General features: G+C 63.4%; 51 protein-coding genes (2 of these 51 cut by a window edge). 13 read left to right on the top strand and 38 right to left on the bottom strand.

Annotated elements, in window-relative coordinates; all coding sequences use genetic code 11:
* On the bottom strand, positions 1–3,509 hold the 5' portion of the coding sequence (locus NKJ81_RS02770; RefSeq protein ID WP_352539554.1) for an AsmA family protein. The gene continues 613 nt to the left of window position 1, outside the view; only the first 3,509 of its 4,122 coding nucleotides appear in the window; it begins with the start codon at positions 3,507–3,509; its stop codon lies off the left edge, out of view.
* Positions 3,510–3,603: 94 nt separating this feature from the next.
* A complete protein-coding gene (locus NKJ81_RS02765) occupies positions 3,604–5,019 on the bottom strand; it encodes an FAD-binding oxidoreductase (protein WP_352539553.1) in 1,416 nt (471 codons plus the stop codon).
* Between the two features lie 119 nt (positions 5,020–5,138).
* Here NKJ81_RS02765 and NKJ81_RS02760 point away from each other — a divergent pair, with 119 nt between their 5' ends.
* On the top strand, positions 5,139–5,624 hold the full coding sequence (locus NKJ81_RS02760) for a thioesterase family protein (protein WP_352539552.1): 486 nt from the start codon (positions 5,139–5,141) through the stop codon (positions 5,622–5,624).
* A gap of 147 nt (positions 5,625–5,771) precedes the next feature.
* Positions 5,772–5,969: a hypothetical protein gene (locus NKJ81_RS02755; RefSeq protein ID WP_023676715.1), complete on the top strand. Its 198-nt coding sequence runs from the start codon at positions 5,772–5,774 to the stop codon at positions 5,967–5,969.
* A gap of 72 nt (positions 5,970–6,041) precedes the next feature.
* Here the strand turns inward: NKJ81_RS02755 and NKJ81_RS02750 are convergent, their stop codons facing one another.
* Positions 6,042–6,521, bottom strand: a complete 480-nt coding sequence (locus tag NKJ81_RS02750) for an Lrp/AsnC family transcriptional regulator (RefSeq protein WP_352471646.1) — start codon at positions 6,519–6,521, stop codon at positions 6,042–6,044.
* Between the two features lie 90 nt (positions 6,522–6,611).
* On the opposite strand from NKJ81_RS02750, the gene NKJ81_RS02745 reads away from it, so the two are divergent.
* A complete protein-coding gene (locus tag NKJ81_RS02745; protein ID WP_352539551.1) occupies positions 6,612–7,520 on the top strand; it encodes an EamA family transporter in 909 nt (302 codons plus the stop codon).
* Here NKJ81_RS02745 and NKJ81_RS02740 read toward each other — a convergent pair whose 3' ends face one another.
* Positions 7,521–8,420, bottom strand: coding sequence for a dienelactone hydrolase family protein (locus tag NKJ81_RS02740; RefSeq protein ID WP_352539550.1), 900 nt, complete (start codon positions 8,418–8,420; stop codon positions 7,521–7,523). It abuts the gene before it with no gap.
* 59 nt (positions 8,421–8,479) lie between these two features.
* Entirely contained in the window at positions 8,480–8,854 is a 375-nt protein-coding gene (locus NKJ81_RS02735) for a hypothetical protein (protein WP_352539549.1), read from the bottom strand.
* Between NKJ81_RS02735 and NKJ81_RS02730 the strand changes: the two genes are divergently transcribed.
* Positions 8,853–9,284: a hypothetical protein gene (locus NKJ81_RS02730; protein ID WP_023721154.1), complete on the top strand. Its 432-nt coding sequence runs from the start codon at positions 8,853–8,855 to the stop codon at positions 9,282–9,284. The two genes, NKJ81_RS02735 and NKJ81_RS02730, sit on opposite strands and share 2 nt — an antisense overlap.
* Before the next feature lie 10 nt (positions 9,285–9,294).
* On the opposite strand, the gene NKJ81_RS02725 is transcribed toward NKJ81_RS02730, so the two are convergent.
* The gene (locus NKJ81_RS02725; RefSeq protein ID WP_352539548.1) at positions 9,295–11,607 is read right to left on the bottom strand and encodes a glucose/quinate/shikimate family membrane-bound PQQ-dependent dehydrogenase; all 2,313 of its coding nucleotides are present in this window, start codon (positions 11,605–11,607) and stop codon (positions 9,295–9,297) included.
* Between the two features lie 252 nt (positions 11,608–11,859).
* On the opposite strand from NKJ81_RS02725, the gene NKJ81_RS02720 reads away from it, so the two are divergent.
* Entirely contained in the window at positions 11,860–14,583 is a 2,724-nt protein-coding gene (locus NKJ81_RS02720) for an ATP-dependent helicase (RefSeq protein ID WP_352539547.1), read from the top strand.
* A gap of 33 nt (positions 14,584–14,616) precedes the next feature.
* On the opposite strand, the gene NKJ81_RS02715 is transcribed toward NKJ81_RS02720, so the two are convergent.
* From NKJ81_RS02715 to NKJ81_RS02690, 6 genes are all read right to left on the bottom strand, one after another.
* A complete protein-coding gene (locus tag NKJ81_RS02715; protein ID WP_352539546.1) occupies positions 14,617–16,212 on the bottom strand; it encodes a YecA family protein in 1,596 nt (531 codons plus the stop codon).
* Positions 16,213–16,471: 259 nt separating this feature from the next.
* Positions 16,472–17,521 carry an ABC transporter permease gene (locus NKJ81_RS02710; protein ID WP_352450091.1) on the bottom strand — a complete coding sequence of 350 codons (1,050 nt, stop codon included), beginning with the start codon at positions 17,519–17,521 and terminating at the stop codon, positions 16,472–16,474.
* Entirely contained in the window at positions 17,518–18,315 is a 798-nt protein-coding gene (locus tag NKJ81_RS02705; RefSeq protein WP_352539545.1) for an ATP-binding cassette domain-containing protein, read from the bottom strand. Before NKJ81_RS02705 ends, NKJ81_RS02710 begins: the two co-directional genes overlap by 4 nt.
* Before the next feature lie 86 nt (positions 18,316–18,401).
* Positions 18,402–19,415, bottom strand: coding sequence for a substrate-binding domain-containing protein (locus NKJ81_RS02700; RefSeq protein WP_023676725.1), 1,014 nt, complete (start codon positions 19,413–19,415; stop codon positions 18,402–18,404).
* Positions 19,416–19,580: 165 nt separating this feature from the next.
* Entirely contained in the window at positions 19,581–20,489 is a 909-nt protein-coding gene (locus NKJ81_RS02695; protein WP_352539544.1) for a sugar phosphate isomerase/epimerase family protein, read from the bottom strand.
* Positions 20,486–21,520 (bottom strand): Gfo/Idh/MocA family protein, encoded by a 1,035-nt coding sequence (locus NKJ81_RS02690; RefSeq protein ID WP_352539543.1) that lies wholly within the window; start codon positions 21,518–21,520, stop codon positions 20,486–20,488. Before NKJ81_RS02690 ends, NKJ81_RS02695 begins: the two co-directional genes overlap by 4 nt.
* A 196-nt stretch (positions 21,521–21,716) precedes the next feature.
* Between NKJ81_RS02690 and NKJ81_RS02685 the strand changes: the two genes are divergently transcribed.
* The gene (locus NKJ81_RS02685) at positions 21,717–22,742 is read left to right on the top strand and encodes a LacI family DNA-binding transcriptional regulator (protein ID WP_352539542.1); all 1,026 of its coding nucleotides are present in this window, start codon (positions 21,717–21,719) and stop codon (positions 22,740–22,742) included.
* 10 nt (positions 22,743–22,752) lie between these two features.
* On the opposite strand, the gene NKJ81_RS02680 is transcribed toward NKJ81_RS02685, so the two are convergent.
* The 6 genes from NKJ81_RS02680 to NKJ81_RS02655 are packed head-to-tail and all read right to left on the bottom strand — an operon-like array spanning position 22,753 to position 29,240.
* A complete protein-coding gene (locus NKJ81_RS02680) occupies positions 22,753–23,670 on the bottom strand; it encodes a ribokinase (RefSeq protein ID WP_352539541.1) in 918 nt (305 codons plus the stop codon).
* A 31-nt stretch (positions 23,671–23,701) separates the two neighbouring features.
* Positions 23,702–24,577: a MurR/RpiR family transcriptional regulator gene (locus NKJ81_RS02675; protein ID WP_023721163.1), complete on the bottom strand. Its 876-nt coding sequence runs from the start codon at positions 24,575–24,577 to the stop codon at positions 23,702–23,704.
* Entirely contained in the window at positions 24,574–25,551 is a 978-nt protein-coding gene (locus NKJ81_RS02670; protein WP_352539540.1) for an ABC transporter permease, read from the bottom strand. Before NKJ81_RS02670 ends, NKJ81_RS02675 begins: the two co-directional genes overlap by 4 nt.
* Positions 25,552–25,567: 16 nt before the next feature.
* Complete coding sequence (locus tag NKJ81_RS02665; RefSeq protein ID WP_352539539.1) at positions 25,568–27,094, bottom strand: sugar ABC transporter ATP-binding protein; 1,527 nt, start codon at positions 27,092–27,094, stop codon at positions 25,568–25,570.
* A 56-nt stretch (positions 27,095–27,150) separates the two neighbouring features.
* Positions 27,151–28,209, bottom strand: coding sequence for a sugar ABC transporter substrate-binding protein (locus NKJ81_RS02660; RefSeq protein WP_352539538.1), 1,059 nt, complete (start codon positions 28,207–28,209; stop codon positions 27,151–27,153).
* Positions 28,210–28,250: 41 nt separating this feature from the next.
* A complete protein-coding gene (locus NKJ81_RS02655) occupies positions 28,251–29,240 on the bottom strand; it encodes a TIM barrel protein (protein ID WP_352539537.1) in 990 nt (329 codons plus the stop codon).
* A 248-nt stretch (positions 29,241–29,488) separates the two neighbouring features.
* On the opposite strand from NKJ81_RS02655, the gene NKJ81_RS02650 reads away from it, so the two are divergent.
* Positions 29,489–30,967: an esterase-like activity of phytase family protein gene (locus tag NKJ81_RS02650; protein WP_352539536.1), complete on the top strand. Its 1,479-nt coding sequence runs from the start codon at positions 29,489–29,491 to the stop codon at positions 30,965–30,967.
* Positions 30,968–31,113: 146 nt separating this feature from the next.
* On the opposite strand, the gene NKJ81_RS02645 is transcribed toward NKJ81_RS02650, so the two are convergent.
* On the bottom strand, positions 31,114–31,899 hold the full coding sequence (locus tag NKJ81_RS02645) for a L,D-transpeptidase (RefSeq protein WP_352471581.1): 786 nt from the start codon (positions 31,897–31,899) through the stop codon (positions 31,114–31,116).
* 193 nt (positions 31,900–32,092) lie between these two features.
* Here NKJ81_RS02645 and NKJ81_RS02640 point away from each other — a divergent pair, with 193 nt between their 5' ends.
* Positions 32,093–33,565, top strand: a complete 1,473-nt coding sequence (locus tag NKJ81_RS02640) for an MATE family efflux transporter (RefSeq protein ID WP_352539535.1) — start codon at positions 32,093–32,095, stop codon at positions 33,563–33,565.
* A gap of 9 nt (positions 33,566–33,574) precedes the next feature.
* Here the strand turns inward: NKJ81_RS02640 and NKJ81_RS02635 are convergent, their stop codons facing one another.
* A complete protein-coding gene (locus NKJ81_RS02635) occupies positions 33,575–34,783 on the bottom strand; it encodes an MFS transporter (RefSeq protein WP_352539534.1) in 1,209 nt (402 codons plus the stop codon).
* A 156-nt stretch (positions 34,784–34,939) separates the two neighbouring features.
* Here NKJ81_RS02635 and NKJ81_RS02630 point away from each other — a divergent pair, with 156 nt between their 5' ends.
* A complete protein-coding gene (locus NKJ81_RS02630) occupies positions 34,940–35,515 on the top strand; it encodes a TMEM175 family protein (protein ID WP_023676740.1) in 576 nt (191 codons plus the stop codon).
* 7 nt (positions 35,516–35,522) lie between these two features.
* On the opposite strand, the gene NKJ81_RS02625 is transcribed toward NKJ81_RS02630, so the two are convergent.
* Entirely contained in the window at positions 35,523–35,804 is a 282-nt protein-coding gene (locus NKJ81_RS02625) for a hypothetical protein (protein WP_023676741.1), read from the bottom strand.
* 130 nt (positions 35,805–35,934) lie between these two features.
* On the opposite strand from NKJ81_RS02625, the gene NKJ81_RS02620 reads away from it, so the two are divergent.
* Positions 35,935–36,807, top strand: a complete 873-nt coding sequence (locus NKJ81_RS02620) for an SDR family NAD(P)-dependent oxidoreductase (RefSeq protein WP_352539533.1) — start codon at positions 35,935–35,937, stop codon at positions 36,805–36,807.
* Positions 36,808–36,876: 69 nt separating this feature from the next.
* Here the strand turns inward: NKJ81_RS02620 and NKJ81_RS02615 are convergent, their stop codons facing one another.
* From NKJ81_RS02615 to NKJ81_RS02605, 3 genes are all read right to left on the bottom strand, one after another.
* A complete protein-coding gene (locus NKJ81_RS02615; RefSeq protein ID WP_031211766.1) occupies positions 36,877–37,308 on the bottom strand; it encodes a low affinity iron permease family protein in 432 nt (143 codons plus the stop codon).
* A gap of 170 nt (positions 37,309–37,478) precedes the next feature.
* Positions 37,479–38,120 (bottom strand): DapH/DapD/GlmU-related protein, encoded by a 642-nt coding sequence (locus tag NKJ81_RS02610; RefSeq protein WP_352471576.1) that lies wholly within the window; start codon positions 38,118–38,120, stop codon positions 37,479–37,481.
* 96 nt (positions 38,121–38,216) lie between these two features.
* The gene (locus tag NKJ81_RS02605; protein ID WP_352539532.1) at positions 38,217–38,702 is read right to left on the bottom strand and encodes a CreA family protein; all 486 of its coding nucleotides are present in this window, start codon (positions 38,700–38,702) and stop codon (positions 38,217–38,219) included.
* Positions 38,703–38,907: 205 nt separating this feature from the next.
* On the opposite strand from NKJ81_RS02605, the gene NKJ81_RS02600 reads away from it, so the two are divergent.
* Together NKJ81_RS02600 and NKJ81_RS02595 are read left to right on the top strand one after the other, a co-directional pair.
* Positions 38,908–39,486, top strand: a complete 579-nt coding sequence (locus tag NKJ81_RS02600) for an SCO family protein (protein ID WP_352539531.1) — start codon at positions 38,908–38,910, stop codon at positions 39,484–39,486.
* 11 nt (positions 39,487–39,497) lie between these two features.
* Positions 39,498–40,370, top strand: coding sequence for a 50S ribosomal protein L11 methyltransferase (locus tag NKJ81_RS02595; protein ID WP_352539530.1), 873 nt, complete (start codon positions 39,498–39,500; stop codon positions 40,368–40,370).
* A gap of 39 nt (positions 40,371–40,409) precedes the next feature.
* Here the strand turns inward: NKJ81_RS02595 and NKJ81_RS02590 are convergent, their stop codons facing one another.
* Entirely contained in the window at positions 40,410–40,589 is a 180-nt protein-coding gene (locus tag NKJ81_RS02590) for a hypothetical protein (RefSeq protein WP_352450114.1), read from the bottom strand.
* Positions 40,590–40,789: 200 nt separating this feature from the next.
* Between NKJ81_RS02590 and NKJ81_RS02585 the strand changes: the two genes are divergently transcribed.
* On the top strand, positions 40,790–42,634 hold the full coding sequence (locus tag NKJ81_RS02585) for an aminopeptidase P family protein (RefSeq protein ID WP_352539529.1): 1,845 nt from the start codon (positions 40,790–40,792) through the stop codon (positions 42,632–42,634).
* On the opposite strand, the gene NKJ81_RS02580 is transcribed toward NKJ81_RS02585, so the two are convergent.
* The 13 genes from NKJ81_RS02580 to murB form a co-directional block, all read right to left on the bottom strand.
* A complete protein-coding gene (locus NKJ81_RS02580) occupies positions 42,624–43,514 on the bottom strand; it encodes a LysR family transcriptional regulator (RefSeq protein ID WP_352539528.1) in 891 nt (296 codons plus the stop codon). The genes NKJ81_RS02585 and NKJ81_RS02580 overlap by 11 nt on opposite strands.
* Positions 43,515–43,830: 316 nt before the next feature.
* Entirely contained in the window at positions 43,831–44,127 is a 297-nt protein-coding gene (locus tag NKJ81_RS02575; RefSeq protein WP_352539527.1) for an AzlD family protein, read from the bottom strand.
* Positions 44,124–44,852: an AzlC family ABC transporter permease gene (locus NKJ81_RS02570; protein WP_352539526.1), complete on the bottom strand. Its 729-nt coding sequence runs from the start codon at positions 44,850–44,852 to the stop codon at positions 44,124–44,126. The genes NKJ81_RS02575 and NKJ81_RS02570 overlap by 4 nt, the downstream gene beginning before the upstream one ends.
* A gap of 122 nt (positions 44,853–44,974) precedes the next feature.
* Positions 44,975–45,667, bottom strand: a complete 693-nt coding sequence (locus tag NKJ81_RS02565) for a DUF2461 domain-containing protein (RefSeq protein ID WP_352539525.1) — start codon at positions 45,665–45,667, stop codon at positions 44,975–44,977.
* A complete protein-coding gene (gene ligA / locus NKJ81_RS02560) occupies positions 45,667–47,874 on the bottom strand; it encodes an NAD-dependent DNA ligase LigA (RefSeq protein ID WP_352539524.1) in 2,208 nt (735 codons plus the stop codon). The genes NKJ81_RS02565 and ligA overlap by 1 nt, the downstream gene beginning before the upstream one ends.
* 242 nt (positions 47,875–48,116) lie before the next feature.
* A complete protein-coding gene (gene recN / locus NKJ81_RS02555) occupies positions 48,117–49,790 on the bottom strand; it encodes a DNA repair protein RecN (RefSeq protein ID WP_352539523.1) in 1,674 nt (557 codons plus the stop codon).
* 13 nt (positions 49,791–49,803) lie between these two features.
* Positions 49,804–50,673 (bottom strand): outer membrane protein assembly factor BamD, encoded by an 870-nt coding sequence (locus NKJ81_RS02550; RefSeq protein WP_352501057.1) that lies wholly within the window; start codon positions 50,671–50,673, stop codon positions 49,804–49,806.
* Positions 50,674–50,877: 204 nt separating this feature from the next.
* Positions 50,878–51,825 (bottom strand): UDP-3-O-acyl-N-acetylglucosamine deacetylase, encoded by a 948-nt coding sequence (gene lpxC / locus NKJ81_RS02545; protein WP_352471566.1) that lies wholly within the window; start codon positions 51,823–51,825, stop codon positions 50,878–50,880.
* Between the two features lie 279 nt (positions 51,826–52,104).
* Positions 52,105–53,775, bottom strand: coding sequence for a cell division protein FtsZ (gene ftsZ, locus NKJ81_RS02540; RefSeq protein ID WP_254818983.1), 1,671 nt, complete (start codon positions 53,773–53,775; stop codon positions 52,105–52,107).
* Positions 53,776–53,843: 68 nt separating this feature from the next.
* Positions 53,844–55,151 carry a cell division protein FtsA gene (gene ftsA, locus NKJ81_RS02535; RefSeq protein ID WP_352471565.1) on the bottom strand — a complete coding sequence of 436 codons (1,308 nt, stop codon included), beginning with the start codon at positions 55,149–55,151 and terminating at the stop codon, positions 53,844–53,846.
* Positions 55,148–56,089: a cell division protein FtsQ/DivIB gene (locus tag NKJ81_RS02530; RefSeq protein ID WP_352456163.1), complete on the bottom strand. Its 942-nt coding sequence runs from the start codon at positions 56,087–56,089 to the stop codon at positions 55,148–55,150. The genes ftsA and NKJ81_RS02530 overlap by 4 nt, the downstream gene beginning before the upstream one ends.
* Positions 56,077–57,003, bottom strand: a complete 927-nt coding sequence (locus NKJ81_RS02525) for a D-alanine--D-alanine ligase (RefSeq protein WP_352539522.1) — start codon at positions 57,001–57,003, stop codon at positions 56,077–56,079. Before NKJ81_RS02525 ends, NKJ81_RS02530 begins: the two co-directional genes overlap by 13 nt.
* A gap of 314 nt (positions 57,004–57,317) precedes the next feature.
* A protein-coding gene (gene murB / locus NKJ81_RS02520) for a UDP-N-acetylmuramate dehydrogenase (protein ID WP_352539521.1) crosses the window boundary here: on the bottom strand, positions 57,318–57,671 show its 3' portion. Its footprint extends 612 nt past the window's final position; 354 of the gene's 966 nt are visible here — the last part of the coding sequence; its start codon lies beyond the right edge, outside the window — the gene reads right to left on this strand; the stop codon is at positions 57,318–57,320.

Raw genomic sequence — 57,671 nt, 5'->3', positions numbered from 1 at the left:
CGCAGTTCCTCCGCCGCTCTTTCACGCTCGGTTTGCAGCGCAGCGTAGTAGCGCACCTCACGCCGCAGCCTTTGTTTCTCGAGCAGTGCGGCTTGCATGGCTTCGACCCGCTGCTGCTCCTTTTCCAGCGCACGCTGGGTCAGGAACTGTGCCAGCGGCTCGCTGTCGAACTGCCGTTTGGTGGCGCCAAACGGCCCGTCGACGCTGAAATTCAAAATCGGTTCGGAGCCGACCAGCGCCTCATCGCCGGGCCGGTAGGCGATCTCGCCCTTGGCATCGACGGTGCTGGTGTTCAGATCGGCGGTGATGTCGGCGGACAGCGTCGCGCCCGGGCTTTCGAATTTGACCGGCGGCGCCCTCAGCGTGCCGCCGGCGATGGTGAAGGCAATATCGGTGTCCTGCGCCGGAAAACTGCCCGCCGCGGCGATCTGCGGCACAAAGCCGGCGGTGTTCGACGCGTCGATATCGCGCCCTATCGCGTCGGCCTTGGCAATGAATGCGCCAAAGGCATCGGGATTGAAGCCGGCAATAGTCATGCCCTTCAGCGTCGCCGTGCCGGAACCGGACAGCGCCGCAACCATCGCGTCGACCGATTTGCCGCTGGTCGAAAGCGCCGTCGAGAACTCGCCGCTTCCGCTGATGCCGGCCTCCGGCAGCACGGCTACCAGATCGGCGCCGGCGAGTTTCATCTGACTGGAGAAAAGCCCGGTGCCGTCATTGTTCTTGAGCTCGAACAGGCCACTCAACGCGCCGCCGAGGAACTTTGCCTTGAGGTCGGAAACGCGGATGCCCTCCTGGTCGAGCTGCAGCGACAGCGCAGCGTCATAGGCGGTGGCAAGCGGGCCGGCGGCAAGCGACGCCGCCGTCAGATCGAGATCGGCGGTAAATGGCAGACTGGATTTCTGGCTGAACGGTGCTGTCGGCCAGGTCCTGTCATTGACAAGGAAGGCCTGGTCACCGAACAGCATCACCGCCATCGGATCGAGGTCCAGCTCGTCCAGCGACAGCGCGCCGGCAAGATGCGGCAGCCCCTCTTTGATGTCGATATTTACGTCACCGGAGACCGCCGCTTCGTTGACGGCGCCGCTGAGGCCGCTCAGCACCAGGAGACCATTGCCGTAATCGGCATCGGCTGCAAGCGACGTCGACATGCCGGTGCCCATGCCGGGCAGGCCAACGCCGGTCGTCATCAGCCATGGCTCGATGTCGGCCGTTTCAAGGCTGACCTTGCCCTTGGCGGCCGCGCCTTGAGCCGTGTCGGCAATTGTCCCGTCGAAACCAGCTTTGAAGTCGTTGCCGGCCAGGCTGAATCGTGTCGCCAGGCCACCGCCAAGCGTGCCTTTGGCCGAGACCTCGGTGGTCGCCTCGCCGAGCATGCCGAGTGGCAGCGCCGGCAAACCGTAAAGCGCCAGCAGCGCCGTGGCGTCGGCATTCCTTGCGTTGAAGGTCAGCGTCACCGGCGCTTCGAGAGGCCGGTCGAGCGCCCCTTTGCCGGATAACGACGCCGAAAAGGCCGAGCCACCGGCCTTGCCCTGTGCGCTCATTGCCAGTCCAGTCGTACCGTCGCCATTGTCTGCGGCACTCGTGACCGCATCGATACGCGCATCCTGGAACAGCTCGGGATAGGCAGCAGCACGCTCCGCCAGGCCCTTCAGCACTGCATTGTCGGGATAATGCTGGACGGCGACGTCGATCAGCGGCTTGAGGTCGACGGCGACCACCGAGGCGTCGAGCTTGCCGGTCGGGCTCGCCGGGAAATCCTTGATTCGACCGGTAGCGCTGATCGAGGCGCCGGCAAGTCCGCCGACCGACAGGCGATCGATCTCAAGCAGCCCATCGCGCAATCTAAGCGCGGTGTCGACGCTATCGGCGGTCAACCCGCCGGCGCTGACCGGCCCGGCCTTGATCTGGAAATCGAGGTCGCGGTCGGAAAAACGGTTGGCGCCCTTGTCGCTGACGAAGATCGAGGCGAAGGCGGCGAGCCCGTCGACATCGAGTTCGCCACCTTCCAGTTGCATCAGCACCGATGGCCTTGTGTCGTCGGGCTGGCTGGAATCGATGCGGCCGGAGAACTTCGCCTTGCCGAGGATGAGTTCGAGATCGCTGAAGGCCTGGTGCTTCTCGCTCAAATCCACCTTGGCCTTGAAGCCGGCGGCCGGCAAGCGGCGGATCGCCTCGTCGACGTCCTTCGACAGCCATGCGGCGAAGCCGGAGGGCTGCGCCACCGCCAGAAGCAGCGATCCGGTGAAACCGAAATGGTCCTCGACGCTGACCATGCCGTTGGCTTCCAGCTTGGCGCGGCCGGGCAGCGTGGCGGCCAGCGATTTTACCGCCCAGCCGCCCTCGGCTGGCTCGGCGGACAGGTGCACGTCGCGAACGGTGGTATCGCCTGCCACCACCGCCGGCAGTTTCACCTCGACCGTGCCCGGTATGGTCGGCCTCGGCAGATCGAGCAGCGCCTGCTCCAGCGCCGCCACCCGCTCGGACAGCGTCAATCCGGCACCGGCCGCCGCCCCCACGGCCTCGTCGAACTGCACCTGCGCGCCATTGGCCTCGATCGAGAAATGCGGCTTCAGCCCAAGATCGACCGCAGCCTTGCCGTCGGCGGTGTAGGGATTGTCCCGTGGCCCGGTCTCGAAGCGGAATTCGTCGACGCCGAGCTTCTGGTGGTCGAGCGAAAACTTGCCGTTCAGCCTGAAGCCCGGGTCCGGTTTGCCGGCGCTGACTTTCAGCGCCTCGCCGCCGGTGCCCAGCTGCCGCGCCGCAGTCTGGTCTGCGCCCGATATCTTGAACTGGCCCGAATAGACGGCGGCGCCCTCGACGAGGCCCACATTGCCGTCGGTCTCGATGACCAGCGGATAGGCGTCCGGATCGGCCTTGAGCCTGAGCCGCATTTGCCCGTCCGGTTCGGCCTTGCCGGTGGAAGCGGCGATCGTGGTCCGCAACCCGTCCAGCAACAGCGAGCCGTCCAGCCGCCAGGGGCCGGCCAGCGACTTGGCCGAGATCGTCGAGTTGATCTCGGAAATAAGATGGCTGCGCCCGCCGGCGGCGTGGCTGAGCGCGATCTGTCCTTCCGTCACCGTCAGCTTCTCGATGGAGATCTGGCCGGGATCGAAGGGCGAGGACGGCCGTATCGTCCAGTCGACCGTGCCGTCGGCGGCGATGTCAATCGTCGCCTTCGGCCGCACTAGGCGCATGTCGAAGATCAGCACCTCGCCGCGCAGGAATGGCGCGAGTTCTGCATCCATCGAAAAGGTTTCGACGGTCATCGCCGGCTGGCCGTTAGGGCCACCGGCAACGGCGACGTTGGAAAAGGTCACCGAGGGGAACGGCAACAGCCTTGCCGTCGCATCGCCTCGCACGGTCACCTTGCGGCCCAGGACGGCACTGGCCTCGCGCTCGAAATCGGCACGGTAACCTGTCCAGTCGACAAAGTACGGCACCACCAGCGCCGCACACAGCACCAGCACAAGAAGCCCACCGAAGATCACGAACAGGCGTGCGAGCATGAACTCCTAGACAGTTGATAGTAAAGTCAGTGGCACTCTACCCGCATCAGCGTGTCGATAAAGAGGCAAATCGGGGCGCGGCAGCGGCCTAATGTCAGTCCTTTCCCGGCAGTATCTTCCCCGGGTTCATGATGTTCAGCGGATCGAGCGCCTGCTTGATCGTGCGCATGATGTCGACGCCATGGCCGAGCTCATGCCGCAGGAAGCCGATCTTGCCCTGCCCTATGCCATGCTCGCCGGTGCAGGTTCCATCCATGCCGATTGCCCGCATGTTCAGCCGCGCCACGAATTCTTCCGTCTGCGCGATCTCCTTCGGATCGTCCGCGTCCATCAGCACCAGCACGTGGAAATTGCCGTCGCCGGCATGGCCGACGATCGGCGCGACCAGTCCCATCTCGGCAATGTCGGCCTCGGTTTCGGTCACGCATTCGGCAAAGCGCGAGATCGGCACGCAGACATCGGTCGACAGCCCCTTGGCGCCGGGCCTGAGCGTCAGCGACGACCAATAGGCGTCGTGCCTGGCCTTCCACAGTTTCGTCCGCTCCTCGGCGACGCTGGTCCACAGGAACGGGCCGCCGCCATATTCCTCGGCGATCATGCCGAAGGTCTCGGCGTGCTCGGCAACGCCGGCATCACTGCCATGGAATTCCACGAACAGGCACGGGCTTTCGGGGTAGTCGAGCTTCGAATAGCTCTTCATCGCCCGCATCTGCAGCGCATTGACCAGTTCGATGCGCGCCACCGGAATGCCCATCTGGATCGTTGCGATCACCGCATTGCAGGCCGCCTCGACGCTGGGAAATGGGCAGACGCCGCCGGAGATCGCCTGCGGAATACCTTGCAGCCTCAGGGTCAGCGAGGTGATGATGCCGAGTGTGCCTTCCGAGCCGATCAGCAGCCGCGTCAGATCATAGCCGGCCGAGCTCTTCTTGGCGCGCTTGCCGGTCGTCACTGCTTCCCCGTCGGCCATCACCGCCGTCAGCGACAGGACGTTCTCGCGCATCGTGCCGTAGCGCACCGCGTTGGTGCCCGACGCTCGTGTCGCCGCCATGCCGCCGAGCGAGGCGTTGGCGCCCGGGTCGATCGGAAAGAACAGGCCGGTGTCGCGCAGATGCCGGTTGAGATCCTCGCGCGTCACGCCGGGCTCGACGGTGCAGTCGAGGTCCTGCGGATTGACCGCAATGATACGGTTCATGCGTGACGTATCGAGCGAGATGCCGCCGCCCGGCGCATTGGTGTGGCCTTCCAGCGAGGAACCGACGCCAAAGGCGATCACCGGCACGCGATGTGCCGCGCATGCGCGCACGATCTCCTGCACCTCCTCCGTCGTCTCGGCAAAGGCGACGCCGTCCGGCGCCTGCGTCGGGATATAGGTCGTGGTGTGCGCGTGCTGGGCGCGGATCGCCTGGCCGGTCTGGAATCGCTCGCCGAGCCGCTGCTTGAGGATGCCGAGTACGGCGGCAATGCCTTCTTCGTTGCGCTCGACCGGATTGAGGTCGCTTAGAGCCATCGATTCCTCCGCGAATGGACCAGCGTCCACCCTTGTTCTGCATCTACGGATGCGTAGTCTCACCAACCACGCTCTGTCCAGTCCACGCTCATCCCGGCATGACGAGAAGGAAGTTTCCGATGCCCATCCCCGCCCCTTTCGTCTCCCGCGCCATGGACATCGAGGAGGCCTGGATCGACTACAACGGCCATCTCAACATGGCCTATTACAACGTACTGTTCGACCGGTGCTCCGACGAAGCCTTCGAGATGATGGGGATGGGGCCGGATTACGTGAAAGAACGACGGCTGACCATCTACACCGCGGAAGTCCATGTCTGCTACGTCCAGGAGTTGCATCTCGACCACAAGGTCACCGTTTCGTTCCAGCTGCTGGACCATGACGACAAGCGGCTGAGGGCCTATCAAGAAATCCGCCATCTCGACGGTTGGCTCGCCGCCACTTCAGAAACATTGTCGCTGCACGTCGACATGGCTGGCCCGAAGGTAGCGCCCTTCCCCGCCGACGTCCTGGCCAGGGTGGAAGCGATGCGCGCCGCCCATGCCGCCCTGCCGATGCCGGAGCGCGCCGGCCGCTCGATCGGTATTCGTCGTAAGCCGGCTTGAACCACGGTCCAACCGCCGTTAACCTTACCGAGGTTTTAACGTGAACAAGCCGAATTGAGACGTTGAACGACTCAGCGCGGCGTTGGAAAACCGTCCGCATCGAATTGCGATACGGGCGGCGGAGCAGCAGCGGTTCGGGGAACGTGCATGAAAACCGATATCAAGGTCGAGGCGGACAGGCTGGCGGCTGACCCACGCATCACCGACTATGATTTCTGGCGCTCGCTGAAGAACCTCAACAACGAGATCTTCCACATCGCCAACAACAACGAGCCGATCCCCTTCGCCATGATCCGCTGGCGCGCCATCCTGAAGCAGGCGCGGATGAAACGCGGCCACGCCTGAACGGTGGGGGAAGAAACAGACCGGCCGTCCGGTTTGCATTTCTGATGATGTGCTGACGAACGATCCCAAGTGTCAAGGCAGCCGCTTCACCGCCCCCAGCGGCGAACGCGCCACGACAGGCGATGATTGGATAATCGCCGTATTGGTCATCGCGAACGGAATGATCCGGTCGATCACCCGCTCGAGCTCGGCCACCGAGGCGACATGCGCCAGCGCGATGAAACAGTCTTCACCGGCGACCCGGTCGCATTGGGCGATTTCCGGTAGGTCGCGGATGATTTCGGCCACGACAGCGAGCTGGCCCGGCACCGGCCTGATCCGCAGCCACGCCGACAATTTCATGCCGAGCGCGGCCGGATTGATGCGCACCGTGTAGGCCTCGATCACGCCGCTCTCCTGCAGCCGCTTGATGCGCTCGGCCACGCTCGGCGCCGACAGGCCGACCGACCGCGCCAGTTCGGCGGTGCTGGTGCGCGCGTCCTTTTCCAGCAGGCGCAGGATTTTCAGGTCCGCCGGATCCAGATCGCTATTTTCATTTCGAAGGCGTTTCAGCGGAATGCTCCTTTCTTTCGGAAAGGAAATGGCCGAAATGCCCGGCCATTATCCATATCAATGGCAAAAATCGCCTGCGATACTGATCCCATGCAAGATCGGACGCAAGCCCCCGCAGCAAGTCCGGCACTCGCCGGCCCCGCCTTTATCTTGGCAAACGCGGTCCCGCCGCATCTCTGGTTCGGCGTCAGCGCCGTGTTCCACTATCTCGGACCGGCCTTCGCGGTGCTGCTGTTCCCGCATGTCGGCGTGCTCGGCATGGCGTGGCTGCGCATTGCCACCGCGGCGCTCGTCTTTGCCCCGCTGACCCGACCGTGGGCGGTCTTCGCCCGCGCCGATCGCTCGACGCAGTTGCTGCTTGTGGCCTTCGGCGCCTGCCTTGGCGTGATGAACTGTTCTTTCTACCTGGCGCTCGATCGGCTGCCGATCTCGCTGGTGGCAGCGATCGAATTCGTCGGCACGATCGGCGTCGCGCTTGTTGGTCTCAGAAGCCCGCGCAATCTCGCCGCCCTCGCAATCGCTGTCGCCGGCACCCTGTTGCTGATCGACGTCAAATGGTCGAGCGATCCCGTCGGCCTGTTCTGGGCCTTCCTCAACGGCACGCTGTTCGTTGGCTACATCGTTCTTGGCCACCGCGTCGCGCGCGCCGGCGCTGGTGACGGCATCGCCGGGCTGGGTGCCGCCATGGCGGTCGCCCTTCTCGTCGTTCTGCCGATCGGTTTCGCCGATGCTCTGCCGGCTTTCTCGGCGCCGCCGCTGCTGCTTGCGGGGGTCGGCGTCGGCATCTGCTCGTCGGTCATTCCCTATATTTGCGACCAGCTTGCCATGTCGAGGCTGCCGCGCTCCAGCTTCGCGCTGATGCTGTCATTGCTGCCGGTCACCGCAACGTTGATCGGCGTCATCGTGCTGCGGCAGGTGCCGAGCCTCACCGACTGCCTTGGCATCGCCCTGGTGGTGGCCGGCGTCGCCCTTCACAAACCGGCGCCGGCGCCGGACTGATCAGGCCAGTTTCTCCTTGAGGAAGGCGATCGTCCTGCCCCAGGCGAGGTCAGCCGCCTGCTTGTCATAGCGGGCCGCCGACGTGTCGTTGTTGAAGGCATGGTTGGCGCCTTCATAGACATAGACCGAGTATTCGACATGGGCCGCGTCGAGTGCCTTCTTGAAGGCATCGATGCCGGCATTGGTGCGGGTGTCGAGCCCGGCATAATGCAGCATGAGGGCGGCCTTGATCTTCGGCACGTCCTCGGCCTGTGGCTGCATGCCGTAATAGGCGACGGCGGCGGCGAGGTCCGGCGCGTTGACGGCCAGCATGTTCACCGTGCCGCCGCCCCAGCAGAAGCCGACGGCGCCGACCTTGCCGTTGCCGTCCTCGTAGCCTTTGAGGTAGGCGACGGTTGCCACGGCATTGGCGGCGACCTGTGCTGGATCGAGCTGGGAAAACAGGTCACGTGCCCTGTTTTCATCGTCCGGCGTGCCGCCGAGCGGTGTCATGAAGTCCGGCGCAAGCGCCACGAACCCTTCCAGCGCCACGCGCCGCGCCACATCGCGAATATGCGGGTTGAGACCCCTGTTCTCGTGCACCACGACGACCGTGCCAAGCTTGCCGGTCTGGTCCGCCGGCCTGACCAGATAGCCCTTCATCTCGCCGGCGCTGCCGGGATAGCTGATGTCCTTGGCTTTCACCCGCGGATCGTCTTCCGCCACGATTGCCGCCTGGGCCGAGTTCGCCGCCAGCAGCGGCGCGATCGCGGCAGCTGCCGCACCCGATCCGGCAAGCCTGGTCAATTGCTCCATGAAGCGCCGTCGGTCGAGCGTCAGATGCGTGTATTCGTCATAGGCGTCGATCATCGCCTGGGTAATGACAGGCTCGGCGGCAATGGGTCCGGCAGGTTTTGTCATGGCGCGCTCCTCGTCGGCGCCCCCCGCGGCAACATAGAGCCGAAGCTTGCCTGGTCCAGTCACGGCTGAGTGAGGCTGCCGTAAGTCCCTGCACGACGCCGTGATGCCGCGCGCCGCACTGTCGTTAAATTTTGGTCCTTTGTGGCAATGCTAAATGCACGCACCACGATGTAAAAAGAAGTTACCGGGCTATGCCTCACTCGGGCCATTTGGCGAACGACAATGGCCATTTGGCGGGAAAAGAATGCCTGATTGACGACGAAGGAATATGCCATGACCTTTCCCTCCCCGCTTCTGGCAAGTGGGTTCGCCCTCGCCGCTATGGCTTTGCTGGCGCTGCGGTTCACTGCCTTCACCGCATTCAAACGATCGTTGATCAAAATCCGCGCCAACCGGCACCCGCCCGCAAACACCAAAGCCTGAGGAAAGGTCATGGACGTTCAGGACATCATCAACACCGTCTCCCAGAAATCCGGTCTCAACCAGGCTTTGACGGAAAAGATCGCCGGCACGATTTTCTCGGTGCTCGAACACGAGGCGGAAGGCACGACCCTGTCCAGCTTCTTCGCCAAAATCCCGGGAGCCGACGCCCTGGCCAAGCAATATGATGTCATGGCTCCCGGCGCGGCTTCCGGTGGTGGCCTCCTGTCCTCGCTGGAGGGCGCGCTCGGTGGCGCTCTCGGCGAAAAGACCGGCGCGCTGATCAACGGCGTCGCCATACTCAAGGCATCAGGCCTTACGCTCGCACAGATCAGCCAGGCCGGCACGATGCTGGTCCAGCAGGCCGAGGCAGCCGCCGGCCCGCAGCTGACCAGTGAGGTACTTGCATCGGTACCCGACCTGAAAGGGCATCTCGGGCTCTGAAGGAACTTCTCTATTTCGGCAGCGTATAGGCCATCACATAGTCGCCCGGCTTGGTACCGACCGAGCCGTGGCCGCCGGCAACGATGACGACCAACTGCCGTCCGTCGGCTACCGTGTAGGTCATCGGTGTCGACTGCCCGCCGGCCGGCAGCCGCGCCTGCCAGAGCTGTTTGCCGGTCGTCAGGTCATAAGCGCGCACATAGTCGTCGACCGCCGCACCGAGGAAGGCGACGCCGCCGGCAGTGATCATCGGCCCGCCAATGCCGGGCACGCCGACCTTGAATGGCAGTGGCAATGGCGTCATGTCGTAGACGGTGCCGTTGCGATGCTTGTAGACGATCTTGCCGGTCCGAAGGTCGGCGCCCGCCACATAGCCCCAGGGCGGCGCCTGGCAGGGAATGCCGAGCGGCGACAGGAACGGCTTCAATATCACTGCGTAAGGCGCACCGTCATTGCGGTTCAGGCCCTGTTCGCTGCCCTTGGTGTCGCCGGGCGGCGGCACGTCGGCGCGCGGCACCAGCTTGGAGATGAACGCCAGGTATGTCGGCATGCCGAACATCACCTGCCGGACCGGATCGACTGCCACGCCGCCCCAGTTGAAGGTGCCGAAATTGCCGGGGTAGATCAGTGAGCCCTGCAGCGACGGCGGCGTGTAGCGGCCCTCATAGCGCAACTTCCGGAGCTCGATCCGGCAGGCCAGCTGGTCGAACATGGTAATGCCCCACATGTCGGCACCGGTCAGCGGTTTCGGACTGAAGCTGAGATCCGAGACCGGCTGCGTCGGCGAGGTATGGTCGCCCTCGATCGCGCCGCCCGGTGCCGGCACTTCCTTGACCGGAACGATCGGCTCGCCGCTGCGCCGGTCGAGCACATAGAGGTCGCCCTGCTTGGTCGGCCCGACCAGCGCCGGCACCACGCCACTTTCCGTGGTGATGTCGACCAGCGTCGGCTGCGCCGGCACGTCCATGTCCCAGAGATCGTGGTGCACGGTCTGCCGCACCCAGCGCAATTGTCCGCTGTTGAGATCGAGCGCGGTGATCGACGAGGAGAATTTCTCGTCATTGGCGCTGCGCCCGGCGCCGAGCTGGTCCGGCGTCTTGTTGCCGAGCGGCACATAAAGCAGGCCGAGCTTCTCGTCGGCGCTTGCCGTCGACCACATGTTGGGCGAGTTGTTGGTGTAGGTCTGGTCCGGCGGCAGCGGCGTCGTCTGGTCCGGATTGCCGGAATCCCAATTCCACAACAGCGCGCCGGTGTCGGCATCGTAGGCACGGATGACCCCGGACGGCTCCTGCGTCGAATAATTGTCGTTGACCGCGCCGCCGACGATGATCTTGTTGGCGACGATCAGCGGCGCCGAGGTCGAATAATAATAGCCCGGCTTCGGATATGGCATGTTGGCGAGCAGGTTCAGCGTGCCGCCTTCGGCGAAAGTCGGGCAGACCTGGCCATTCGCCGCATCGAGCGCGATCAGCCGGGCGTCGGATGTCGGCAGGTAGATGCGTGTGGCACAGGGCTGGCCGGCGGCGACCTTGGCATCGGCATAATAGGACACGCCGCGGCAGGTCTGGTGCTGGCGGTCCTTGTTGAGCTTGACCTGCGGATCGAAGCGCCATTTCTCCTTACCGCTCGCGGCATCGATGGCGATGGCGAAATTATGCGGCGTGCAGATGTAGAGCGTGTCGGCGATTTTTAGCGGCGTCACCTGATAGGTCGTCTCGGCGATGTCGCCGGGCCCTTTCACGTCGCCGGTGCGATAGGTCCAGGCCGGCTGCAGATTGGCAACGTTTTCGGCGGTGATCTGGTCGAGCGGCGAATAGCGCTGGCCGTATTGCGTGCGACCGTAATAGTGCCATTCGCCAGCCGGCACGTTGCCGCCAAGATCGGCCGTCGGCGTCACCTTGTCGGTGTTGAGTTCACCCGCAATATCCTTTGGATCGGTCGTCATCGAATAGCCGGCGACGGCAAGCGATGCCAGCACGGCGAGGATCAGCGGCGCGCGTCCGTCGGGACCGGTAAGCCCGCGCCGCGCCCATGGCGTCAACAGCCATAGCGCGACAAGCACGATGATGCCGCCGCGCGGGCCGAGCTCCCACCAGTCGAAGCCGATCTCCCAAACCGCCCAGGCGAGCGTGCCGAGCACGATCGCCGCGTAGAGCCACAGCGCCGTGGATCTGCGCCTGTAGAGCAGCCAGGCCGCGACAAGGAAAGCTAGACCGACGATGACGTAGTACCAGCTGCCGCCCAGCGTCACGAGCCAGATGCCGCCGCCGCCAATCGCCAGGCCGATGAGGAAAAGGATCAGGGAGGTGATGACCACAGCCAAGACGGTGCTCCTTCGACTGGTGCGCTCCGCGACGCGTCCATGGGCAACCCCGCATTGCGTTCCTGCCCCCACGCAACTTTCTCCGGCCCGCTTCCACTGTCAAGCAAGCTCGGCGTTTTACGGTGCCGGCCCATCGCAAGCCCGGCGTTTTGGTTAGCAGACCCATCCAGATTGTGAGTCCACCGACTGGACAGAGAACAAAACGGAGACACTTCTGGCCTTTCGCTGCCGAATCACTACATTCGGGGGGAGATGTCCGGCTTTTCGGAAGACATGCCCTTTTTTGACGAACCGAACGCGCGGCCCGTGGCCCCGTCGGGCATTGCCGCGCGCGCCATGGCTGCCCGCAGCAACCAGAACAACGCGCCCGATTATCTCAACGGCCTCAACCCCGAGCAGCGGCTGGCGGTGGAAACCACCGAAGGCCCGGTGCTGGTGCTGGCCGGCGCCGGCACCGGCAAAACGCGCGTCCTGACCACCCGCATCGCCCACATCCTTGCCACCGGCAAGGCTTTCCCCTCGCAGATCCTCGCCGTCACCTTCACCAACAAGGCGGCGCGCGAGATGAAGCAGCGCATCGGCCTGTTGATCGGCGAAGGCAATGTCGAGGGCATGCCGTGGCTCGGCACCTTCCACTCGATTGGAGTGAAGCTGCTGCGCAGACATGCCGAGCTGGCCGGGCTCAAATCCGACTTCACCATTCTCGACACGGATGATGTCGTGCGCCTGATCAAGCAGCTTATCCAGGCCGAAGGGCTGGACGACAAGCGCTGGCCGGCCAAGCAGTTCGCCCAGATGATCGACGGCTGGAAGAACAAGGGCCTTGGCCCCGCCGACATCCCCGAGGGCGATGCCCGTGCCTTCGCCAACGGCAAGGGCCGCGAGCTCTACAAGGCCTATCAGGAGCGGCTGCAAACGCTGAACGCTTGCGACTTCGGCGATCTCCTGTGCCATCCGATCCGCATCTTCCGCGCCAATCCGGACGTGCTGAAGGAATACCACAAGCGCTTCCGCTACATCCTCGTCGACGAATATCAGGACACCAACACCGCCCAGTACATGTGGCTGCGGCTGCTGGCACAGCGGCCGCAATCCTCCCCCCTTGAGGGGGAGGTGCCCGCGAAGCGGGCGGAGGGGGTTGCCGCAGAAGGCACCGCTAGAGCGTCGAGCACTGCCGCCGGTAGGTCAAGCACTGCCGCACGGACCCCACCCGACCGGGCTTCGCCCGGCCACCCTCCCCTCAAGGGGGAGGGAAGCCCGCGCCTGTCCACCGTAAATATCTGCTGCGTCGGCGACGACGACCAGTCGATCTATGGCTGGCGCGGCGCCGAGGTCGACAACATACTGCGCTTCGACAAGGATTTTCCCGGCGCCACCATCATCCGGCTGGAGCGCAACTATCGCTCGACCGCGCACATCCTCGGCACCGCCTCCCACCTCATCGCCCACAATGAGGGCCGCTTCGGCAAGACGCTGTTCACCGAAAAGATCGCCGAGGACGACGAGAAGGTGCATGTCCACGCCGCCTGGGATTCCGAAGAGGAGGCCCGCGCCGTCGGCGAGACGATCGAGGCTTATCAGCGCCAGAAGCACAATCTCAACGACATGGCGATCCTCGTCCGCGCGTCCTTCCAGATGCGCGAATTCGAGGACCGCTTCGTCACGCTCGGCCTCAACTACCGCGTCATCGGCGGCCCGCGCTTCTACGAGCGCCTCGAAATCCGCGATGCGCTGGCTTTCCTTCGCGTCGTCGCACAAGGCGCCGACGACCTCGCCTTCGAGCGCATCGTCAACGTGCCGAAGCGCGGCCTTGGCGAGGCCACCATCCGCCAGATCCACGACACCGCACGGGCGCTGCGCATCCCGATGCTGGAGGCGGCGGCAAAACTCGCCGAAAGCGACGAGCTGAAGCCGAAGCCGCGCGCCGCGCTGCGCGAGGTATCGGCCAATTTCGAACGCTGGCAAAAGGCTCTCGAAACCACGCCGCACGCCGAGCTCGCCGAGACCATTCTGGAGGAGAGCGGCTACACCGACATGTGGAAGAACGACCGTTCGATCGAAGCGCCCGGCCGGCTCGAGAACTTAAAAGAACTGATCCGCTCCATGGAGGAGTACGAATCGCTGCGCTCCTTCCTCGAACATGTCGCGCTGGTGATGGACGCCGAGCAGAACGCCGAGCTCGACGCGGTCAACATCATGACGCTGCATTCGGCCAAGGGCCTCGAATTCGAAACCGTGTTCCTGCCCGGCTGGGAAGAAGGCCTGTTCCCGCACCAACGCTCGCTCGACGAGGGCGGCCGCTCAGGGCTGGAGGAGGAACGCCGCCTCGCCTATGTCGGGCTGACCCGCGCCAAGAAGAACCTGCACATCTGGTTCGTCTCCAACCGCCGCATCCACGGCCTCTGGCAATCGACCATCCCGTCGCGCTTCCTTGACGAGCTGCCGGAAGCCCATGTCGAAGTTTCCGAGAGCGGCAACTCCTACGGCGGCTACGGCAATGCCTATGGCGGCGGCTCGTTCGCCTCCGGTCGTGGAGGCCAAGGTGCAGGCAGGCAGAACCCTTATGGGGCATCGCGCTTCGACAACATCGGCGGCAATAACGGCGCCGAAAAATCCGGCGCTTTCTCCAGCACCTATGCGACACCGGGCTGGCAGCGCGCTCAGGCCAACCGCACCGAGGCGACCGACCGCAATTGGGGCACGCGCTCCGGTCACCAGGTCGAGCGCATCGGCTATGGCGAAACCGACTCCGGCTACGGCGCCGGCCGCACCTCGGTCAAGGGCCGCACCATCGACGGCGAGCTGGTCGCCAAATCCGTCGCCGACACGCCGTCCCCCTTCAGCGTCGGCGACCGCGTCTTCCACCAGAAATTCGGCAACGGCAACATCTCGGCCATCGAAGGCAACAAGCTGACCATCGACTTCGACAAGGCCGGCCAGAAACGCGTGCTGGACGGGTTTGTCACCGGGGTGTGAGGCCGCCTATGATCTAGTACCGTTATAAGTTTGCTACTGGGACTTTTCATTAATAGCAGCAATGTGCGCTTCACAATACACCAAGCGCAGATCGTCATCGCTCATGGCTTCATATTCGGCGAGCCTTGGCGCACCCGCAAAGAAGGCCAGCATGTTAGCTTTCGTACGATTTTTGTTCACCTCCATTAGCCATTCGAACATCTGAAAATTGTCCTTTGGCCGGCGAGGCTGTGGTGAAACTTGCCCAAAATATGCATCGCCAAATTCACGATACTCAGCCAACTCCGCATCTGACATCGACGATTTGAGGATAACTGATTTGTTTTGGTTCTTCGTGACGCCGACAAACATTTCCTTTTTTTGCTCGTCGACAGCCACACTCGTGACTGTTCCTAAAGTCCCGCCTTCTCCAATATCTTCGAACAAATAGGCTTCGCCAATTTTCAGGCGCGCGCTCGTCTGCCCAAACGCCTCTGAAGGCACCTTTCCATCGAAGGTGGCCGGGAACCTGAGGTATTTTTCGATCGACTCCCCAATACGGTAAGCATCAATGTGGTTTCGCTTTCTCCGGTATGCCTCGCTAACGCTAACCATACCCGGACGATTGAATTCCGGCATACCAAGGCCGAATGGCCACGCTGCGATGGACGGAGCCACTTCGAGTTGACGGTGGAACGCCATATTCGTCACAAAGACATACGCCGTAACGCCGGAAGCAAGCGTGGTCTGTTCATATTTTGAAAGCCGATCCATGGCCGGTTCAAGCCAATCAGGTTTTCCGTCTTTGACGAGCAGCAGAGGGGTATTGAGATCAATAAAAATGAGGCGCTCATCCTGTGCTGGTTTGGCCAAAGCAGCATTCAAATGCGGAATGAGCTTAGCCAGCAGTTTGCCATCTTTACCGCCATCGGCCGCAGTGCGACCAAGTTGCCCGGCCACAGATCGCATCTTTGCTTCTACCCAATAGCGTTTGCCAGTCGTCTCAGAAACCGCAGCGAACTCACAATGTTTGACCGCGCCATCACCCTCGTCCTCCAACGTCAGAGCGAAGCCGGCGCGGATCAAGATGCTGGCGACGATCAATTCGTAATACGCACCTTGGAAGTTGCCGATATCCTTCAGACGGTTGATGAACCGCGCTTGCAGTTCAGCGTTGTGATCAAGAAGGTAAAGTGCGTACGCCGTGCCTAGATATGCAGCGACGACACCGGTCACCTCGGAACTATGGACCTCCCCGTCCTGTTTAAACATCTGCGCTTGGTATTTGGCATAAACATCGTACCACTGCATGAGCGGGTGGCGGAATTCGAACGGCTTAACGATCTCTGCATTGCCCCATTCCGGGCCGATCTTCCGTTTGATATAATCGTGAAGAAAATCGGGAAACGTTTTCCATTTCTTTGACCAGTGAATAGTGTTTCCCACTGCCACAATCTGGTAGCCATCCATCCGTGCGCCTACGATAGGTCGGCCCAGCCCTTGCTGAGACTGACGAATCTTCTCGTCGGCCTCGTGTGAGTCGAGGCGCGTCTTCCTGGGAGCAAGGTCGGCGACGAAGGCGCTGTGGCATTTCTTGTATTTGAGCCCGCTCCCACAAGGACACGGTTGATTCCTGCCAATCTTCGTCATGGGGTTATATATCCGCACCACGATGAGAAAGCCATAGAAGTTGCCGATGGGCGCTGCCCATTGAACTGTGTTCGCGACTGTATACGTTACTGCGCCAACATCGCGAACGTGATTAGTCCTTCGAGTCTCAGGTCATCGTGGCCTGATAAACCTGCCATACCAGGCAACGGTCAGGGTACGCGGTTAGCGTATCAAGGACATTGTTGCGCAATCGGCCATGCCCGATCATAAAATCAGCTTCACGTAATAGCCTTGCCCTTCACCGATACCGCGCCTGGTTCCACTTATGGCCGAGCAGCGACAGGATGATGATCAGGCCGTTGAAGAACTGGACATAGAAGCCGCTCAGGCCTGCCGCGACGACGCCGGTCTGGATGAACGAGACCGTGACCGCGCCGATCGCGCCGCCGACAACCGTGCCGATGCCGCCCCAGGTCGGGGTGCCGCCGACGAACACCGATGCCAGCACCGGCAGCAGGTATCCGTCGCCCGCCGTCGGCCACCAGGTGAAGTTGATCATCACCGAAAAGGTGCCGGCGATCGCCGCGCCGATACCGACGAAGACGAACACCTTCACCCTGACGCGCTTGACGTCGATACCCATCTGCTGGGCGCTGTCTGGATTGTCGCCGACCACCTTGACCTGCGCGCCGAAGCGATGGCGGTTGTAAAGCAGCGCCGACAGCACGACGAAGCCGATGGCCCAGAAGATCTGCACCGGAATGCCATAAAGCTGGCTGGAGAAGATCTTGTAGGCCCAGCTGTCGGCAAGACCGGTCAGTGCCGTCGACCTGCCCTCGTTGATGATCTGGATCAGGCCGCGCAGCAGGAAATTCATGCCGAGCGTGGCGATCAGCGACGACAGCCCGCCATAGACGACCAGCGACCCGACCAGGAAGCCGAGCAGCATGCCGGTGACGATTGCGGCGGCGATGCCGAGGAACGGGTCGTAGCCGGCCTGCACGACCAGCGCAAACACCCAGGAGGCAAAGCCCATCGTCGCCGGAAACGACAGGTCGATCTCGCCGCAGGTGACGACGAAGACCAGCGGCACCACCACGAACAGCGCTACCGGCAGCGTGGTGAGTACGGAGCTGTAGAGATACCAGGTGGTGAAGACGATCGGGTTGGCGATCATGAACACCGCCATCATGACGATGAACACGGCAAGCGTGCCGAGCGCGGCGCGGTTGTCGAGGATGAACCCGCGCAGCCAATTGTCGGACGGGTGTCTCCACTCTTTCCCGGCGGCCTCATTATGCGTGCCGCCGAGGGGGCTCTGCAGATCGGGTTCCATGGTCTTGCTCATCGTGCCGCCCTCCCCGCATCGCCCGCGTCGTGCAACCCCGGCAATCCGCTGGGGTGGGCGACGTCTTCCATGAAATTGATCAGGTCTTCGGCCGATTTGACCTCGCTGCGGTCGGCGCTGAGCGCGACCTTGCCGCGATCCAGCACCACGAAGCGATCGGCGATATCGAAGACGTGGTGGATGTTGTGGCCGATGAACAGGATCGAGCGACCGCTCGCCCGCACCTGGCGCACGAAGTGGAAGACCTTGGCGGTCTCGGTCAGCGATAGCGCGGTCGTCGGTTCGTCGAGGACAATCAGCTCCGCCTTCTTATAGATGGCCCGCGCGATCGCCACGCCCTGCCGTTCGCCGCCCGAGAGCTGGCCGACGATCGACTGTGGCGTGAACACTTTCGAGGTGAAGCCGATCTCGCGCATCAGCCGGCTCGCCTCCGCGATCTCCTTGTTGACCTTCAGCCAGCCAAGCCAGCCGGTGAGTTCGCGGCCCATGAAGATATTGCGTACGATCGTCTGCTGCACGGCGAGCGCCCGGTCCTGGAACACCGTTTCGATACCGGCGTCGCGCGAGCGCGCAGGGCTCCATCCGGTCACCGGCTTGCCGCGGACGAGAATCTCGCCGCTGGTCGGTTTGACCACGCCGGACAGGATCTTGATCAGCGTCGACTTGCCGGCGCCATTGTCGCCGATCAGGCCGACCACCTCGCCGCGATCGACGCTGAGATTGACCCCGCCCAGCGCATAGACCTGGCCGTAGGACTTGGTGATGTCGCGCAGTTCGATGATGCGTTCGGCCATGGCGATCCTCGCTTGATTGTCGCGTGCCGGCCTTTTCGCCGGCGGTCCCGCCGGCCGGGCTCGATCCCGGCCGGCGGCTTGGGAGGTCAGCGCAGCGCCTGCTTGGCGAGCTCGGCGACGATCTCGTAATTCTGCGGCGTGACGAAGCCGGCGCCGGTGTCGACATTCATCGGTGCGAGACCTAGCACAACCTGCTGGCAGAGGCTGAGGATCGGCAGATAGCCTTGCAGGAACGGCTGCTGGTCGGCCGTCAGCTGCACCCAGCCGCCCTTGAAGCCCTCGACGATCTGCGGGCTGGTGTCGAAGCCGAAGTTGAAGATATCGCCCGGCTTCCTGCCCGCCGCCTGCATATAGGTGGGCACATTGCCCAGCATCTGGCCGCCGGGATAGCCAACCGCCTTGACGTCGGGATTGTTGAGCAGTGCCGCGGTGATCACCGGAAGGGCCAGATTTGGGTCGGAAGCCCATTCGCCGCTCGGCGGCGAGGAGAGCTGTATGACCTCGACACCCGCTTCCTTGAGGGCAGCGACAGTGCCGCGTTCTCGCGCGCCGCGGCTCTCGTTCTCGAACGGGCCGATCATGATTGCCTTGTCGCCGGCCTTGAGCCCGGCCAGCTTGACCGCCTCGGCGCCGAGCGCGCGGCCCTGCTGCTCCTGCTGGGCACCGACATAGCCGCCGCCGAACGCCGCCGTGACCGTCGGCACCGGCACGTTCTGATACATCATCTTGATGCCGTCCTTGTGTGCCTGTTCGGCCAGCGGCATGATCGCGGCGTCGCCGGGGTGGCCCATCATGGCGATGCCTTGGGGCTTGACCGCGACAGCCTCGCGCAATTGCTGCACCATCTTCTCGACATCCCACTGGGAAAAGATGTAGTCGACCTTCGGCCCGAGATCGGCCGCGGCCTGCTTCGCGCCATTATAGACGATTGTGCCGAAGGCATCGCCCTCGGCGCCGCCGACGAAGAAACGGATATGGACATCCTTACACCACTGGGCATCGAGCGCCTGCGCCGGCAAGGTCGAGAGTGCGGCGGCGAGCGCCATCGCGGCTGCCGCGACGGTCGAGCGCAGAACTGTCCTTCTCATCGTAATGCTCATGCACTTATCCTCCCTTTGTTCCCTCGCTAGCCGAGGGGTTTCGACGATCGCTTCGGCATTGCGCCGCAATCTTTCGCTGGCCGGCACCTCCCGTCGGCTTGTCCTGTTTTTATGCATGTCGTTATCGCAAAACCGCTGGGCACTTTTGCGCGACATGCATTAGCCTCACACCGGGTTCGGCAGGTAGCTCGCGCCTCCCCGGCATTGTTGGAGATAATCCAGTGCCCGCGCCTGGCCGGTGATCTCGAGATCGCCGCGATAGACCGGGTCGTGCCAGCCCTCAATGTCGATGGCGCCCTTGTAGCCGGCCAGCCGCAGCTCGCTGATCACCCGCGTCCAGTCGCTATCGCCGAAGCCAGGGGTGCGCATCTGCACGAACGGCAGGCGGCCGAACACGCCATGTTCGCGGATCACGTCCCAGCGCACCGTCGCGTCCTTGCCGTGGACGTGGAAGATACGCGGCGCCCATTTGCGGATCTGCGGGATCGGATCGATCAGATAGACCAGCTGGTGGCAGGGCTCCCACTCCAGGCCGAGATTGTCGTCCGGCAATTCGTTGAACATCAGCTCCCAGGCGTCCGGATTGTGGGCGATGTTCCAGTCGCCGCTGGCCCAGTTGCCGTCCATGGCGCAATTCTCGAACGCGATGCGCACGCCCTTGTCGGCGGCCCGCTTTGCCAGCTTCCCCCAGACCTCGCGGAAGCGCGGCAGGCTGTCGGGCAGCGGCTTGCCGCGGATGCGGCCGGTAAAGCCGCTGACCACATTGGTGCCGAACAGATGCGCGTTGTCGATGATCGTTTCCCACGCCTCGAGCACGCCGCGATCGACTTCACCGCTCTCCAGCGGGTTGCCGAACACGCCGATTGACGAGACGACGACATCGGCATCGCCGATCGCCTCGCGGATCTCGCCTGCCAGCCGTGGAATGTCCTTGCCGCCCAGCGTCTGCCAGAAGAACGGCTGGATGCTCTCGAAGCCGAGCGGCAGGATCTGCCTGACATAGGCGGCCGGGTCGTCGAGATTGGCCCGCACCATTGTGCCGATCCTGATGTCGAGCAGCGGGGTTGGCATCATGATCCCTCCTGTTGAGCGATAGCGACCCGGCGCCCGGTCTCGGCGCTCTCGATCGCAGCGAAAACCATGGCCAGGCTCTTGATGTTGTCGGCGCCGCGCGTCTCCGGCTCGGTGCCGGTCTCGACGGCGCGGACGAAATCCTGGATGATGCCGAGATGGCCGCCGACGCGATCTGCCGGGTCGAGCGGCGGCACGGCTATCGATTCGGTGCGGTCGAACAGGCCTTCACGGACCGGCCGCACGACTTCCGCCTTCAACCCGTCCGCGCCGTCCCAGACAATGCTGCCGCGCTCGGCGACGATCCGCCATGTACTGTCCCAGCTGGTACGGAAGCCGGCCGCGCACCAGCTGCCGGCATAGGTGAACAGCTTGCCGCCGCCGAGGTCGAAGCTTGCGGTTGCCGACGACCCTTGCCGATACCAGGAATTGACCGGCTCCCACTCCTGGCAATAGACGCCGGCCGGTTCGCCGGCCACCATGTAGCGGGCTGCATCGAATGTGTGGATCGCCATATCGAGCAGCAGCACATGGCGCATCTCTTCGCGAAAACCGCCGAAATGCGGCGCAACGAAGAAATCGGCGTGGATGCTGGTTGGCGCACCAATGGCGCCGGAATCGAGAAAGCGCCGGATGCGCCTGACATTGGCGACATAGCGGCGGTTCTGCACGACGGCATGGATGCGGCCGGCGCTGCGGGCCGCCTCGACAATGGCACGCGCATTGTCCGGGCTGTCGGCCAGCGGCTTTTCGGTCAAGAGATGGCAATGGTGGGCAAAGGCGGAAAGCGCGACCTCGCGGCGGGCGGCGGGAACCACGACGTCGAATACCGCGTCGGGCCTGGTCTGGTCGAGCACGGCGTCGAGCTCGGTTCCGATGACGGCGCTCGAAAGCTCGTATTCGCGCGCCCTTGCCCGCGCCCTTTCGGCGTCGATATCGACCAGGCCGACAATGGCGAGCTCGTCGATCTGCTTGGCCGCATCGAGCCACGCCTTGCTCATCGCTCCGCAGCCGACCAGGACGACATTGATCATCCAGCACTCCTCCCTCTCGGCCCCTCCAGACCGATCGTCACGGCGTTCACGGCAGAGCCGCAAACGTTCTTCCGTAAACGTTTACGAGAACACACCCGATGGCGTAGAATGTCAATTGGCCGGCTGTGAAAAATCGTGGCGTCGGCTTGGCCCGGAGAGCAGCCGGTGCTAGCCAAGCAAGGGGGAGAACTGTCCTTTGGCGTCCAGTATTCACGACCTTGCACGTCACCTGAATATTTCCATCGGCACGGTGTCGCGCGCGCTCAACGGCCGCGCCGACGTCAATGCCGACACGCGCCAGCGCGTGCTCGATGCGGCCAAGAAGCTGAACTATTCACCGAACCAGTCCGGCCGCAGCCTGCGGCGCGGCGCCACCCATTCGATCGCCTTCATGCTGCAGCCGCATCCGGGCGACCAGGAATATGGCGAGCCGTTCTTCATTCCGTTCCTGACCGGGTTGCAGGCCAAGCTCGCCGAAAGCGGCCTTGACCTGATCGTAGTGATGGGCGCGCCGGGCGACTATCAGCAGGAGCGCCTGCGCCGTGTCGTCGAGACCCGCAGGGCGGATGCCGTAGTGCTGGCCTGGACGCGGCGCGAGGACGAGCGCATCGACTATCTGACCCAGGCTGGTTTCCCGTTCGCGACGCTCGGCCGCAGCCGCTCCGGCGGCGATTCCTATCCCTCGCTCGACCTCGATTTCGAAAAAGCCGGGGCTGACGCGGTCGATCGTCTCGTCGCGCGCGGTCACCGCCGCATCGCCGCCATCCGCCCGTCGCTCGACCTCAATTTCGGCTATCTGTTCCTCGCCGGCTATCGCAAGGCGTTGCGGCGGCACGGCATCGAGTTCGACCCCGAGTTGATCGCCGACGGCTTCATCAACGAGGCCGGCGGCTACGCCGTGACGCCGAAGGTCATGCACTCCAAGGACCCGCCGACGGCCATCATCTTCAACAACGACGCGATGGCGCTTGGCGGCTGCAAGGCTCTGGCCGAGGCGGGCATCAGGCCCGGCCACGACGTTGCGGTGATCGTCATCGTCGACACCCCGCTCTGCCGCTATTTTTCCCCGGCGCTGACCGGCTTCCGCCCGGCGCTCGAGCCGATGGGCGAGCGGTTGGCCGAAATGCTGCTGGCATCGATCCCGGCTTACGCCGGCGCCGAAGGCGCACGCATCATCCGTGAAGTCTGGCCGCTGGAACTGATCGCGCGCGACAGCGATTGAATCGCGGCGCTCACTGAGCAGGCTCAGATTGATCAAGACCCCCGCGCTCGCGCTCCGGCGTTGCGACCAGCGAGGCAGCGGCGGCGTTGGCGGCGCCAAGTGCCGCCTCGACGGGCTCTCCACGCGCAAGCCACGCCGCAAAGGCGCCGACGAATTCATCACCGGCACCGTGGGTGCTGACCACCTCCACCGGCATCGCCGGCAAGGCGAATGCCTGGCCGTCGCGGTCGCGATAGGCAACGCCCTCGCCGCCGGCCGTGACGATTGCAGCCGGATAGAAACCGACGAGCATGCCAGCCGCCTTCGTAGCACCCTCGAGCGTGTCGACGACCGAAACGCCGGCCAGGAACTCCGCCTCGATGGCGTTGACGATGACGATGTCGGTCAGCGCGATCAGTTCGGCTGTCAGCTTTCGCGCCGGCGCCGCATTGAGAACGACGCGGCCGCCATGCGCCTTCACCGCTCGCGCCGCGGCAATGTTGGCGGCTTCCGGTACCTCGTTTTGCAGCAGCAGAACCGCCGTTTGCGCGATCAACTCGGCCGCCTCAATAATGTCCTTTTCGCCGAGAGTGAGATTGCTGCCCGAGACGATCACCGCGCCATAGTCGCCGCTGTCGTCGAAAATCGCTACGCTCATGCCCGAGCCGGCGCCCGAAGCCACTCCCACGAAGCGCTGGTCGACGCCGTTGCGATCGAGATTGTCGAGAAGCGCGCGGCCGAAATCATCGTCGCCGACAGCTCCGATCATCGCCGCACGCACGCCGGCCCGCGCTGCCGACACCGCCTGGTTGCTGCCCTTGCCGCCGCATTTCGGATGCCAGGCATGGCCGGTGACCGTTTCGCCCTTGCGCGGGCGATTGGGGGCTTCGACCATGATATCGTAATGCAGGCTGCCGAATACGGTCACCAGCGGCCGAGGAGCCGTCATGTGCCCCACACCTTCATGAGCCGCTTGCCTTTCATGAGTTCTTGTCTTTCCGTTTCGACGTCACGGCAGACATGGTGCGGCCGAGATTGCGCTCCGCCGCCTGGTAGTCGCGTTGCGCGACCGCGACGAACAGCGCGTCGAGAATGTTGAGCTGGGCAATGCGCGCGGCTGCGTTCTCACCCATCAACGGCGAGCCTTGGGCGGTCGAGCAAAGCACGATGTCGGCGACGGCTGCCAATGGCGAGTTGTCATAGTTGGTGATGGCCAGCGTGCGCGCGCCGCTTTTGCGCGCAAGTTGGATGGCGTCGATAACAGCGCTCGTGTTGCCTGAATGCGAGAAGCCGACGGCGATGTCGTCGGCGCCGAGCAGCGAGGCCGACATCAACATCATGTGCGAATCGTCGTAGACAGAGGTGCGGATGCCGATGCGCAGGAATTTATGCGAGACGTCGCGTGCGATCTGCGCCGAGCCGCCGACGCCGTAGAAATCGCGATTCCTGGCGCGGTAAAGCAGATCGGCGGCACGGTCGAAATCGTCCATGTCGAGGATGGCGAGCGTCTCCTCCAGCGCCTGGATGGAGGTGCGGAACACCTTCTGCACGATCTCGGCCGAACTGTCGTCCACCGACAGCTCCTGATGCATCTCGGCGGTCGGCAGGCGGCTGTATTCATAGACCGCCGTGCGAAAGTCGCGATAGCCGGAAAAACCCAGCTTCTTGGCGATCTTGACCACCATCGCCTCCGAGACACCGGCCTCCTCGGCGATCTGCTTGAGCGGTATGGTCTCGTCGAAGCCGCGCCGTCCGAAGACCGTTTCAACCACCTTCGCCTCGAGCGGCGTCAGATGCGGCATCATCATGCGAATGCGCGGTCCTACTGCTTTCAGGTCCAGCCCGGTCAAGGTCATCCACGTCCCCTCGTCACGCGATCGATAAGCATCGCGGCGAGGATTATAAGGCCAGTTGCCAGGAGCTGATAGAAGGACTGCACGTTCATCAGCGTCAGGCCGTTGCGCATGCTGCCAAGGATGATGGCACCCAGGATGGTGCCGACGACGCTGCCCTTGCCGCCCATCAGCGAGGCGCCGCCGATCGCCGCCGCTGCTATGGCGTCGAGCTCCCAGAGATTGCCCAGAATGGGTTCGGCCGCACCCAGCCGGCCGATCAGGATCTGCGCTGCAAGCGCTGCCAGCAGGCCCGAGATCATATAGGCGGCGATCTTGGTGCGGGCGATCGGCACGCCGGCTATGTAGGCCGCCTCCTCATTGCCGCCGACGGCGAGCAGAAATTCGCCAAACGGCGTCTTCTTGAGGATGATCCAGGCAATCAGCGCGACCACGGCCACGATGATGACCGCCAACGGCAATCCGAACAGCGAGCCATTGAAGATGGCACGGAAGCCGGCAGGCAGGCCGAGCACCGGATTGCCGCCGGTATAGATCAGCGCCAGCGCCCGGTAGGTGCTGAGCGTTCCCAGCGTGACGATGAAGGGCTGCAGCCCGACATAGGCGACCAGCACGCCGTTGAGCAGTCCGCAGGCAAGGCCGATGGCGAAGCCGGCGGCGATGGCCAGCGGAAACGGCACACCGGCAACCAGCATCGAGGCCGAGATGACCGCCGAAAGCGCTGCCGTCGGCCCGACGGACAGGTCGATGCCGCCCGAGATGATGACCAGCGTCATGCCCAACGCCAGGCAGGCATTGATGCTCGACTGCTGCAGGATGTTGATCAGGTTGCGCTCGGCAAAGAAGCCGGGGACCAGCGCCCCGAAGACGGCAAGGATCACCACCAGGCCGATCAGCGTGCCGGCGTCGCGCACGGAAAACCGGTGCAGGAAATCTGCCCTTGGGCGCGCTGCTGTGTGTTGGGCTATATCGGTCATCCGCTGGTCCTGTCCGTTATGCACCGGCCCGATGGCCTTGCGCCTTGCCGGTCTCAATCTCCGTTTGGGGTATGGCGTGCGCGGCGATCGCGTGTTCGCTGAGACTTGCGCGGTCCAGTTCGGCGGCGACCGTGCCGTCGCGCATGACCAGCACGCGGTCGGCGACCCGGATCACCTCGGGGAGTTCTGACGACACGACGATTACCGAATGGCCTTCGGCGGCGAGTTCCTCGATCAGGTGGTAGATCTCCGCCTTGGCGCCGACATCGATGCCGCGCGTCGGCTCGTCGAACAGAAGGATCCGCGTTCCCGCCGCCAGCCAGCGGCCGATGATCGCTTTCTGCTGGTTGCCGCCGCTGAACAGGCGGATCGGCCGGTCGAGCAGGAACGGCCTGAGATTGACCCGCTTCATCTTCTCGGCCGCGACCCGTTTCAGCCTTTTGTGATCGATGACGCCGCGCGGCGCGAACACGCCCATCGAGGCCAGCGCCATGTTGCTGGAGATCGACCGCAACGGCACGATGCCTTCGCGCTTGCGCTCCTCCGGCACCAGGCCGATGCCGGCCGCGATGGCGTCGCGCGGACTGGAAAGCTTTACCGCCTTGCCGTCGATCTCTATTGCGCCTGATGAGGCCCGGTCGGCGCCGGCCAGCAGCCGCAGCAGTTCGGTGCGGCCGGACCCGACCAGGCCGGCAATGCCCAACACCTCGCCGTGATGCAGGTCGAACGAAACGTCACGGACCTTGGTTGCCGAGGCGAGGCCACGCACGCTCAGCCTGATCTCGGGGGAAGCATGCGAGCGGTGTTGTTCCTGGGCAAGCTCGCGGCCGACCATCATCGAAACGACGGCCTTTTCCGACACCTGCGCGAGATCGACGGTTTCGACCACAACGCCGTCGCGCATGACAGTGGCGCGCTCGCAGATGCCGAACACCTCGTCCAGCTTGTGCGAGACATAGATGACGGCGACACCGTCGCGTGCCAGACCGGCAATGACTTCCGCCAGCCGTTCGAACTCGCTCGGCGTGAGGCTCGACGTCGGCTCGTCCATCGCCACGATCCTGGCGCGGTCGAGCAGCGCCCGGGCGATCTCGACGATCTGCCGCTGCGCCACCTTCAGCGAGCCAAGCGGGGCTGCCGGATCGATGGTCGGGTCGATGGCGGCCAGCGCTTCCGCAGCGCGGCTTTCCTGCTCGCGCCGTGCGACGAAGACGCCGCCGCGCGTCAACGGATGGCCGAGGAACATGTTCTGGGCGACGCTGAGGCGTGGCACCTGCTGTAATTCCTGATGGATCATCGCCACGCCCGCGGCGCGTGCGGCGACCGGATTGTTCAGCGTCACCGGCTTGCCGTCGATCAGCACGCTTCCCGCCGTCGGTCGGTAGACGCCTGACAGTATGCGCAGCAGCGTCGATTTGCCGGCGCCGTTTTCACCGAGCAGGCCATGGATCTCGCCGGCGCCGACCGAAAACGACACGTCGCTCAGCGCCCGCACAGCCGGAAACTCTTTGGAAATGCCCTCGAATTGCAGCCGCGCTGACATTGCTTCGGTTCTCCAGGCAAGGTGCCGACCCAAGGCCGGCACCTGCCGGCCCTGCTCTACTGGCCCGCTGCCGCGTCCTCGAGCAGCGCCTTGCGCACGGCGTCGCCGGCGCCAGAGTAACGGTCGGCATTGTCCTTGGTGATCAGCGCCTGCGGCGTGGCGACGACGCGCGGCAGCTTCTGCCCGGCCACCAGCCGCAGCGCAGATTCCAGCGCCACCTCGCCGGTCAGCACCGGGAACGAATCGACGGTGCCGGTCAGCTCGCCGGCGCGGATCGAGGCATAGGCGTCGGAGATCCCGTCGGTGCCGAAGACCGCAACCTTGTCCTGCAGCCCGGCAGCCTTGACCGCCTCGACGATGCCCAGCGCCATGCCGTCATTGTTGGCATAGAAGCCGATCAGATCGGGGTGCTGTTGCAGGATGTTGGTGGCCGCGTCGTAGGAGGTCTGGCGATCCCAGTTACCGGGGACGCTGGCGACGACGTCGAACTTGCCGGCCTCGGTGATCGTTGTCTTGAAACCATCGGTGCGCTGGACGGCGGCGTAGACGCCGGCCTGGCCTTCGACGATGGCGACCTTGCCGCCGTCCGGCCGGTTCTTGATGAACCATTTGGCGACGCGCACGCCGTTGTCGCGCTGGACATTACCGACATAATGCTCGGCCTGCGGGATGACCGCGTCGTTGACGTTGACCACCGGCACGTTGGCCGCCTTGGCCTGTTCCATGATCGGCTGCAGGTTGGAGTCGGTCTGCGGCGAGACGAGCAGCACGTTGTAGCCCTGTGTGACCAGGCCTTCGGCGATGGTGAGCTGACCGAGCTGGTCGCCCTCGCTCTGCGCTGCCTGGTAGACGACGGGCACGCCGGTGCGGTCGCCGAACGACTTGTAGCCCTCTCCCAGCGAGCGCCAGTATTCATTGGTCAGCGTCTTGGAGACCGCACCCGCCTTGGTACCCTCGGGCAGCTTGGGGAACGCACCGAACCTGGCCTCGAGCTGCGACCAGTCGATGCGATCCTTCTCGGTGTCGGAATTGAGCGGCGCGAGGTCCGCGGAAAAAGCCGAGCCGATGGACAGCGCCATCAGGGCAGCGGCAGCGGTGGCAAGTAGAAATTTCATGATCTTCCTCCCTTGTTGAAAAACGGTCTATGCCGCCGGCCTCAGCTGTCCGGCCCGAGCATGGCTTCCTGGATGATGGCCTGCGAGGCGACCGCGTCCTGACGGTCGACGGCAGTGGACAGCCGATTGTCCTTTTCCAGCCGATCGACGAAGCGCAGCATGCGCTTGACAGTCGCGATGTTGACTTCGCATTCGTGGACCGGGTCGAGCCCGGTCATGTCGGGGAACGTGTCGAAGTAGATGGCGCCGGCATAGCCGTCTCGACGGATCTGCCTGAGCAGCTCGATCGTCTGCAGCGTATGCACGGCCCCGACCATCAGGCCGTCGTCGCGCTTGGCGTAGCCGTCGTTGAGATGCACGCCGAGCAGCTTGCTGTGTCGCGCCACGAGTGCTGCGGCAAAGGCCGGCTGCTCGTCGGCATAGAGCACATGGGCGAAATCGAGCGTCACGCCGAGATTTGGCAGGCCGATCTCGCGGATCGCCAGCAATGTAGTCGCCGCATCTGGCATCAGGCTGTAGGAGCGCGGCTCGTTGGGTTTGTATTCAAGGCTGATTTGGCAGCCCGGATCATGCGCCGCAACTTCACGAATGCCATCGATTTCGTGTTGCCAGAGCGCTGCGTAGTCCACCTGGAAGGCATAGTCGAAGCCATCCTGCCCGAGCCACAAGGTCATCAGGCTGGCGCCCGCCTCGCGGGTGGCGTCGATGCCGGCCTTGGTCAGGTCGATGGCTTCGCGGCGAATGGCAGGATCCGGGTTGGTGAAGGCGCCGAGCTTGAAAGCCGGATTGGAATAGTAGCGCATGGCGAAACCATTGATGGAAAGCCCGATATCGCCGAGTTTGCGCGCTATTTCCGCAGGCTTTTCATCGACATGGTCGGGGTAGTTGAGGTCGAGATCGGTCAACTCCGCAACCTTCGCCGCACGTGCCGCCATTTGCAGCATGGACGGTTTGCCGACAAGATCGGGCCACTCGGACTGTGGCCGCGAGGCAAAGGAATTGAGGCGGGTGGCGAAACGATAGGCAGTCATCGGGGACCTTTCATTGTCATAACTTTACATTATAACGATTATTTGTAAAGTCGTTAATTGCTCGCTCGGCGACGACGAATTCGCCATACCCAGGCCAGTTGCGACCATGGGGGACAAGCGAGCGCGGCACTGTCACGCAAGTATCATGTTCGCGTCCTAGATCGCTTCTCCGAAGGCTTTCGCGGCATCCTCGATGCCACGCGGCGCTTTTTCAGATCCCGGCAGCTTTGTCTCAAAAGAGGATATCCATGAAAAACCTGCACCGAACCGCGTCCCTCGCCGTCGCGCTGGCGATGTTCACCGCCTTGACCCCGGCCTTGGCTGAAAACGCCGCGACCGTCGGCGGCGTCAGCTTCGTCAACAAGGGCCTGGTCGGTGTCGGCCGCATCCCGGCCAGCCAGAAGGACAAGTTCGGCGAGACGTTTGGCTCGGGCTCGGGTATGTCGATCGACGCTGCCGGCTGGACGCGTGGCGCCGATGGCTATAAGGGCTCGCTGTGGCTGCTGCCGGATCGCGGCTACAATGTCGTCGGCACCACCGATTACCGTCCGCGCCTCAACACGATCGCCCTCGAGTTCGCGCCGATCGCGCCGGGTGCGGCACCGGCCACCGGCCAGGAACAATCGGGCCTCACCGCGACGCTTGCCGACACCATGCTTTTGACCGACGACAAGGGTACCGACGCAACCGGCCTCGATCCGCTCAACGGCGTGCGTGCCGCGACCGACGACATGCCGATCCTGCCCGAAGCCAACGGCAAGCTCGCGCTCGATGACGAAGCGATCGCACGGCTGCCCGACGGCACGATGTTCATCTCGGACGAATACGGTCCGAACATCTACCGCTTCTCCGCCGATGGGCGTCTGATGTCGGCAACGCAGCCGCCGGCGGCGCTTGTCCCGATGCGTCACGGGACGCCAAACTTTGCTTCCAACAATCCGGGACCTGGCGCGGCAGACCCAGATCCGAAGGATCCCGAAACCGGCCGTCAGAACAACCAGGGCCTCGAAGGCATGGCGCTGACGCCGGACGACAAGTTCCTGATTGCCGTGCTGCAGTCGGCCCCAAGGCAGGATGGCGGCGATTCCGCCTCGACGCGCCAGAACACGCGCGCGCTGGTCTACGATGCCTCGGATCCCGGCCAGCTCAAGCTCGCGCATGAATATGTCGTGCCGCTGCCGGTGTTCACCGATGCCAAGGGCAAAACCAAGATCGCCGCGCAGAGTGAAATCGTGGCGCTGTCGGACAAGACCTTCCTGATGCTGGCGCGCGACAGCGGCAATGGCCAGGGGCTGAAGGGCGACACTTCGCTCCATCGCGAGATCAGCGTCGTCGATGTGTCGGCGGCAACCGATATCGCCGGCACAGAGTTCGACAAGGACAAGCCACTGGCACCCAAGGGTGAGCTCGATCCATCGGTGACGCCGGCCAAGCTGACGCCGTTCATCGATATCAACGACAAGTCCGAGCTCGGCCGCTTCGGGTTGCACAATGGCGCGCCCAACGACCGCAACAACCTTTCGGAGAAATGGGAGGCGATGTCGGTGGTGAGCGTCCTCGATCCAAAGCTGCCCGACGACTATTTCCTGTTCGTCGCCAATGACAATGACTTCCTCACGCAGGACGGCTTCCAGGTCGGCGCGGCCTACAAGGCCGAGGATGGCGCCGATGTCGACACCATGTTCCTGGTCTATCAGGTCACGCTCCCAGGCCTCGCCAAGAAGTAGCGGCACCCACTCAGGCGGACGCGCGGAACGCGTCCGCCTGAGCTGGCGCGATTGAGCGGTCGTGCCCTTCAGTTGCGGCTCGCCCGCGCAAGGACGGTGTCCTAGTGCGTTGCAAAACCTGCGACTGACGATCCAGTCGAAGGCACTTACCTCAACATCTCCGCGTCCTTTGGCACGCCGGCATCGATCGGCTCGGCCGTCCTGTTCGACACGGCGGCGATCTTCCCGGCGGCCGACAGGTTCGGGCGCACGAAGACCGGCGCGACGCCGTCGACGCGGCTGTAGAGGTCGATAATGTCCTGATTCATGAAGCGCACACAGCCGGAGGAAGCGTTCTTCCCAATGGAATCCCACTCCGGCGTGCCGTGCAGCCTATACATCGTGTCCTTGCCGTCACGGAAGAGATACAGCGCGCGGGCACCAAGCGGGCTCTGCGGGCCGGGCGGCATGCCGTCCTTGTATTTCGCCAGTTCCGGCCGGCGTTGGATCATTTCCGGCGGCGGCGTCCAGACCGGCCACTTCTTTCTCGCCTGAACCACGGCGCTGCCGGTCCATCCGAAACCGGCCTTGCCGAGGCTGACGCCATAGCGAATTGCCTTGCCGCCGTCGCGCACCAGATAGAGGAAGTGCTCGGAAGTATCGACGACGATCGTGCCGGGTTTTTCTCCAGTCGGGTCGGCCACGATTTGCCGCACGAATTTCGGATCGACCTTGGCTACCGGGATTGCCGGCAGTTGATAGCCCTCGTCGATGCGCGCGGCATACATGCTTGCGGCATCGCCGAAAGCCGGATCGCTTGGTGCCGCGGGCACCGGCGCCGCCACGTCCGTCGTAGTGCACGACGAAAGAGCCACGGAGGCCGCGCCCAGAGCGGATGCACCAAGAAAGGCGCGCCGGTTCAGGCGCTCAAAAAACAACGGAATATCGGACATGAGCCCCCCGGCTTACCCATGAGATCCAGGAAAATGCGGCCCCACGCGTGCGGGATCAATATACGATTCCGGAAGGTTTGAGAAATGCTTAGATCAAGGCACACCAGGCGGAATTTGCAGCGCCGCATCGACCTCTCCCGTTAAATCGGCAATCATTGCGGACTCAAGACAAGCCTTCGCCGAGTTGCCTGCCATGGACGACAACATGCCCCAGCGCCGGCAGACCGGCGACCTCACCAGTGGGCCTATCCCGCGCACCCTTTTGCTGTTTGCCCTGCCGGTGCTCGGCTCCAATGTGCTGCAGTCGCTCAACGGCTCGATAAATGCCGTGTGGGTCGGCCGTTTCCTCGGTGAAGCGGCGCTGACCGCCACGTCCAATGCCAACCTCGTGCTGTTTCTCATCCTCGGCACCGTCTTCGGCATCGGCATGGCGGCGACCATCCTGGTCGCACAATCCGTCGGCGCTCGTGACCTGCCCGAAGCCCGGCGCATCGTCGGAACCAGCGCCACCTTCTTCTTCCTCGTCTCGGTGGTGTTCGCGGTCTGCGGCTGGATCTGGGTCGATGCGATCCTCGATGCGCTCGGCACGCCGGCCGACGCGTTGCCGCTGGCGCGCTCCTATCTGCGCATCATCTTCCTCGCCGTGCCGATGATGAACCTGCTGTCCTTCGTCATGACGGTGCTGCGCGGCGCCGGCGATTCGCGCACGCCTTTCCTGTTCATGGCGCTGGCCGTCATGCTCGACGTCGTTTTGAACCCGTTGCTCATCCTCGGCATCGGCCCGTTCCCCGAACTCGGCATCGCCGGCTCGGCCACCTCGACGCTGATCGGCCAGACGGTAAGCGTGGTTGCCATCCTGATCGTGCTTTATGCGCGCAAGCACCCGCTGCGGCTGGCCGGCCCTAATCTCGCTCTGCTGCGGCCGGACCCGGCGCTGCTGCGCATCGTCGTCTTCAAGGGCGTGCCGATGGGCCTGCAGATGATCGTCGTTTCGGCCGCGGCGCTGACGGTGATGGGCATGGTCAACTCGTACGGCTCGCAGGTCGCGGCTGCCTACGGCATAGCCGCACAGCTCTGGACCTATATCCAGATGCCGGCGCTCGCCATCGGCGCCGCGGTGTCGTCCATGGCGGCGCAAAATGTCGGCGCCAGGCGCTGGGACCGGATTGGACGCATCGCCACCTCCGGCGTCGGCTTCAACCTTGTGCTCACCGGGATGCTCGTCGCGCTGCTGTTCGTATTCGATCGCGCGGTGCTCAGCCTCTTCCTTGGCAGCGACAGTGCAGCAATCGACATCGCCACTCACATCAACAAGATCGCGTCGTGGTCCTTCATCCTGTTCGGCATCACCATCGTGCTCTTCGCCACCGTGCGTGCCACCGGCGCGGTGATGCCGCCGCTGATCATCCTGGTGATCTCGGTGCTGCTGGTGCGCACCAGCTTCGCCTATTTCTTCCGAAGCGTGATCGGCGAGGAAGCTCTGTGGTGGAGCTTTCCGGCTGGCTCTATAACCTCGCTCGTGCTGGCCGCGGCCTATTATCGCTTCGGCCGCTGGCGCAGCCTGCACATGATCGAGAGCCGGCCGGCTGCCGGCGAACCGCCGGATACCGGCCTCGGCGTACCGCGCCAGCGCGCGCACCTTTCGCCCGAGACACCGAACGGCTGAAAGGTCGGCTCAGCGCGCGTATTTCGCGCCAAACCCGAGAGCGACCAGGGAAAAGACGACAATCATGCCGGCAAAGGCCACGCTTGCCGCGGTCGCACCTGCCACCGTCGACAGAACGCCGATGCCGATGACCGGCAGCGCGTTGCCGCAAAAACAGCAGATGAAGAAGGCCGAGACGACTTCGGCGCGCCGGTCCGCCGGCGCGATCTCGTTCACCACTTGCAAGCCGCCGCGATAGCCGAGCGCTGCCGCCACGCCGCACAAGGCGGTGCCGGCAATCATTATGGTCATCGAGGCGAAGACCTGCGCCGCAACAATCAGCGCGACGGTTGGGATCATCAGCGCAAGCGCCGCGAACATCGCGGCTCGGCTCGAAAGACGCGCCGTCGCTACAATGGTGGCGGCCGTCACGATCGCCAATTCAAAGAACAGAGCGCCGGCTTCGGCATGGTTGGTTACCTGCAGTTGCTGCGCCAAAATGCTCGGTGCGAGTGCTGCATAAAAGCCGACCAGCGCCATTGCGCCAAAGCCTGTCACCGCCGGCGCAACGAAATTTGCGCGGATGGCATCGGGCACGGAAAGGCGCGGCCGCATCGAAACGTCAGCCAGTTTCCCCGGCCGCGAAACGGTTTCCCGCGTGCGCCAGACCAGCAGGGTTACAGTCGCGAGGATCGCCAGGTAGACGACGAATGTCAGCCTGAGCGGCCAAGGCGCGTATTCGGCGAGCAACCCGGCTCCCAGCGCACCGAGGCCGAGGCCGAGAAAATTGGTGCTGGTGGCAATCGTCGCCGCCTGTGACTTGTCGTCGGTCGGGAGCAATTCGGCGAGCCAGGCGGTGCCGGTGCCCGCGCCGACGCCGATTCCCAGTCCGCTCAGAATTCGGGCGATGTCGAGCCATGCGACATTTTCGGCGAACAGGAAAACCACCGCGCTGACCACGGCCACCGCCATCCCGGCCAATGCCATTGGACGGCGCCCGATGACATCGGACACACGCCCCAACATCAGCAGCGCCGCCAGATTGCCGATGACATAGACGGCGTAGACCAGCGTCAAAGTGATCTGTGAGAAGCCGAAGACCTGCTTGTAGATGATGTAAAGCGGCGTCAGCGCCGTGCTGCCGGCGAAAAGAGCCGCGATCATAGCGGCCACGGTGGCCGCTGCAGCGCGGCCGCCGAGTTCGTAATCGCGCGTCATGACTTGAGCGTGAGCGGTCATTTTTTCGACCTTTTGCTGTTCGGGATCTGACATCCTAACGCCTTTTTCGCGTCAGCCGTTCCCCCTCCCCGGCTTGCTCCTGACAAGTTTGGCAGCTTTGCCGATGGCGCTGAGCGAGATCCTCTTTTAACTTCAGCGGATTGTCAGGGGAGATTCATGGGCAAGGGACGAGTCGAGGCATTCACCGATGGCGTGGTCGCCATCATCATCACCATCATGGTGCTGGAATTGAAGGTGCCGCATGGCGAGGATTTTTCCGCGCTGGCACCACTCTGGCCGATCTTCCTCAGCTATGTGCTGTCCTTCATCAATGTCGGCATCTACTGGAACAATTTGCACAACATGTTCCATACCGTGCAGCGGGTCGACGGCCGCGTGCTGTGGGCGAACCTCAACCTGCTGTTCTGGCTATCGCTGATGCCGGCGACGACAGCCTTCATGGGTGAGAACCATTTCGCGCCGGTGCCGGTTGCCGTCTATGGCGTCGACCTGGCGCTCTGCGCCATCGGCTTCAACATCCTCACCATGGCCCTGCATCGACTGCACGGCAACGAGACCCTTTTCGCCAGGGCGTTGGGCAATGACCTCAAGGGAAAGATCTCGCTGGTCCTCTATCTTTCCGCCATCGCGCTGACCTTCGTCAATCACTGGATCGGTGTCTCGATCTATGTCCTGGTGGCGATGATCTGGTTCGTGCCGGACAGGCGCTTCGAGCGGCTGATCGAGAAATAGGCCCCGTCTAGCCTCGCATTGCTTTCAGCTTTTCCGCTACCGACGCGGCAAGGTCGGCGTAGCGCTCCTCCAGCCGCTCGGCCGCCTTGATCACTGAAAAATCATGGCCGAATTTTTCCAGCGCCATACGCAGCTTTTCGACGAATTCGGCCTGTTTTTCGAGCGCCGAAAACAGCGTCATAACTTGCGCTTCGCTGATGTCGGGATTGGCGAGCATCTGCGGTACCTCGCGGCTCATCTGGTCGCCGGTGGCGGTCTGTTCTTTCAGGATCTCGATCCAGTCGGTCAATCGTCAGGTCTCCTTTTTCGATATCAGCATGCGCAGCGCCCGCCGATGCGGTCAACCCGAAGATGCCGGGACCGGCTTGCGCGAGCCTTTTTCCGCGCTAAGTTCGCCGCGGCCAGAACAGGAGAAAATCATGACCACCGACGCCGAGATCCAGACCGCCCTGCCTGCACTTGCCTCCGGCAATGTCGCCGTCATTACCGGCGCGGCCAGCGGCATCGGCCTTGCCGCCGCCAAACGGCTGGCGGCGATGGGCATGAAGATCGTGCTGGCCGATATCGGCGGCGAACGCCTTGATGAGGCTGCCCGCGCCGTCGCTGCTATCGGCGGGCAGAGCGCCGTACTTGCCGTCGCCACCGATGTCTCGAGGGCCGAAGACCTCGACCGGCTGGCCGAACGGACATCCGGCACTTTCGGCGACGTCTCGCTGCTGATGAACAATGCCGGCGTCGGCAACAACCCCGGCAAGCCCTGGGAGAACCGTGACGCCTGGAAGCGACTGCTGGACATCAATTTCTGGGGCGTCGTCCATGGCGTCGAGGCCTTCGCGCCGCGCATGCTGGCGGCGGGAAAGCCCGGCCTGATCGTCAACACCGGCTCCAAGCAAGGCATTACCACGCCGCCTGGCAACCTCGCCTACAACGTCTCCAAGGCTGGCGTGAAGACCTATACCGAGGGCTTTGCACACGCGCTGCGCAACGAGCCCGGCGCCAATGTCGCGGCGCATTTGCTCATTCCCGGGTTCACTTTTACCGGCCTGACCGAAGGTGCGACCGAAAAGCCGGCCGGCGCCTGGACCGGCGAGCAGGTCATCGACTTCATGCTGGCCTCGCTGCTGCGTGGCGATTTCTACATCCTGTGTCCCGATAACGAGGCGACCCGGCCCATGGACGAAAAGCGCATGGCCTGGGCAATTGGCGATATCATTGAGAACCGTCCTGCTCTGTCGCGCTGGCATCCGGACTACAAGGATGCTTTCGCGGCATTCATGACACGCAGCGCATGATCCCGAACCGAAGATCACCAGAGCAAAGAATCGGATCCGATCTTCGCAGGTATGCGCCGGACCTTTATATCACGCCGCTGCGTGCTTCTTCGTGTTCCGCTTCTTCGCCATGGCTTTCTCGGCTGCCAACTCGGCAAGCTTCTGATCATGCCGCTTCGCTGCCTGTTCGCATTTCTTGCGGATCTCTTCGACCTCGGTCTCAGTCAGGTGTTCGATACCGATGAAGGTGTTCTGGGCTGTGCTGACCCGGATCAATTCGTCGAGCTTCGCCTGGATCGCGGCGCCATCGCGGTTCTGGGTGTTCTGGATGAGAAACACCATCAGGAAGGTGACGACCGTCGTGCCGGTGTTGATGACGAGCTGCCAGGTGTCCGAAAAGCCGAACATCGGCCCGCTTGCCGCCCAGACGACGATGATCAGGAAACAGACGGCAAACGTCGGCGGCAGGCCGGCAAAATGGGCGACGTTGTTGGCGATCCTGGTGAAAAGCTTCTCAATCATTCAAACTCCCTCAACAGCCGGGCGACGAACCCGGACGGAAGCCGAGTTCATTGTGTCTGCAGAAACAGTTGGCAGCCGCTCCTGGTTCCCTCGTGGCGGAAGATCGCGGGTACATTGTTGGAGGAGCAGATCGCGCAGGCCGTCGGACCGCTTGCAGATACGCCCCGAAGTCAGGGGGCGCCGTTTTCCCAGCGGTCGAGGAAAGCCTCGATGGGCAAGGCCTGCATGTCGGGGACTGCCCTGGCCAGTTTCTCGACCGGCCAGTCCCACCAGGCAAGACGTTCGATCCGGGCCGCAGTTCCCGCGCTGAAGCGCTGCCGCAATGGCGTGGCCGGAACGCCGGCGACGATTGCATAGGCCGGCACGTCGCGCGTCACCACCGAGTTGGCACCGACGATCGCGCCATTGCCGATCGCCACGCCCGGCATGATCACGGCGCCATGGCCGATCCAGACATCGTGGCCGATGCTGACGGCTCTCGCCCGCCGCCGGTCGCGGAATGCCTGATCGACACCCAGCCAGCGGAAGTACTCGTTGGGCCGATAGCTGATTTTGTGCTGCGTCAGCCGCTCGACCGGATGCTCCAGCGCATTGATGCGGCTGTTGGCGGCGATCGAGCAGAATTTGCCGATCGTCGTATAGATCGCCTCGGCGTGGCGCTCGAAGTAGGAAAAGTCGCCGACCATCACCTCGCGCAGGATGACGCGCTCGCCGATCGACGCATAACGTCCAAGCTTGCACGCCTTCAGCTCCGCCGTCGGATGGATGCGCGGCTCGGGATCTTTTAGGACAAGGTGTTCAGGACGGTCCATGCGGGCGCTTTACGCCCGCGCGCAAAGTCTCGCAAGCCGAGTGCAGCGCCGCGCATCCGCTTGGACGCGCCAAGGACCCCGTAGCACCTTCAGTCTCTATTTCGGCTTGCCGCTGGTCCACACTACGTTCTGGCCGTAGAGCGGCACGGTGGTGACCGACATTTTTGCCGAGCCATCCTGCACCTGGCGCGAATGCGACAGGTAGATCAGCGTCTCGTTGGCCTTGTCGTAGATGCGGTTCACCACCTGCTTTTTCCAGATCAGGCTGATGCCTTGCTTGAACACCTCCTCGCCGGCCTCGCTCATGTCGATGTCGCCAATGGTGATCGGCCCGGTCTGGCGGCAGGAGATCGAGGAATCGGACGGGTCCTCGAACCAGTTGCCTTTCTGCAGGCGGTCGATCATGCCACGGTCGAAATACGAGACGTGGCAGGTCACGCCCTCGACCTTCGGATCCTTGATCGCCTCGACGATGATATCGTTGCCGAGCCAATCGACGCCGACCTTGCCGACTTCCTCGGCCGCCGCGCCGGCGCCAATGACCAGGCATGCGGCTAACGCGCCGCCAATCAGTTTTCGCAAAGAGGCCTCCTGCGGTTCGAATTTTGCCGACCTCAGGTGGGACGAACGGCAGCGCTTTGCAAGCAGATCGCCTCCCACAGGATTGCCGGTTGCGGCAACGCGACATCTTTGCGTCGGCGCGACCGAACCGCTAAGAGTGTTCGCCAAGCCAGGGCCTTCACGGCGCCAACCCGGCGCCCGATGGAAATAACGACGGACTTCACTGATGATGCGTTCAATTCTGGTCGGTATTCTCGTCCTGATGGCCGCTGGCATCGGCTGGCTCACCTTCGACTGGTACCGCGGACATTATGGCGGCGAGCCGTTCGGAGCACCGTTTACGCTGGTCGACCAGAAGGGCGCGCCGGTCACCGAAGCCGCGTTTCGCGGCCACCCCAGCGTCATCTTCTTCGGCTTCACGCATTGTCCGGAAGTCTGCCCGACCACGCTTTTCGAGTTGGCCGGCTGGCTGAAGACGATGGGCGACGACGGCAAGAACCTGCGTGCCTATTTCGTTACGGTCGACCCGGAGCGCGATACGCCGGAAATCATGAACACCTATGTCAGCAATTTCTCCGATCGCATCCTCGGCATATCAGGCGATCCGGATAAGGTCCACGCCATGGCCAAGTCCTTCGGCATCTACTGGAAGAAAGTCGACACGAACGACGGCGACTACACGATGGACCACACCGCTTCGGTGCTGCTGCTCAATGCCAAGGGCGAATTCGCCGGCACTATTGCCTATGGCGAAAGCCCGGACGCCGCCATCGCCAAGCTCAAACGGCTGGCGGCGGAAGGTTGACACATCCGGTAATGACGCAGACGCGTTTGTATTTCACCGCGGGCAAGATCGAGGCTGATCACATTTTCGCGGCGCTTGGTGCGGCGTTCGACGATGAGGGCCTGCCGATTGCAGTGCTCGAGGTCGACGAGGACCGCGACATCCACGAAGTATCGCTCTATGCCGGCGACGACGTCGATGCGGTCGAGGCGCAGCTCAGGGATGTACTTGCCGGACTGTCGCTGTCGAAGCCTATAGCGCGCGAAACGCTGCCCGACATCGACTGGGTGGCGCGCTCGCTGGAGGGATTGAAGCCGGTGCGGGCCGGGCGCTTCTTCGTCCATGGCGCGCATGACCGCAGGAAGCGCCACAGCGGCGAAATCGCCATAGAGATCGAGGCCGGCCTTGCTTTCGGCACCGGTCATCACGGCACCACCGCCGGCTGCCTCGAAATGCTGGAGCAGGTCGTACGGCGCGAGCATCCGCGCAACGCGCTCGACCTTGGCACCGGCAGCGCGGTGCTCGCGATCGCAGCGGCCAGGCTCGCGCATATATCGGTGCTGGCGACCGACATCGACCCGGTCGCCGTCAAGGTGGCCGCCGCCAATGCGCGGCTGAACCACGTCAAGGGGCTCGTCGAAACAGTGACGGCGCCCGGATTCCACCACCCGATCTTTGCCGCGCGCGCGCCCTTCGACTTGATCGTCGCCAACATATTGGCGCGGCCGCTGATGCGCCTGGCGCCGCAAATGGCGGAGCATATCGCGCTCGGTGGCTCGATTGTTTTGTCGGGCATCCTCGAGCGCCAGCGCGATGCGGTAATCGCGGCCTATGTCGCCCAGAAATTCCGGCACGTCCGCACCTTGCACCGCGAGGGCTGGGTGACGATTCACCTCAAGCGCTGAGGCGCGACGCCTTCAACGCAAGCCGGAATCCGCTCAGACTTAGCGCGAGTTCGCCGCTTTCTTTAGCTGTTCGCGATCGTAGCCGTGAGCTTTCAGCGTTTCGTCGTCAAAGCCAAGCAGAACGCCGCTTACATACCGGCTCGCTTCGCGCTGGCGAGCTTCGATCAGCGCTTTCACAGCGTTTTTGAAAAATCCGCGTCTAGGTGAAATCGTGGACATGACGGTCTCCTTTGCAGGGCAACAGGACTTTTCCTCCACATTAAGAAGGTAAGCTCCGCTGACGCTTTTTGAAATCGTCGATTCTGCATGGCGTCCATGCGCAAAGAGACACGCAGCAACCGGGAATGATCGGTCCGAAAATCGATTCCGATTTTCGAAGTCATGCGCTACGGTCGCGCCAGCATTCGAGGAGAGCCGACATGTTCCAGACCTTCGATTCCGCCGGCGATCCGGCCGTTGGCAAGCCGCGCGTGGCAATGCTGCGCCAATGGTTGGCGGCGAACGGGCTGGATGGCTTCATCGTGCCCCGTGCCGACGAGCACCAGGGCGAATATGTCGCCGACCGCTCGGCACGGCTGAAATGGCTGACCGGCTTCAGCGGCTCGGCCGGCGTCGCCATTGTGCTTGGCGAGCGCGCCGTCATGTTTGTCGACGGGCGCTACACGCTGCAGGTGCGCCAGGAGGTCGATCTCGACATCTTTTCGATCGAGAGCCTTGTCGACAACCCGCCGGCCAACTGGATCAAGGACAATCTCGGCAAGGGCGTGCGATTGGGCTTCGATCCGTGGCTCCATACGATCAGCGACGTCAAGGCGCTGAAAGCCTCGGCCGAGAAATCCGGCGCGATACTGGTGCCGCTCGAAGAGAATCCGATCGACGCGATCTGGCAGGACCAGCCCGGGCCGCCACTGGCACCGGTCGAGATCCACCCGATCGGCTTTGCCGGCGAACTGGCCAAGGACAAGCTGGTGCGGCTGGCAGCGGCCATCGAGAAGGACGGCGCCACCCATGCCGTGCTGACCGACCCCTCCTCCATTGCCTGGGCGTTCGACATCCGTGGCGGCGACGTACCGCACACACCGCTGGCGCTCGGCTTTGCCGTGCTCGCCGCCGACGGCTCGCATCTGCTTTTCATGGACCAGCGCAAGTTTTCGCGCACCGTCGCGGCCTACCTGACGCAGCTCGCCGAATTGCACGAACCAGGTGAATTCGAATCGGCAATCGTCACCCGGGCCAAGGGCGGCGCAAAAATCGCGCTGGACCCGGTTCTCGCGGCGGACAAGCTCAGAATGCTGGTCGAGGATAATGGCGGCACCGTCATTGCCACGGCCGATCCGGCCCGCATTCCACGCGCAACAAAGAACAAAGCTGAGATCGCCGGCGCACGCGCCGCACATCGCCGCGACGGCGCCGCGGTCGCCAAGCTGCTGTGCTGGCTCGACCGCCAGAAGCCCGGCACGCTCGACGAAATCGCCGTTGTCACCAGGCTTGAGGAGACGCGCCGTCAGACCGGCGAAGAAACGCAGATGCCGCTGCGCGACGTATCGTTCGATACCATCTCCGGCGCTGGTCCTAACGGCGCTATCATGCACTACCGCGTCTCCCGCGCCACCAATCGCAAGCTGGGGGATGGCGAGCTGTTCCTGCTCGATTCCGGCGGGCAGTACCAGGACGGCACCACCGACATTACCCGCACGGTTCCGATTGGCGCGCCAACCGAGGAGATGCGCGAGCGCTTCACGCTGGTGCTGAAAGGCATGATCGGCATCTCCATGCTGCGCTTCCCCCAGGGCACGCGCGGCTCCGAAATCGATGCAGTGGCGCGCCTGGTGCTATGGAGACACGGCTGCGATTTCGCCCATGGCACCGGGCACGGTGTCGGCTCCTATCTTGCCGTGCATGAGGGCCCGCAGCGTATCGCCAAGACCGGTACCGAGAAGCTGCTGGCCGGCATGATCGTCTCCAACGAGCCCGGCTATTACAAGGAAGGTTCCTACGGCATCCGCATCGAGAACCTGATTCTGGTGACACCGGCCGAGGCAATCGAGGGCGGCGACATCGCCATGCACGGCTTCGAGACACTGACGCTGGCGCCGATCGACAAGCGGCTGGTCCGATCGGACCTTTTAACCCGCGACGAGTTGCATTGGCTTGACGAATACCATGCGCGCGTACTGGCCGAGATCGGACCGATGCTCGACGGCGAAACGCTGGCCTGGCTGGAAAAGGCAACCGCGCCGCTGCCGCACGACTTCAAGCAATAGCCGCGGCGACAACGCCGGTTGACAGGCTTTGCTCCGCAAGCAGTCCCTGCAAAGCGGTGACGTTGGGAGAACCGGCTCCCTTGCGCCAGAACAACACCGTGACGGCATTGTCTTCGTCAGCGGGCAGTTCGTGCAGCTTTAGCCAGCGGCTTTCCGGAAAACCCGAAAGCACGCTTTTCGGCATCAGCGCTATGCCCATGCCAGCCACCACGCAACCAAGGATGGCATGGTATGAACCAAGCTCGATGGTTTTCTCGGCCATGAACCCTCTGCGCGCATACCATTGTTCCAGCCGCTTGCGGTGCGGACAGCCGTGCTCGAAGGCTATCATGGTTTTGGGCATGTCCAGGTGGTCTTCGACCGAAACGCGCGATGCCGCCGAGACAATGACCAGCTGCTCGTGGAATGCGGGCAGCTTTTCGAACGGAACGTCAGCGATCGGCTCGGCGGCGAAGGCTGCATCGAGTTCGCCGGCAAGCATGGCGGTCGCGAGAACCTGCGGATTGCCGGTGCGCAACTGGATTTCCACTTCGGGATGCCGTGCATGGTATTCGGCGAGCAGACTTGGAAGCCGTGCCGCGGCGGTGCTCTCCATGGCACCTAGGCGAAGAGTGCCGCGCGGGCGTGGATCGAGCATCGCCGTTCGCGCCTCCTCCGCAAGCGCCAGCAGCCGATCCGCATAGCCGACCAATCTGTGACCGGCCGGCGATACGTGCAGGCGCTTGCCCTCCCGGATAAACAGCTGCACGCCGAGATCCTCCTCGAGCTGCCGGATGCGTGTGGTCACGTTCGACTGCACGCGAAACAGTTTTTCCGCCGCCCTGGTGATTCCGCCCTCGCGCACCACCGTGCGGAAGATGCGCAGATCGGCCAAATCCATACATCTCTCCTGGAGAACATAACGATCTTAATTATTCATTTTAACTGATTATGCCTTTCCCGTAAATCGCCGGTGTAGCTGCCGATCAACACGGCAAACCAGGGGAGATGGAAATGTCGCGTGAGCCCTTCGGCATCCAGCCGATCGATCTAAGCGCATTGACGCCGAAGCAGCGCGAAGCGCTCTATAGCGACGCCGTGCGTGGCGCCCACCAGGAGAGAGCGGAGGCGATCCGGCTGAGCCTGTCGCGGGTCGGCGCGGCAATAGTCGCTGCGGTAAAGCGCATGTGTGCTCTCGCCGCCAAGGCAAAAGTCGATCAGCCGACGAGCTGCCGCGCGAGGATCAGCACGGCAGCACCCGCCAGGAACATCGCCATAAGGCCGCCGCGCAGTGAGACAAGGCCGGCGACGATCAAGGCTGCCCATTCCGCCGGCCCGGCGCTGAGCGCCGCCGGCGCCACCAGCGTGGTCAGCACCGCCGCCGGAACGGCGCTGAGCCCGGCTTCGACGCGCAGGTGGATTTGATCGAAACGCGAGATCACCAGATGACCGCCGATGCGGGTCAGATAGGTCGCGATCGAAGCGGCGATGATGATCCACAAGGTCGTGCTCATGGCCGTGCCTCCACGCCGCTGTGGCGGGGCGGCAGGATGACGGCGAGCAGCACGCCGGCCAGCGCACCTATGGAGACATGCCAGGGCGAGCCGACCGTTTTGTAGGCAATGATGGAGGCGGCAGCGCTGGCGACGACCACCGGCAGCCACAGCGGCCGCTTGCGGAAGCTCATGACCAGGCCGAGAAAATAGATCGGCAGCAGGAAGTCGATGCCCAGCCCATGGGTGTCGGGAATAAGCTTGCCGAACATCGCGCCGAGCGCGCTTTCGATGATCCAGAACACATAGACCGGCAGCCCAAGCCCCATATACCAGGTGAACCCGACGGTCTCGCCGGCCTCCGCCTTGCGCTCGGCCACCGCGAACTGCGGATCGGTCAGCACAAAATAGCCTATCGCCTGCTGCACCAGCGGCCAATGCGCAATGCGCCGGCCGATGCCAGCCGAATAGAGCACATGGCGAAAATTCACGGCGAAGATCGACAGCACGATCAGCCACGGCGCGACATGCTGGCCGAACAGCTCGATGCCGACCATCTGGCTGGCGCCGCCGAACACCGTTGCGCTCATCAGGAACGCTTCGAGCACGGAAAACCCGTTGTCGACTGCGAGCGCCCCGAACAGCAACGCAAACGGCGCCGACGCCACCACGACGGGCATGCTGAGCCGCACGCCGTCCCAGAAATCGCTTTTCGCTCCGTTTTCGGAGATTGCTTCCGCCGACATCGATCGCTCCTTGGGAACGGCCGTATGTAGAGAGAGCGGCCCGGCTTGTCACACCAATTTGCTTGAGGCAAACGATCAGCGGAAATGATGGCTGAAGCGTCGCGGCAAGCTCGCTTCCGAGCCTAGCGCCGCGAAGCCTTGCCTTCGATCGCCCTGCCCCAGTCAAGCAGCGGTTTTGCCTGCATGACGAAGTCGACGAGTTCGTCGACCAATCCAGCTCCGTAGATATCCGCCGGCTCGATTGCGTGCCGGACGGCAAAATGCCGGTTGCGGATCGCGGCAGCGAGATCGGGCTCGGCGATATGCTCGAAGCCGCGCGGCGTGCGCTTCATGCAGCCGTCCGGGTCGAGCTCGAGGCCGTTCTTCTTCAGCGCCGCAACGAGGCTACGGAATTCAGCGGGCCGCTTCGCGATCGCGTTGCGCAGCGCCAGCAACAGCTCCGGTCCGGGCTGCCACCAGGCAATGGCGGCAAAGCAGCGCTCCAGCCCGATATGGACGTAAAACACGCCCTGTTCCATCTTGGTGCCGTCGGGCGAAAGGATCGCCGACAAATGCCGGTTATAAGGCCGTTTGTCCTTGGCAAAACGCACGTCGCGATTAATCCGGAACAGCGATTTCTTGCGGTCGCCGCGCAGGCCGAGCCCCAATGCCGTGAAGCGCTCGGAGAGCGTCTCGACCAGATCGCCGAAGGGATCGCGCAGGTCGCGCTCGAAAAGATCGCGGTTTTCCAAAAACCACTCCCGGCTCTGATGAAAATCCAGCGCCTTGAGGAAGGGAATGGCCTTTTGCCCAAATCCATTGAACGCAGCCGCCATCACCCGCCCTTGCCAATCCGCTGCAGCCAGGTGTCCTCGTCGATCACCTCGATGCCGAATTTGGTCGCGTCCTTCAGCTTGGAACCGGCGCCTGGCCCTGCCACCAGGAGATCGGTCTTCGCGGAAACCGAGCCGGCGACCTTCGCCCCGAGACGTTCGGCCATCGCCTTGGCCTCGGGGCGCGTCATCTTTTCCAGCGTGCCTGTAAACACGATTGTCTTGCCGGCGACCGCACTATCGGCTGAGACGTTCACAATGTACGGCTTCGGGTGGACCTGTGTGAGCAGCGCTTCAAGTACGGCGTCGTTGCGTTCATTGCCGAAGAAATCGCGAAGCGCGCCTATCACGGTATCGCCGATGCCGTTGATCGAAGGAAAAACGGTGTGTGGATCGGCTGCTGCTGCTGTCTCCTTGCCAATGCGGATCAACTCCTCGATCGTCGAGAAGGTTCGGGCGAGCACAGCGGCCGTCGTTTCGCCGATATGGCGGATGCCCAGCGCAAAGATGAAGCGATCGAGTTCGGGTTCGCGGCGGGCGTCGATGGCAGCGAAGAGCTTGTCGAGGCCGTCATAGTTGCGTTCCTCGACGCTGCGTACATTCTTGCGCGTTTTGCCCGATGCGGCCTCGCGCTGCCTGGCCTGCTCCTCCCGTCGCTCCGCCAGCGCCTTGGTGACGGCGGGACGGCGGTCCCGGAGGGTGAAGATATCGGCGGCTGTCTTGACCAACCCGGCATTGAAGAACAGGTCTATGTTTTCAGCGCCCAGGCCTTCGATATCCATGGCGCCGCGCGACACAAAGTGGCGTAATCCTTCCACGGCCTGCGCGGGGCAGATCAGCTCGCCGGTGCACCGTCGGCGGGAATCCTCCTTGCCGGTCTTCTCGTTGATCTCGCGCGTTGCGGGTGAGCCGCAGATCGGACATTTGTGCGGGAATTCGTAGGGCACGGCATCTGGCGGACGCTTGTCGACGACGACGCTGACGATCTGCGGAATGACGTCCCCCGCCCGCTGGATGACCACCGTGTCGCCGATACGGATGTCGTTGCCGTCGCGGATCGGCTGGCCGTTGCTGTCCAGACCCTTGATGTAGTCTTCGTTGTGAAGCGTGACATTTTCGACCACGACGCCGCCGACCGTGACGGGCGCAAGCCGGGCAACGGGCGCCAGCGTACCGGTACGGCCGACCTGAATGTCGATCCTGAGCACGGTCGTCATCGCCTGTTCGGCCGGAAATTTATGAGCGATCGCCCAGCGTGGTTCGCCGGTGACGAAGCCCCATCTGCGCTGCAACTCCAATTGGTCGACCTTGTAGACGACGCCGTCGATGTCGTAGCCGAGCGATGAGCGCTGGGCCTCGATAAGGTGATAATGCGCGATCAGTTCGTCGACCGACTTTGCCCGGACCATCAGCGGACTGACCTTGAACCCCCACTCCGCGAATTTTTGCACGGAATCGTATTGGGTCGGAGCTGGATCCTTTGAAGTATAGCCCCAGGCGTAGGCAAAGAATTTGAGGTTGCGGCTGGCGGTAACGGACGGGTCCTTCTGGCGCAGCGATCCGGCCGCCGTGTTACGCGGATTGACGTAATCCTGGCCGCCTATCGCCGCCGAACGCTGCTTCAGCGCCTCGAATTCCGCGTAGGTCATATAGACCTCACCGCGTATTTCGATGACCTCGGGCCAGTCCGATCCCTTCAAGGTCTTGGGAATATCGGCGATGGTCTTGAGATTGGCGGTGATGTCCTCGCCGACGACGCCGTCGCCGCGCGTTGCCCCCTGCACGAACACACCGCCTTCATACCGCAGGGAAGCCGATAGCCCGTCGATCTTCGGCTCAGCCGTGAAGGCGATGTTCAGCTCCTTGTCGCGATCAAAGAATCGCCGGCCCCGTTCTATGAAGTCCGCGACGTCCTGGTCGGTGTAGGCCTTGGCGAGGCTAAGCATCGGCACCGCGTGGCGCACCTTTGCAAAACCTTCCGCCGGCGGCGCGCCGACCCTGCGTGAGGGCGAATCCTCGCGCACAAGATGCGGGAACTGCTGCTCGATGGCGAGGTTGCGCCGGGTCAGCGCGTCATATTCCGCATCCGTGATTGTCGGCGCGTCCTCGCTGTGGTAGCGCCGGTCGTGCTCGGTGATCTCCTGCGCCAACCGCTTCAACTCGCTTGCCGCCTCGCTTTCGCTGAGCGAATCGACTGGTTTTTCGTCCATGCACTGCTCCCTCCACGGTGGCGCGACACAATAGAACAGGATTTTCTCATGAGGGAGAGACCAGACACAGAAAATCATTCCTGAACAGCAGGATGGCGCCATACCCTGACTCAGGTCACGAGCGCCGGAAACGAACTCGCCTGGAGCAATTCCAGGAAAAGTGTGAAACGGTTTTCCGTCCGGAACTGCGCAGAAACAAAGAGGTAGAGCGGTTCGGCGTTTTGGTGAAACGATGAACCGCTCTACGCTGCCGCGGTGTTCTCCCGCAGCAGCCGCTCGGCCGCCGCGCGCGCCTCGTCGGTGATGGTGGCGCCGGCGAGCATGCGTGCGATCTCTTCCTGCCGTGCCGCCCGGTCCATCTCGGCGATGCCGGTCGAGACCCGGTCGGCACCGCCCGATTTGGAGATCAGGAAATGCGTCGCCGCGCGCGCTGCCACTTGCGGTGCATGCGTGACCGAAAGCACCTGCACGCGTTTTGCCAGCCGCGCCAGCCGCTGGCCGATGGCGTCGGCAACCGCGCCGCCGACGCCGGTGTCGATTTCATCAAAGACCAAGGTCGGCGCCGACCCGCGATCAGCCAGCGCGACCTTCAACGCCAGCAGGAAGCGCGAAAGCTCGCCGCCGGAAGCGACCTTCATCATTGGTCCTGGCCTGGTGCCGGGATTGGTCCGCACCCAGAACTCGACCTGGTCGATGCCTTCTTCCATGCGGCTCTCGGCATCGCTTGCGATCTCGACGATGAACTCGGCGCGTTCGAGCTTCAGCGCCGGCAGTTCGGCCATCACCGCCTTGCTCAGCCCGACAGCCGCCGCATGGCGAAGCGACGACAGCTGGGCCGCCGTAGTGTCATAGGCCTGGCGCGCCGCCGCAGCCTGTTTCTCCAGCGCCTGCAGGCGCTCCTCGCCGGCGTCGAGATCGGCAAGGTCGGCAGCCATGGTGTCACGCAATTGCGCCAGGTCATCGACGGCGACGCTGTGCTTGCGCGAGGCGGCACGCAGCGAAAACAGCCGCTCCTCAGCCTTCTCCAGCCGCTGCGGATCATATTCGGTGGCGCGAAGTGCTGCTTCGACGCCCGACTGCGCCGCGTCGAGCGACAGCATCGCCTCGTCGAGCGACTTGACGACATCCTCGAGCAGCCCGGGCGCTTCGGTGACCTTGCGCTGCAGCCGCCTGAGCAGGCTGGCCAGTTGCGGCAAGGGCGAGGACGGACCCGAGAGCACATCCTGCGCATCGTGGATTTCCGAGGCGATCTTTTCGGCACGCATCATCAAGGCGCGCAATTCGGCCAGCTCGGTCTCTTCGCCAGGTTGCGGATCGAGCCTGGTCAATTCGGCGACCGCTGCACGCAGATAATCGGCCTCACGGGCAGCTGCCTCGACTTTGGCCCGGTGCCGTGAAAATTCCTGCTCGCAGGTACGCCAATGCCGCCACGCCTCGCCGGTTGCCCGAGCAGCGCCGAGATGGCCGCCGAAACTGTCGAGCAACTCGCGATGGGCGCCGGGATCGACCAAAGCGCGCTCGTCATGCTGGCCGTGGATCTCGACCAGCGCACGGCCGATGTCGCGCATCAGCGTCACGCTGGACGGCTGGTCGTTGACGAACACGCGCGTGCGGCCGTCAGCCGTCTGGACGCGGCGCAGGATGATGTCGCCGTCGTCCTCGATGGCATTCTCGGCAAGCAACATGCGAGCCGCGTGGTTGCGCGGCACGTCGAACACGGCGATGATCTGGCCTTGTGCCGCGCCATGCCGCACCAGCGAAGCGTCGCCGCGGGCGCCAAGCGCCAGCGACAATGCGTCGAGCAGGATGGATTTTCCGGCGCCGGTTTCGCCTGTAAGGACCGAAAGGCCGGACGAGAAGTCGATGTCCAGCTTCTCGATCAGAACGATATCGCGGATCGACAGTCTGGAGAGCATGGTGACGCGCCGCTCAGGCGCCGGTGATCAGCTTCCCGGCCTTGGAGATCCACGATCCGGCATTCTCGCGCGGCTCGAGCCCACCACTCTGCAGGAGCTTGTAGGAGTCCTTGTACCACTGGCTGTCGGGATAGTTGGTGCCGAGCACGGCCGCAGCGGTCTGCGCTTCCGACGTCAGCCCCATCGCATAGTAGCTCTCGGTCAGACGCGCCAGCGCCTCCTCGACATGACGTGTGTTGGAATAGTTCTCCACGACGTTGCGGAACCGTTTGACGGCCGCGATGTATTCGCGGCGCTCGAGATAGTAGCGGCCGATCTGCATCTCCTTGCCGGCGAGCTGATCGTTGGCGAAGCGGATCTTCTCCTTGGCATCATCAACATATTCGGAAGTCGGCCAGCGCGTTACCAGATCCTGCATCGTCTGCGCGGTAAGACGCGCTTCCTTCTGGTCCTGAGTGACGTCCTTGATCTGGCGGTAGTAGCTCAGCCCGATAATATATTGGGCATAGGCTGCATCGTCGGTCGACGGGTAGAGGGTCAGGTAGCGCTTGGCCGAACCGATCGCCTCATCGTAATTGCCCTGACGGTAGTCGGCAAAGGCACCCATCACCATCGATTTGCGGGCGAATTCGGAATATGGATGCTGGCGGTCGACGGCATCGAACTTGCGGCTTGCCTCCTGCAGTCGCCCGGCATTCAGATTGGCGAGACCCTGATTGTAGAGCACGTCGGCCGGCTCGGTCTGATCGACATAGGTCGACAGATCGACGTCCTTCTCGGACGACATGCAGGCCGACAGAAACAGCGATGGAACGACCACCGAAAGCGCCAGGAAAACAGCCCGCCGCGGCGCCTTCGATTGACCAACTCGCTTGAAAAACATGTTTGGATTCCGCCCTTTCGGCGTCATTTCAGTCGACGGCAGCAGCCATAAACCATAATTGCCTTGCCCGGCAACGCTATCCCCGGCCAATCGCACATTTTTGTGGCGCTTTGGCGCTACCTGGAAAGCTGTGTAATTTGGCAGGCCGGTGATGCATCCATGCAACACAGCTTGACCGCAACGGGAGCCGCAAGACCTTAAGAATCAGATCATCCAGGGCGCATAGAGGGGTGCGTTGACGGCGCTCATCTCCGCGGTACGCCCGCGCTCGCGGCGCGTCGTCTCAACGATCTCGAAAGCCGAACGGTCGGACAAGAGACGGCGCAGCGCAGCTGCGTTCAGCCTGTGGCCGCCACGATAGGAGCGGAAGCAGCCGATGAACCGGGCACCGGCGAGCGCCAGGTCGCCCATCGCATCCATCGTCTTGTGGCGCGCGAACTCGTTGGGATAGCGCAGGCCTCCCATATTGATCACGCGGTTGTCGTCGCCGATCACCAGGGAGTTTTCCAACGAGGAGCCGAGCGCATAGCCGGCCGCCCACAGCCGCTCGACGTCCTTCATGAAACCGAAAGTGCGGGCCCGCGCGACGTCACGCCGGAAAATGTCGGCGTTCATGTCGGATGCAAAAAGCTGGCGCCCGATCGCCGGGCTTTCGAAATCGATCTCGATCTCGAAGCGCGTGCCGTCATAGGGCCGGAACTCCGCCCAGCAGGCGCCGTTCTCGATGCGAACCGGCTTGACCACCCTGATGTAGCGACGCTTGACCGGCAGCGTTTCGACGCCTGCCTGGTCAATGGCCTCGATGAACATCACTGCGCTACCGTCGAGGATAGGCACCTCATGGCCGTCGATTTCGATGACGAGATTGTCGATCCCAAGCCCGAAAAGCGTCGCCATCAGATGCTCGACCGTGGCAATGTGCTCGCCCTGCGGATCGCCGAGCATGGTGCAGAGGTCGGTGGCACCGACCTCGGAAACGAGCGCGCGAAATTCGTGGCTTCCGCTTGCATTCGAAAGCTGGAAGACGACACCCGTATCGGCGTCCGCCGGCAGGAAATGGACGGTGACCGGATTGCCACTGTGAACGCCGATGCCGGTCAGCGTCGCACGCGATTTAAGTGTCGTCTGATAGTCGTGCAAAACAATCCCCATAGCCCATGCTGCCTAGGTCCGCTTCATCTGCCCTGAGGGCGCGGCTCTTGATTGATCGGCAGGCAGGGCCACTTCCCCGAGACTCCCAGCAAACCGACTTTGGTCGGTGGCGAAGATAATGGTCCCGCAGGGAGACTCCAAATCACGGTTTCTTACTCGTTGTAACCGCGCTCCAGCGCGGGATTGCCGCATAAGTCCTTGTTTTGAAATTGCTTTTAATTTTAACAGGCGAACAGTTTCCTGCTCGCCTGTTAACAACTGTTACGAACCGTTAACAGATCAATTGGCTTGTCGGCGCAGGAAGGCGGGAATCTCCAACTGATCGTCTTCCTGGACAGCCCGGCTCTGCGGCGTCAGGCGGCCCTGCTCGTCCAGCTGGCCGCGGCGCGGTGCGTAAAGCTGCGGATCCTGGCTGGCTAGGCGGCGCACTTCCGCCGGCGCCTGGCGCAGTTTCGGTTCGCGAGGCTGCGCCGGCTGCAGTCTTGCAGGCTCCTCTTCGCGGCGGGTCAAGCCGTTGGTCAGGCGCTTGAGCAAGCCCATCGGGCCGCTGTTCTCGTGGTCGGCGGGGCGGGCCTTGGCTTCCACTTCGGCCTTCACCTGCGGCGGGAAATCCTCGACCCGCGGCATGCGCTGGGGTGCCGCGGCAACCGGCTGCGGCATTTCACGATGCGGAGCGGGCTGCATCGCTTGCTGAACCGCTGGCTGCATCATTGGCTGCGGTTGAGCGGGAGGCGCCTGGAAAATCTTGCTCTGCGGACGGAAGTCTTCCGCATGCGCGACCGGTGCCGGGCGGGCCTGCGCCATCGCTGCCGCATTCGCTTCGGCGAGCTGAATGGCCTCGGCGACCGGGTCGGCAGCACGTGGTTCATAGATTGGTTGCTGGACAGGCGCCGGGCGCATTTCCGTGACCTGGGCCGCCGGGCGGCTGACCGGCTTCGGCGGAGCCGCGCGGATGGCGATCGGCGCGGCAGCGATTTCGGCCGCCGATTTGTCGATGCCGGTGGCGACCACCGACACGCGGATGACGCCTTCGAGTTCCTCGTCGAAGGTGGCGCCCAGAATGATGTTGGCGTCCTGGTCGACCTCTTCGCGAATGCGGGTTGCCGCCTCATCGACTTCGAACAGGGTCAGGTCACGGCCGCCGGTGATCGAGATCAGCAGGCCCTTGGCGCCCTTCATCGAGGTCTCGTCGAGCAGCGGGTTGGCGATGGCGGCTTCCGCCGCGGCCATTGCGCGGCCCTCGCCCGAAGCCTCGCCGGTTCCCATCATCGCCTTGCCCATTTCGCGCATGACCGAGCGGACGTCGGCGAAGTCGAGATTGATCAGGCCTTCCTTGACCATCAGGTCGGTAATGCAGGCAACGCCCGAATAGAGCACCTGGTCGGCCATCGCGAAGGCATCGGCGAAGGTGGTCTTGTCATTGGCCAGCCGGAACAGGTTCTGGTTGGGAATGACGATCAGGGTATCGACGCATTTCTGCAGTTCCTCGATACCCATGTCGGCCGTCTTCATGCGGCGCTGGCCTTCGAAGTGGAACGGCTTGGTGACGACGCCGACGGTGAGGATACCCTTTTCGCGGGCAGCGCGGGCAACGACGGGAGCCGCCCCGGTGCCGGTGCCGCCGCCCATGCCGGCAGTGACGAAGCACATATGCGTGTTGGAGAGATGATCGATGATCTCGTCGATGCATTCCTCCGCCGCCGCGCGCCCGACTTCAGGCTGCGATCCGGCGCCGAGACCTTCGGTGACATGCGCGCCGAGCTGGATCAGCCGCTCGGCCTTCGACATCGTCAGTGCCTGCGCGTCGGTGTTGGCCACCACGAACTCGACGCCGCGCAAGCCGGCGGTGATCATGTTGTTGACGGCATTGCCGCCGCCGCCGCCGACACCGAACACGGTGATGCGCGGCTTGAGCTCGGTGATGTCCGGCTTCTGCAGATTGATGGTCATTGTCTCCGTCCTTTGCCTTTCCCGCCGCTTCGCCGCCGCGGCCGCCTATGGGGCTGTCCCCGTCAAAATTAAAAACTGTCTCTCAACCACTGACTCATTCGATGCAGTTTTCCGCCTGTTCCGGTCATCCGAAGACCGGAAATTCCCTTCGCCGGCCGGCTCTCGAAGCTCGCCATCTGTGGATAGATCAGAAGTCCGACCGGGGTCGAGAAAGCCGGCCCCTTGGCCGCCTCGGGCAAGCCTGCCACGCCAAGCGGGCGTCCGATGCGCACATTGCGGCCGAGAATGCGGCGTGCTGCTTCTGGCAGGCCGGCAAGCTGGCTGGCACCGCCGGTCAGCACCACACGCTTGCCGACGGCGTTGCCGTAGCCGGATTTGTTCAGCCGGTCGCGCAACAATTCCAGCGTCTCGTCGATGCGGGCGCGGATGATGCGCGTCATCACCGAGCGCGGTATCTGCAACGGCACCTCGCCGTCTTCGCCGATCGGATGGATGGAAACCAGGTCGCGGTCGTCGGCACTGCCAGGCAGCGCCGAGCCATGCATCACTTTCAGCCTTTCGGCGGCATCGAGCGAGGTCGACAGGCCCTTGGCCATATCCAGCGTGACGTGGTTGCCGCCGATCGCGATGGCATCGCCATGGACGAACTTGCCTTCCGAAAACACCGAGATCGTCGTCGTGCCGCCGCCCATGTCGATGCAGGCCGCGCCCATTTCGAGCTCGTCGTCGACGAGCGCAGCAAGCCCACTGGCATAGGGCGTCGCCACCATGCGTTCAACCGACAGATGCGAGCGGTTGATGCAGAGCTCCAGATTGCGCAAGGGCGCTGCGTCGCCTGTCAGCACGTGCATGTCGACGCCAAGCTGGTCGCCAACCATGCCGCGCGGATCGCGCACACCGCGCTCGGCATCCAGCGAAAAGGCTACGGGAAGCGAATGGATCACCTCGCGCTCGGCCCGCAACGCCTGCTTGGCGCCGGCGGCAAGCACGCGCTTGATGTCGGCCTCGTCGGCCTCATGGCCGCCGAGATTGATGGTGGCCGAAAAAGCCTCGCTCTTCAGCCGGCCGGCAGTCATGTTGACGATCAGCGAATCGACCGTCAGTCCCGCCATGCGTTCGGCGGCGTCGACGGCAAGACGGATGGCGTGCTCGGCACGGTCGAGATCGATGACGACGCCGGATTTCACGCCTTGCGATTTCTGGTGGCCGATGCCGATCACCTGGACGCGATGCGAGCGTCCGCGCAGCAGCTTGCCATCCTCGCGCGGCTTGAGTTTGGCCACCACGCAGCAGACCTTGCTGGAGCCGACATCCAGCACCGTCAGGATGCCGGACCGGCGCGACGAGGCATCGCTATTGCCGCCAAGCCAGCTCATATCTTCGTCTCCGGCTTGCGCTTCAGCATCTTGGGCTTTTCGTCGAGCGCGGCTTGGCGCTGTGTCGCCGCTTCCGGCGTCAACTGGACGACCAGACGATCGGAAAGGCGCATGTCGACGGCGGCGATGTCGCGCGTCAAAAGCCCGTTCTCGTGATCCATCCTGACCAGGTCGGCAATCGCCTGATCCTCACCGTCTTCGGGAAGCTTGATCGTGATGCCGTTTTCAAGCTTGAGATCCCAGCGCCGTTCGCCGATGCGGATATAGCCCTTGATCCGCGCGGCGAGCTCCGGATAATTCTTGATCTTGGCCAGGAAATCCGGCGCCTTGGCCGGTGCGCCGGTGCCGATGATCAGCGGTAGCAATATCTGCTTGCCGCCGGAGAACGGCGCAATGACGGTGCCGGATTTCTCGATGACCGAAAGCGCGCTGCCTTGCTGCCACAACGCGAACGGCTCGCGCTCCTCGACGCGCACTTCCAGCGTATGCGGGTAGACCTTGCGCACTGCCGCGGCTTCGACCCAGGGTAGCGTGGTGATGCGTTCGCGCGCGGCTTCGGCATCGAAGCCGATCAGCGAGGTCCAGCCGTCGAGTTCCAGCCTGTCGAGAATATCGATCTCGGACGTTTCGCGGTTGCCGACGACCTTGACCTGGTCGACCGCAAAGCCGGTGCGGGCGGTGACACTCTGGACGATGGCGTCGGAATATCCGCCGAGATAGGCGCCATAGGCACTGCTCGAAACAAGCAGTGCCGCCGACAGCATGGCAGCGCAATAGGGCGGCGCTTCGAAGTCGCCTTCGCCGAGGCGCGCCAGCACGCGCACCGGCCGGCGGAGCAGGCGCGGCAGCACGAAATGGTCGAACGACAACGGCATGCCGAACAGCGCCGGCCCGGCCGCGCCCTTCCCCTTGCCCTGTCCCCACTTCAACGCAGACACGAAGCGTCCTCCACCATCCAACTCAACAAATCGCCGAACGAGTGTCCCGCTTGCGCGGCGATTTCCGGCACCAAAGACGTCGGCGTCATACCCGGCTGGGTGTTGACCTCGAGCCAGACAATTTCGCCGTTTTCGGAGTGACGATCGTCATAACGGAAGTCCGACCGGGAAACGCCCCGACAGCCGATGGCTTGATGAGCCTTGAGCGCCAGTGTCTGTATTTTTTGGTAAATATTCGGTGAAAGTTTTGCCGGGCATTCGTGTTTTGATCCGCCCGCGACGTATTTTGAATCATAGTCGTAGAAGGAATGGCCGGTCGGGATGATCTCGCAGACACCGAGCGCCACATCGCCCATCACCGCGCAGGTCAATTCCCGCCCGTGCACATAACGCTCGACCATGACCGTATCGCCATATTTCCACTCGGACGAGCCGATGATCTGCGGCGGATGCGACTGGCCTTCATGCACGATGACGACACCGAAGCTCGATCCTTCGTTGACCGGCTTGACGACATAGGGCGGCTTCATCGGGTGCTTGTTCTGGATGGCGAAGCGATTGGCCACCTTCGACTCCGCCACCGGAACGCCGGCCGCCTTCGCGACCTTCTTGGCCTGTTCCTTGTTCATCGCAAGCGCCGAGGCAAGCACGCCGGAATGGGTGTACGGAATGGCGAGGTACTCGAGGATGCCCTGGATGGTGCCGTCCTCGCCGAAAGGGCCGTGCAGCGCATTGAAGACGACGTCAGGCTTGAGCGCGCTGAGCACCGAGCCGATGTCGCGCGAGACGTCGACGCGGGTGACTTGGTAGCCCTCTCCCTCGAGCGCATCGGCGCAGGCCTTACCCGACGACAGGGACACGGGCCGCTCGGACGAGAATCCCCCCAGAAGAACGGCCACATGCTTGCTTGTCATTCCCCGTCATTTCCTCTCACAGCAGGCCTGCACCATCGTGCATGCCCCGAAAAGCATCGCGCGCACTCAAATGCGCCCGAGCAACTTCGCTCCCGTGTTTCCGCAACATTGAGTCCGAGTCTCCCGGCAGGTTGCCCCCCAGACGGAAACGCGAGTAACGCGTCGAAACGACTCAAATCAGGAAACGCTTCAGGGCAGAGAATCAGAGAGTTGATTCGCTGGCAAGTGCTTACGATTCCGATGGATTCACTTTCCGCAAAAACGGCAGCAAAATGTGAATTCATGAGTCCGAAAGGCAACGGCGGTCAGCTTGCCTAAAGCAACTGCCCGAGAAATTCCTGGACGGCATGGCCCGGCCGAAAATTACCGATGCGCTTGATCTCCCACTGCAGCCGGATGCCTGATCTTTCGAGCACGCGCGCACGCACCGTCTCACCGAGATATTCAAGCTCGTAGCCCGTGGCCGTTCCGGTGTTGATCATGAAGTTGCAATGCATCGGCGACATCTGCGCCCCGCCGACCATCAGGCCGCGGCAGCCGGCCTTGTCGATCTCCTTCCAGGCGGAGGTGCCCTCAGGATTCTTGAAGGTAGAGCCACCGGTCTTTTCGCGGATCGGCTGCACGGTCTCGCGATGGTTCTGGACAGCATCCATCGCGGCCTTGATCGC

Origin of the sequence: Mesorhizobium sp. M0018 (genome assembly GCF_040323955.1) — a bacterium.
Classification (GTDB): Bacteria; Pseudomonadota; Alphaproteobacteria; order Rhizobiales; family Rhizobiaceae; genus Mesorhizobium.
Note: the sequence above shows the minus strand (reverse complement) of the source record. Positions and strands in the feature narration are given on the sequence as shown.

Coding starts and splice junctions, on each gene's coding strand:
- NKJ81_RS02740 (WP_352539550.1), bottom strand. CDS start 8,420: ATGACAAAACCTGCCGGACCCATTGCCGCCGAGCCTGTCATTACCCAG.
- NKJ81_RS02765 (WP_352539553.1), bottom strand. CDS start 5,019: ATGGCTCTAAGCGACCTCAATCCGGTCGAGCGCAACGAAGAAGGCATT.
- NKJ81_RS02690 (WP_352539543.1), bottom strand. CDS start 21,520: ATGATCAATGTCGTCCTGGTCGGCTGCGGAGCGATGAGCAAGGCGTGG.
- NKJ81_RS02550 (WP_352501057.1), bottom strand. CDS start 50,673: ATGTTTTTCAAGCGAGTTGGTCAATCGAAGGCGCCGCGGCGGGCTGTT.
- NKJ81_RS02615 (WP_031211766.1), bottom strand. CDS start 37,308: ATGATTGAGAAGCTTTTCACCAGGATCGCCAACAACGTCGCCCATTTT.
- NKJ81_RS02680 (WP_352539541.1), bottom strand. CDS start 23,670: ATGACGGCTCCTCGGCCGCTGGTGACCGTATTCGGCAGCCTGCATTAC.
- NKJ81_RS02585 (WP_352539529.1), top strand. CDS start 40,790: ATGTTCCAGACCTTCGATTCCGCCGGCGATCCGGCCGTTGGCAAGCCG.
- NKJ81_RS02600 (WP_352539531.1), top strand. CDS start 38,908: ATGATGCGTTCAATTCTGGTCGGTATTCTCGTCCTGATGGCCGCTGGC.
- NKJ81_RS02660 (WP_352539538.1), bottom strand. CDS start 28,209: ATGAAATTTCTACTTGCCACCGCTGCCGCTGCCCTGATGGCGCTGTCC.
- NKJ81_RS02705 (WP_352539545.1), bottom strand. CDS start 18,315: ATGGCCGAACGCATCATCGAACTGCGCGACATCACCAAGTCCTACGGC.
- lpxC (WP_352471566.1), bottom strand. CDS start 51,825: ATGGGGATTGTTTTGCACGACTATCAGACGACACTTAAATCGCGTGCG.
- NKJ81_RS02610 (WP_352471576.1), bottom strand. CDS start 38,120: ATGGACCGTCCTGAACACCTTGTCCTAAAAGATCCCGAGCCGCGCATC.
- NKJ81_RS02565 (WP_352539525.1), bottom strand. CDS start 45,667: ATGGCGGCTGCGTTCAATGGATTTGGGCAAAAGGCCATTCCCTTCCTC.
- NKJ81_RS02650 (WP_352539536.1), top strand. CDS start 29,489: ATGAAAAACCTGCACCGAACCGCGTCCCTCGCCGTCGCGCTGGCGATG.
- NKJ81_RS02715 (WP_352539546.1), bottom strand. CDS start 16,212: ATGACGAAGATTGGCAGGAATCAACCGTGTCCTTGTGGGAGCGGGCTC.
- NKJ81_RS02735 (WP_352539549.1), bottom strand. CDS start 8,854: ATGACCTTTCCTCAGGCTTTGGTGTTTGCGGGCGGGTGCCGGTTGGCG.
- NKJ81_RS02700 (WP_023676725.1), bottom strand. CDS start 19,415: ATGAGCATTACGATGAGAAGGACAGTTCTGCGCTCGACCGTCGCGGCA.
- NKJ81_RS02710 (WP_352450091.1), bottom strand. CDS start 17,521: ATGAGCAAGACCATGGAACCCGATCTGCAGAGCCCCCTCGGCGGCACG.
- NKJ81_RS02760 (WP_352539552.1), top strand. CDS start 5,139: ATGCCCATCCCCGCCCCTTTCGTCTCCCGCGCCATGGACATCGAGGAG.
- NKJ81_RS02595 (WP_352539530.1), top strand. CDS start 39,498: ATGACGCAGACGCGTTTGTATTTCACCGCGGGCAAGATCGAGGCTGAT.
- NKJ81_RS02630 (WP_023676740.1), top strand. CDS start 34,940: ATGGGCAAGGGACGAGTCGAGGCATTCACCGATGGCGTGGTCGCCATC.
- ftsA (WP_352471565.1), bottom strand. CDS start 55,151: ATGAGCTGGCTTGGCGGCAATAGCGATGCCTCGTCGCGCCGGTCCGGC.
- NKJ81_RS02675 (WP_023721163.1), bottom strand. CDS start 24,577: ATGACCTTGACCGGGCTGGACCTGAAAGCAGTAGGACCGCGCATTCGC.
- NKJ81_RS02580 (WP_352539528.1), bottom strand. CDS start 43,514: ATGGATTTGGCCGATCTGCGCATCTTCCGCACGGTGGTGCGCGAGGGC.
- NKJ81_RS02525 (WP_352539522.1), bottom strand. CDS start 57,003: ATGACAAGCAAGCATGTGGCCGTTCTTCTGGGGGGATTCTCGTCCGAG.
- NKJ81_RS02570 (WP_352539526.1), bottom strand. CDS start 44,852: ATGTCGGCGGAAGCAATCTCCGAAAACGGAGCGAAAAGCGATTTCTGG.
- NKJ81_RS02665 (WP_352539539.1), bottom strand. CDS start 27,094: ATGTCAGCGCGGCTGCAATTCGAGGGCATTTCCAAAGAGTTTCCGGCT.
- NKJ81_RS02730 (WP_023721154.1), top strand. CDS start 8,853: ATGGACGTTCAGGACATCATCAACACCGTCTCCCAGAAATCCGGTCTC.
- NKJ81_RS02620 (WP_352539533.1), top strand. CDS start 35,935: ATGACCACCGACGCCGAGATCCAGACCGCCCTGCCTGCACTTGCCTCC.
- ligA (WP_352539524.1), bottom strand. CDS start 47,874: ATGGACGAAAAACCAGTCGATTCGCTCAGCGAAAGCGAGGCGGCAAGC.
- NKJ81_RS02755 (WP_023676715.1), top strand. CDS start 5,772: ATGAAAACCGATATCAAGGTCGAGGCGGACAGGCTGGCGGCTGACCCA.
- NKJ81_RS02720 (WP_352539547.1), top strand. CDS start 11,860: ATGTCCGGCTTTTCGGAAGACATGCCCTTTTTTGACGAACCGAACGCG.
- NKJ81_RS02645 (WP_352471581.1), bottom strand. CDS start 31,899: ATGTCCGATATTCCGTTGTTTTTTGAGCGCCTGAACCGGCGCGCCTTT.
- NKJ81_RS02655 (WP_352539537.1), bottom strand. CDS start 29,240: ATGACTGCCTATCGTTTCGCCACCCGCCTCAATTCCTTTGCCTCGCGG.
- NKJ81_RS02745 (WP_352539551.1), top strand. CDS start 6,612: ATGCAAGATCGGACGCAAGCCCCCGCAGCAAGTCCGGCACTCGCCGGC.
- NKJ81_RS02695 (WP_352539544.1), bottom strand. CDS start 20,489: ATGATGCCAACCCCGCTGCTCGACATCAGGATCGGCACAATGGTGCGG.
- ftsZ (WP_254818983.1), bottom strand. CDS start 53,775: ATGACCATCAATCTGCAGAAGCCGGACATCACCGAGCTCAAGCCGCGC.
- NKJ81_RS02670 (WP_352539540.1), bottom strand. CDS start 25,551: ATGACCGATATAGCCCAACACACAGCAGCGCGCCCAAGGGCAGATTTC.
- NKJ81_RS02590 (WP_352450114.1), bottom strand. CDS start 40,589: ATGTCCACGATTTCACCTAGACGCGGATTTTTCAAAAACGCTGTGAAA.
- NKJ81_RS02575 (WP_352539527.1), bottom strand. CDS start 44,127: ATGAGCACGACCTTGTGGATCATCATCGCCGCTTCGATCGCGACCTAT.
- NKJ81_RS02640 (WP_352539535.1), top strand. CDS start 32,093: ATGGACGACAACATGCCCCAGCGCCGGCAGACCGGCGACCTCACCAGT.
- NKJ81_RS02635 (WP_352539534.1), bottom strand. CDS start 34,783: ATGACCGCTCACGCTCAAGTCATGACGCGCGATTACGAACTCGGCGGC.
- recN (WP_352539523.1), bottom strand. CDS start 49,790: ATGCTCTCCAGACTGTCGATCCGCGATATCGTTCTGATCGAGAAGCTG.